Origin of the sequence: Microcoleus sp. Pol10D4 (assembly GCF_036701555.1) — a bacterium.
Classification (GTDB): Bacteria; Cyanobacteriota; Cyanobacteriia; order Cyanobacteriales; family Microcoleaceae; genus Microcoleus.
This window is the reverse complement of record NZ_JAUBRA010000019.1, coordinates 1-57,671: the sequence shown is the minus strand read 5'-3', so window position 1 is coordinate 57,671 and position 57,671 is coordinate 1. Positions and strand designations below refer to the sequence as shown.

Here is a 57,671-nt window from a genome sequence, read left to right as displayed (position 1 = left end):
AAATTCCAAAAACTGAGCAATCCGTCAAAAAATCGACTGAACCAGCCAAAAATTGAGCAAACAGGGGGTTCAAACCCTGATGGTGCCGTACTCTTTACAGAGGATAAAAAAGAACAGCAAAGCACTAAAAATGTTGCTGCTGTTTTTTTAAATTTTTTTCAAGAGGAAGAAAATTTAACATCACCAGATAAAAAACCACAGCTTGTAACTGGGATCAAATCTAAAAGCACTGAATTAAATAAAAATTTAGAACAAAAAGTAAAAACCCCTAGTGAAAATAAATGTTCCGCCCCAACCGCTGAATGTCTGAGAATTAATTCAGATAACAGTCAGGCAGTCGATGTGGCAATGCCTTGCACTTCAGAACAAAGAGGTTTGACCTCTAAACCCCCGCAAAAACTGCTGACAGAACTCAACAGCCTCGACAATCCAACAATCTCTGCCGCCAAATCACCAATACCTACCAATAAAGCTGTTCCGTTAAGTCCTGAAATATCTTCGCCCGTTACTCCCCAAGTTCCTGAAACTGTCCAACCAATTGCAATTGCCAACCCCGATGCGACTGAAACTGTCAAAGCCGTTCTAATTACTAATTCTGATGCGACTGAGATTATCGAAGCGGTTGCAATTGCCAACCCCGATGCAACTGAAACTGTCGAACCAATTGCAATTGCCAATTCCGATGTGACTGAGATTGTCAAAGCCGTTCCAATTACTAATCCTGATGCGACTGAAATTATCGAAGCGGTTGCAATTGCCAATCCGGATGCAACTGAAATTGTCGAAGCCGTTACGCGAGCCACAGGAGGCATGAATTCTGAATTAAAAATTTGTGTCCTCCAGCACAGCTTAAACGAAATCCAAGCCGCCATAAACCTGCTGCAAGTCCGAAGCCAAACAAAGCAAATATCCAACCCTTCAGGGTGGGTCGTTGATTGTTTGCGCGGTCGCTGGTGGGAGAAAACTAACGGTTTTCAAAACTCGAACCCAACAAATGTTGTTTCGTCTCCAGCTTCAACAGGCTCTTCTCCAACTCCAAAAAATTCTCCTTCTGCACAGACAACAAGAATAACTGAGGATTATGTTGACCCTCATTATATGCCATTAGAAACTCATCGAACGTTATGCGAACAGTTCCAGCAACTAGGTAAAGAAGCTTTTGCCGCGCTAGGTATTCAGCACCAAATTTACTTGCAGTGGATGCATCGATTTCCTCAGCAACTCAAACAAATTTTGAACAAATTGTCTACTACTTAGCTATGAGACCTAGCTGTGAAAACACTGATTATTCAATTCCTGTAGACAGTTTCCAATTCTGTAGGCAACTAACAACACAGTTCAAGTAACAACAATCTCAAAGGAGAGTACCAGATATGGGAGTCAGTTTTGTTGACAAAATTATGCCGACTAATATTGATGCAGAGGAAGCAATTTTAGGCGGAATTTTGATCGACCCAATCGCCATTAACCGAGTCGCAAATATTCTGCGTCCCGAAGCGTTAGCAATTACAGTCCACCAACACATTTATCGGGCCGCTTTAGCGCTGCACTCTAAAGAGCAGCCCACAGACTTGATGAACGTCACCACTTTCCTCGACGACCACAACCTGCTGGAAGTAGTAGGGGGTCAAACTAAACTGGTAATGCTGGTAGACCGAACTGTTTCAGCCGTCAACATCGACCAATATGCCTTGCTAGTCGTGGACAAGTTTGTCCGGCGCGAACTCATCAAAATTGGTAATGACCTGGTGCAGCTTGGCTACGAAACTTCCACCGAATTGGATGCCATACTAAATGAAGCCGAGCAAAAGATTTTTGTCCTCAATAAGTACAAAGAAGAGCGACAGAAAGCTATTCGGCCTCTTTCGGAATACTGCCACGAACTTTGGCGATATCTAGATGAAATTGAGGAACAGCGCTTGGAGACTGCTAACTACTGTCCTGGAATCAGCACGGGGTTTTACGACCTCGACGACCTATTGGGAGGGGGATTCTACCGAGGCGAATTGATTGTCATAGGAGGTCGCCCCGGCAGCGGCAAAACAGCTTTGGCTTGCGCGCTTGGGTACAACATTGCTTCCCTCCCCAGGAACGGTCGGGTTTTGATGTTTTCGATGGAAATGCCGGGTCGGGACTTGGCAGCGCGGCTAATGGCACTTGAGAGTGGGGTGTCGGTGAAAGATATCAGGCAAGTTAACCTAGCTGGTAAGTACGAAGTGCTAGCTTCGGCTTTGGGGAAAGTTAGCGATGCTGATTTTTGGATAGACGAAAGTTTGGAACCATCTCCCTTGGAGATTCGTTCGAGAGTTAGGGAGTTTGTTTGTGAGCGCGGCCCATTGGGTTTGGTAATTGTTGATTACTTGCAATTGATGGTGAATTCGGCGGATGAAAATGTTGTCAATAAAATTAGCGAAATTACGCGGCAGATGAAGATTTTGGCTCGCGAGGTTGACGCGCCGGTTGTGCTGCTTTCTCAGCTCAATCGGGGGGTAGAGACTCGCACGAACAAGCGTCCAAGTTTATCAGATTTGCGTGGCTCTGGTGGAATTGAACAGGATGCGGATGTTGTGCTTGGAGTTTACAGGGACGATTATTACAATCCTGATTCTCCTGATGGGGGAACGGCTGAAATTATTGGATTGAAAGGACGGAATAGCGGAACGGGAACGGTTAAGTTGCTGTTTGATGCTGAATGCTGTCGGTTTCGGAATATCTATAAACTCCGGTAATATTAAAGGACAGGAAAATATTGAGCTCTGTCGCCTTACTTCAGAATCCCGAGTGCCTTGACAAGCTGTTCCGGCTGTACCTCCAAATAGCGCTGGAGACTCGACAAATTTTTGTGTCCCGAAATCTCCATAATCACCCGCAGCGGCACCCCCGCATTGCTCAAATTAGTCAGCGCCGTCCGCCGCATCGAATGTGTTGAAGCCCCCTTAATTCTTACCCGCTTGCAAGCTTCTTTAAAAATCACATCCGATGCGGCGCGAGTCAAAGGCTTCGTATTGTCTCGCCCCGGAAACAAAAAACCTACATCTGGATTGTAAGCCTTTAAATACTTAGCCAGCATAGGATGGAGCGGCAGCGTTCGCGTTGCTGATTTCCCCTTTGTCGTCGCTTTCCGCAACGTGACTGACCCCCCAACAATGTCGTGAGTTGTTAAAGCTAACGCCTCTGAAATGCGGCAGGCGCAGTAAAAAGTTACAGCAAACAAAAGCCTGTCCCTTGCTGTCATAAAACCCCGGTCAAACAGTCGGTCAATTTCTGCAGGCGTCAAAATCTTAGCGCGCCCATTCCCTTGAACCTTCACGGCGCAGCCCTCTTAGCGTAAATTCCTTCATTATTGGACGAAAGGGGGTTTACGTCAAGTAGGCTAACTGGCTTCTATTCTTTGATGGCTAACCAAATCCGGCTCAATCGCTTTCTGGGCAATCGGAGGCGCTTATTGCAACTCACTTCCCGCTTATTGCTATTCAACTGACTCGAATTCTCGGAAAAGTTGATAATCGGTAAGGTGGCGATCGCGTCTATGAGGTCTCTGAAAGTAACAGGTTTTTGGGCGTTCATAACACCGCGCTACCAATAAAATTATTATTCACTAATCTAATTATACTATTGTTTGATTCTACCTGCAACCTTTTTTGCGGCCAGTTAGAGCCTGAAGAACAAGTCATCAATATTCTCCAATAATCCTTCTACTTCCCGATGTGGTTCGATTTGGAGACGTTTGTCCATCATCGCACCTCGCTGACGAAAGCAACTACACCTTTACTATACAAGTCGGCTGCAACGGGACTTGACATCAACGCGATTGGGCGGTATCTCAAAAAACTGATAGCCTAGCCAGAGTTGGGCTTTGAGAATAGTTCGTCAAATATAGATTCCAATTGATTGATTTAAGGAAATATCGCGCTGCAATTTCTTTATCAAGAAATTGGCCTAAAAACCTATCAAAACAAATCTGTTGCAGTCGATGCACAGTTAAGAACTCATGTCAATCTCAAAAGGAAAGCGAGATTTGATTTCGACCCTGCCACTAAAACAGTTGAAGGATATGCCGCCTGCAATTGAATTTCCTGTAAACTTTGCCAAAATTCATCTCCCGCGCTTTAAGTGCGGCGAGATGGTGCGCTGGACGGGTGTTAGCGAAGAAGCTGACAGAGGAATGGTTATCGGCCAATTTTACAATTACGAACAGTGTCAATGCTGTTGGATGTGGTGCTACATAATTTGCCTTACTCCTGATTCCAAAAGTGCAACGTGGTGTCAGTTTGATACTGCCTGGGAGGAAGATTTGGAGAAGTTTGAGGATGATAAAAAAGCAGCAGACTTTGACAGATAGAGAACGCAATTTGATTGCAGTTTACAGTGAATGCCAATTGCAAATGACACCGAGGCAGTTTTATGCAAAGTGGGGAGTGAGTTATGAGGAAATTGCTTTTATTTGTTCTCGTTCTGATTCTACAGTGCGGGGTTGGTTTAGAAAGGGGAAAAATCGCAGATTTCCTACTGCTGTCGATTTGCGTCATTTGGCTTTAATGGATTTTCTGCTGGAACACTTTGAGGAAATCCCAGAGGCATTGGTGGCTTTCCTGTGTCCGCATTGTGAAGATAATAGCCTGGATTAATAGTGGCGGGTATAACGGAAAGACTGTTCAGGGCAACGACTGTATACGTTGTCGCAATCATATACTGCTGACTTGTTCCAACAGTTTTGGTGGCTGCTATACATACACCAAGCTTTTTCAGCATCAAAAGATAATTTGAGCTTGTCTTAGCACAAACCTCGTCAAATATCAATGTCACCGTGACCTGTCTTTGACAAGATTATTCAATTACTGTCTTGGCAAGCAATGAAACAAGAGCACAATCTGTTACTTTTACTGCTGAGGTACTAAAATGACCTACTCTGAAAAATTGCACCCGTGGTGTATCATTAGCCTGCTTCCTAATTGTCAGCGTGTTATTGTGGCACGATTTCGTAAGAGAAACGATGCAGATGATCATCTACGGGTTTTGCAGCGATTAGTGAAAACGCGCACATTTGTGATTATTTTTGACATGCAACCAAAGCCTACTGTGCCTAAAGAATAACGGCGAATGCAGCGAAGGTTTGAAATCGAATTAATCGAGATACCTGCGTTAGTTGAATAAACCGACTTTCCAGCGATTTCTCCCAGCGACAGAACCTACTGATAGCTGGGAGAATTTTTTATATATTTTACTGATTCTCTACTAACTACAACTTTTTATCATAGTATTGATTGACGCAAAGGAGCGATCGCATTTGTACGGATAGTTACAATTGCATAAGTAAATATGCTCTGATTGATAGCTGTGCAATCGTAGATGTGGCTAATAGTAATATAGCTTGCGAGCGCAATAGATATTCCTTCTCTATCAATACTTCGGAATTTTGAAGAGTTTTTTTGAGAGATGGCTCTGGCGCAAGGTTCGTAGGTGGCTAATGTTGCGCTGAGTTTTTGGATTTCTTGCCATAGCTCTACTATCAAGGCTTCTTTTGCCTCGTTCAATAGTTGCTTTAAGCCGGGTAGTTTTTCCATTCCTTTATCTAATGTCTATCTCGTCTTCTTGTCAAGGGGGTTGAGCAATTACAATCAAAGAATCAATAGAGACAAGTGCGACCGCATCTTGTCGGACAGATAATTAATGGGAATTAATTAAGAAATTTCTTGGGAAACACGCTTACCGTTAAAACTTTACAAAAAATAGATCGTTAAAAGCAAGGCCGCGATCGCGGCAATTTTTGAGAATAAGCTGCACTTGCTTGTACTGCGAATCCAGCCATGACCCAAATAGAACCAAATTCCGAACCAACTGGAGAGGATATTACACTTTCAGCTACTCAAAAAGTGGGTGAAACCATCAACAAAACTGAGAACACTTCACAGAGTCCTGACTTACTTGATGAAGGAGAATCAGAACCTTATGAATTCAATTTTTGTACAATCAAAATCCACATTGTTATGCGACCAGACGATGGGCATCCAGAAGGGCGAATCGTAGAAATTACAGCAACGAGCCATGACGACTTACCACTATTAGTACAAGTTAGAGAAAACTCGATTGGAGCTTGGCCAAACCATTTACAAGAATTGCTCCAGCGGTTAGCCTCTAACCTACCTAACCGAAAAGTGAGCGCTCAAATTCGTTCTTCTGTTGCTCAACCCCGGAAAAAAGCCAAACCAAATCTTCAAAATCCTGCTAACCACCCCGTCAACAAAGGTGAAGCTGGAGTACAAATCCCCCTGTTTTAAAGAGGTAACAATGAGTCTAATAGAATATGAAGGCAGGCAAATCGAACTGCCCAACGAAATTACTGCAAATGATGAAAAATTGCTAGAAGTCCTACTTCCTTACTTCCCTGAATTAAGCGAAGCTACAATTGAACGAAAAACAGGTCAACCCATTAAAATCATCAAACAAGCCAAGACAAAGGGTGTAGAAGAAGATTGGAAAAAAGAACTATGCGTACTGCTCACTCCCCATTCCCCACTCTCCTCACTTATGGCAGCACCAGAAGAACCGAATCAAGCTGTCCAACTCACTTGGGCTCTCCAATGTGAATCTATCAACGGTTATGTTACTCCGCTAACCTTAGCAAGTCGCACTCAAGAAATCTCTCAAGCAATAGCGAGAGGTGAACAAGAACTACAGCGATTTAAAGCAACTCTCAAACAACTGCAACTTGCGCCAGCTATTGCACATCCCCAAATTCCCCTGAATTTTTAATGCCTGCAACCATTTTGTCTGTGTCGCAAGCCATCGCTGGTTTGCGACACTCCTACCCAGTAACCAAGCCAATTGAAGCGATTGAATTTCTCCAGCAAACGCTTAATAGTATTCAAATACTAAACCTTTACCAACACTTTTTTCCAACTGAATTTACCACCAGTACCAGTTCTATTTACTCTGATAGTCCTGACATTCATAGCCCCCGCGAATTAGAATTTTTCAGTCGGCTTGACGAAACAGAACTTATCCCTATCAGCCCCTGGCAATTAGAAATAGCCCAAGAAGAACGCCTCGACGAACTCCTGATAGAGCCTTGGGGGTTAGATTGGTTTAGCTATGAAGATTATGATATTGAGTCATTAGCCCCTGAGTGGCAAATCTTGCTGCCTCTAACTTCTAAAGGACTAGATTGGCTAACTGAAAATGACGCACAAGATTGGTATGAAGAGGAATTTAACGTTTTATTTTCTCACGTTTTACCACCCGATAGTATCAATTATCTGCAATTCCAAGAACTTTGCTCTCTGGCTGACTTTCCCATAAAATCAGTGCCAATTGTACTAAGTTTCCTCAATTATTCAACAGGTAATATTTGGCTAGACGGCTGCGCTCAAGACGAGTATCAATTTAGAGAATGGACAGTCGAAAACTTGATATCTTTATCAGCGCAATGGCAAAGTGCTAAAGAAGTAATAACCCAAGCTCAACAGGTTATCGACTGGCTTGCTACTGACCGCCCTCGACGTTTTCAGCAAATTCTTGAACTCTGGAACAAGAGCACTTTGTCAATTTGAATTACCTATGAATCCAAATAATTACGATTGAAACTCTCAAGTCTAAAAATGCTGAGATCCCCGCTTAAGCGTATTCATTGTGAAGCAGCAACCGCTAGTGCGGTTGTAGCTGTTGGAAATTGAGGTCTTAACCATGACTGAAACTCTAACAACAACCGAAAGAATTGCACGTCTCAATGACCAGTTGCGTCAAGGAAATACCAAAATTGGTGAAATTCGGATCACTCAAACTGTAAAAGCTCTTCCTCCTGAATACCAACAAAAATTACTGCAATTAGTAAGAGATTTTAACAGTTTTGAATCGGGCAACGACCCCTACGGAGAACGAGATTTTTTTGCCATTCAACTGGATAGCAAAAACTACTTTTTCAAAATTGATTATTTTGACAGAAAAGCTTGGCTGGACAACCAAGAAGTGAGTTCAGAATGCCCAGAAAACTCGGATAAAACTTGGAGAGTTGCTACCCTAATGAAATCGAATGAATACTAATTTTCAAGTAGGAGCTAACCTTACCTATCGGGTTAGCTCTATAACCTCTATCAATTTTAAGCTATTATGCAACATTTGTCAGGAGAAGCCTTCCGTGAAATTCTGCAAATAGCTCCCCGACAGCTAACAGAAATTGATGCTGAATTACTGTTCATTAAAGAACAATACCTGTTCCATTATCGAGAAGGGACAAAGGAACACTACAAACTACTCTCCTCTGTCAGTTTGAGAACTGCATTTTCTCACGAGCCAATTGATACAGGTTGGATGCCTCCAGGAGTCATCAGGTGGGGAACTAATTCTCAAGGAAATTGGGTAGTAAAATTCATACATCCTGCTCAATATAACCTCCACTTTGATGATATTGAACCGATTACTATTCCGCTAACCGCTTTGGTATTGGTAGGACAGAACACTCAATATTGGGTATGGGCAACTGATGTCGCCACCTTCAACCCAGAGGCGAAAGCTTACCATACTCCCTTACCAAATATCCACCCAAACGGTTTAATTTGCTGGGGACAAAATACTCCCCCGGTTGCTTCAACTCAAACCATTGATATTGCTTGGCAAACTTTCATCACTACTCCTTTCAATGCTGACTTATCCAGCCAAAAAAGCCGAAAATTTCCCCAAGATGTCAGAGAACATCTGAAAAGTTTAGCCTTGAAAAAAAGGCGTTCCTATCCTGTTAAAGATTTAGTTGAAAGCATGTGCAACCAGTCAATTAACTCTTTAATAGAACACCTTTTATTGATTGCTAACCCTATCTAGGGATTGCACTCAACATTTTTCTTTCAACCGCCAAGTTTAAGTTAATGCTAAAACTTTTTAACCACATTCATGCCTCTATTCCCTTGCCTCCCATTGCTACTGGAGTATTCTGCGAATACGTTACAGCTTCTAACGGCGTGTTTGTGCGTTCAGTTCGCCCCGGACTAGAGGCAATGATTCCTGTTGCAAATTCAGCGCCCAATACTATCAAAGGGTTGCCATCTATAGAACCGTACTTGCACCTTGACACTCGTTCAGTACCATTAGAATTAGTCCTTTCTATGTGTACAAAATCTGCATTTAGCAAAGATAATAGTGGGAATCTCACAGAGATTTTATTTCACCTATCCCTTGACAGCCGCAATCAATGGCAACTGACAATTCCACTCCAAACAACTACACGAACAAGCTGCCAACCTCTTGATAATTTATCCTGCTCAACTGCCTTAATTGAATGCCACTCTCACGGAGAAATGCCTGCTTTCTTTAGTAGCACAGATGATGCTGACGAGCGCGGGTTTAGACTCTATGCAGTCTTGGGTAAAGTTAATACTTTAAATCCTGAGATTTTAGTCAGAATCGGAATTTTCGGACACTATAGCTTAATTAAAGCTAGTTCTGTATTTGAAGAGCCATATTTTATCACCGATGCTTACCAAAACTCCCTTAAACCTCGACTTTGAGTACGCCAATTCTACCCCTCTCCTCCTCAAAGATTACTCTCACCTACACTTGTGGCTCGTTGGCTGTGGGGGCACTGGCTCTTATGTAGCTGAAAGTTTAGCACGATTAGCTTACGTTTTCAAACAACGTGGTAAAAATGTCAATGTTGCCTTTGTTGACCCTGACATTGTTGAAGAGAAAAACTTGGGAAGGCAGAGATTTTGTCAATCTGAACTCGGATTGAATAAAGCCGCTACTCTTGCTTTGCGTTACAATCTTACCTGGGGGCTAGAAATTAGTGCAATTCCTGACTATTTTGACCCCAAATTGGTAAAATCATACTGGAATGATTTGGTAATTATCACTGGCTGCGTTGACAATAGTGCGGCTCGTCGTTCCCTCGGCAAAACACTAGAAAGTAACCGCCACTCTGATATTCCAAGAATCTGGTATCTTGATGCTGGCAATAACTTTGATAGCGGTCAAATTCTACTAGGTAGTCATAATTGTGGTGAGGGGTTAATTACTCACCTAGATCAATTTGAGAAAACAGGCATTATGGGAGCGTTACCCTCTCCTATTTGGCAGTGCCCCAATTTGATAGAATTCCAGCCTGAAGAACTGGCAAATACCTATTTATCTTGTGCTGAGTTAGCCACTATTAACGCTCAGAGTCTCACAATTAATCAGGGGATGGCCTCCATTATTGCTGACTATTTATTCCGTCTCACTTTGACGAATGACTTGCGCAGGTTTGCCACTTTCCTTAACCTTAAATCGGGTTCTATGCGCTCGGAATTTATCAGTTTTTCATCTCTTAAAAGGTTTGCAAGAGGGGGAAGGGGAAGGGTGGAAAAAGGAAGGGAAGAGGAAGGGGAAGGGTAGAAAAAGCTGATTATTTGGAGAGGGGAAAGGAAGGCTTCGCCGTGAACTATGCGGCTCGACTGAGCGACATTCGGCTTGCGCTCAATCGAGCCACAATTCGGCTAAGCTCATGGTCGAAGCCTCACGCCGAAGTCCGACGGGAACCCCGCTTACCGAACGTCCGAATGGAAAGTTATAGGTTATTGTTAGCTTTTATTAAAGAGAAAAAGCTAAAATTTATCCTTCCTTCCCCTTCCCCCTCTTTTACTTTAACGAGATTTTTTCGGATTTAATACTGTGTGAATTGCCCGGTCTAAAAACTCGATAAACTCACTGGGATAAGTATAAAATTGACTCTTTCTGGCTCTTCTGGGTTTGAGGGGATTAATGTATAATGAGATACAATGAATACGTGGTGATAGGCATGGACTTGCATCTTGATAGGTTGCTAAATTTACCAAATACAACCATCGAAAGTTTTACGGAAGAAGAAAATAAAATTATTCTCAAGCTGAGATTCTTACATGATGAAGCTCCTTGCCCCCATTGTAATACGCAGAGTAGAAAATTAAAACAAAATCGACCGATACTGATTCGAGATTTATCAGTATTTGGCAAAGTAATTTATTTAAATACGCCACGCCGCCAATTTTATTGTCATCAGTGTCAAAAACATTTTACGGAAGAATTACCCTTTGTAGATTGGGAAAGACGATACACACAAAGATCTGAAGAGTATGTTTATCAACGAGTGCAAAGTGCGAGTGTAGAGCAGGTAAGTCGAGATGAATTTTTGAGTTGAGATCAAGTACAGGGAATATTTAACCACCAATTTTCTCTCAAAAAAAAGGAGAATTGGGAAGAAGTAAAACGGGTGAGTATTGATGAAGTGAGTAAACGCAAAGGACATCAAAATTTGGTCACGGTCGTATCAAATATTGACTTAGGAGAATTGCTAGAAGTGATTGATAGTCATAAACAAGATGACATCATTGAAATCCTTAAGCAGCAACCAATTGAGATCAGAGAGAAAGTTGAGGAAGTCAGCGTTGATATGTGGGGAGGATTTCCAAAAGTTGTAAAAGAGGTATTCCCAAATGCCAAAATTGTCATCGACAGATTTCATGTCATGCAGCCTAAGAATCAAGTTGAGCAAGTGCGAGAAAATTGGTAACACAGTAGCCGTTATCTAAATTGAATAAAAAATCAAATAAGGAGTATGAGAAAATTGGCAACACAGTAGCCGTTATACCAGCCTTGACAGTCGCGTAAATTGCTGTTGTCGGACTCGCGCTTTGCAATCGGCTAAACTGTTGTTGTCTGATAAAGCTTGACAGTCGGCTAAACATTTATTCCCTGACTTGGTTTACAGCAGTCGCTCGACTCCTAGCTATTAATGGCGGTTATAATTCTCCACCCTATTAGTCCAGGTAGTAATTTCTAAGTAGGTAGGCGGGATTAAACCGAATAATGTAACAGTATGTAAATAGGCTTAAGTCAGCCAGTAGAGAGCATTTGAACACTTTACATCGTTTGCCGGATATTTTCGGATAAAAACAGGTAGAGGCCAGTCCCTGCAAATGTCTGTATTCTCACTGATTTTGTACAGTACACACCTGATTTTGTACAGCAAATGACTGACTTTAGTGCTCCCCAAAAATTAACGGGACTTAAACAACTTTTAAGCCCAAACAAAACCCCAACTGGCTTTATATGCAGCTTGAGCGTCCATATTTTGTTGTAGCCAGCGCACAAATCTATAAGATATAGCTGTTCTCAAAGCTTCTAAGACTTCAGTAAAATGTTACTTTTATATCACAGATAGATGGCTAGTTTACCCAAGGTTTATTCCCGATAAAGACCAAATTATCTATAAAAGTTACATGACCAGACTAGAGGGCGAGAATACGCGACTACGACATTACGCACAATGTCATCACTTTGGTATAATTGTGAGAGTATGAGTGCGATATTTGGAGACATTACTACCGTGAGCGTGGCGTTTGGCAGAATTCTATTGAGCTTACACTTTCCAGCAGCGATCGTCCAACAATCTTAAAATCTGTGCAGCAACTCGAACTTTTTCCGCAACCCAAACCCAGCTCCGCTAAATCTCCTCAACTAACGATGAGTTCCGAGGCTTTGTATTCTTGGAAACAACGCATTTTTGAACACCAACAATCTGAAAGTGCGCCACAACCGCGACAGGGAAGTCTATTCGAGCTAGCAGTAAATCCTTGTGAACCCAACAACATAGACCCGTTTGCCCTGCAATTGCACAATCTCTCATTCTGTGAGAAACCGGATTGGGGCGATCGTACTTGCCTCTATTTTGTTATTGACAACGAGCTTCCATTGCTGCTGTATGTAGGAGAAACTGACCGCACTCCCAAGCAACGATGGATGAGCCACGATTGTCATAGCTATATTGCCAAGTACATCGAACTGCACCGCCGCTACTCCCTGGATGCGAGTGTAGCCATAGCATTTTGGTACGGAGCGCCGGCTAATCGAAAAAAGCGGCTGCAACTAGAATCAGAGCTTATCTACAAGTGGCGATCGCCTTTCAACAAAGAATGTTGGCAGTGGTGGGGACAACCCTTTGGCAAGTGATTCAGATGCCAGGAAAACTGCTGATGCACCCTAAGTCTTCCGGGAATCCCATCCGGCCAAGAGGTAATGTATGTCAAATATTCGGGAAATTGAAGAGAGTCCAGGCGACACTTGGGATGATTTGAGTTGGACAGATTTGAACGATGCCGAGCAAGCTTTATGGAAAACTTTAGGCTGGAATGAAGCAAGTTGGGAAGAAGAAACTGATGCTCCCGATTCTAATGATAAATATTGGCAGGACTTAACCCAAAATGAACGTACTGCCGCTGCACAACTCGGTTACGACCAAGCTTCTTGGGATGAGGATTGAATAGGTTCCCAATCGCCCGTTTAGGCAATAAAGCGTATCCCAGCCATTTTTCTGGGGACGAGCTACCAATTTGCCTGATGTTGCCAGGGAGGATCTTTTGGCATTCTGAGGAAAAGCATTGAGTAACTGCCATGACAACTCTATCAACTTTCTCGGATGAACTGGCGGATGCCATCGGACGCTCCACCGAGACGATCGTCGCTTTGCCATCAGGTCGCTTGACGCTCAGCGGGGTGTACTGGCGTCCGGGTATCGTTGTCACTACCATTGATGTAATGCGCTGCCGTGGAGAGATAACGCTGATGACCCCGGATGGGGAGGCAAAGCCGGTCAGCTTGGTAGGTGCAGATCCGGGAACGGATATTGCAGTGCTGCGCGTCGGTGCCACCGACAACCCAATGCCCGAGCTAGCAGATTTAGATGCACTGCGCCTGGGGCATTTGGTACTGGCTCTCGGACGCTCGAATGACGGCAACGTGCGAGCCAGCTCTGGCATTCTGGCATCGCTAGGCGGAGCGTGGCAAAGTTGGACTGGAGGGTATATCGATCGCCTAATTCGTCCAGATATCAAACCGTTTCCGGGATTTGCCGGGAGCCTATTGCTCGATACTCAAGGTCGGGCGCTGGGCATCAATACCACCCATTCGCGGGGTCGTTTTGCCGTTACCATTCCCGCGACGACGGTCGAGCGCGTAGTAGACCAAATGCTGCTCCGAGGACGAGTCACGCGAGGATACCTGGGTGTCGGATTGCAGCCGGTGGAATTGAACCCGCAGTTGAAACAGTCGCTCAACCTGGGCCAGGACATCGGCGTGCTAATTGTGAGCGTGGAAACGGACAGTCCAGCCGAACGGGGTGGGGTACTCATCGGTGATATTTTATTAACGCTGGAGGGTTCAGCAATTTCCAGCGTACAAGCCCTGCGAGCGCAGCTGAGCCCGGAGCGAGTGGGTCAACCCATTACGGCACGGACGATCCGGGGCGGACAGCTCATCGAACTGACCCTGACGGTCGGTGAACGCTAGTGTTTGGGAGGAAACTTCATTGATTCGCGTTCTCATCGCCGCTCGTTCGCCGATCGTGCAGGCAGGGTTGGAGGCAATGATAGCCCGCGAACCAACGCTCCAAGTAGTCGGACGGATTGCCGCTCTGGCAGCGCTGGAGTCATCGTTGTGCTCTGGACACCCCGACGCGATCGTACTGGAAGCGGCCCTGCTAACTGACACCAGTCTGGAAACGCTCGCGGTTCTTCAAGAGGAAGTGGCGATCGCCCTCTTGGTTGCGCCGACCGAATCTTATTCTGCGACAACGCTGCTGCCGTTGGGGGTTAAAGCCATTCTCCCCACCGACGTTACGGCCGAGGAACTGATTCTGACTGTGGAGGCGATCGCGGTAGGTTTGGTAGTTTTGCATCCCGATGTATCCGGTGCTCTGCTTCAGGAACTACCCTCATCAAGCGGGTCGGAGTTACCGGACGATCTTGTTGATACTCCCCTCACTCCCCGCGAACTAGAACTGCTGCAACTCTTAGCAACGGGGCTGGGGAACAAAGCGATCGCCCGACAGATGAACATCTCCGAGCACACCGTCAAGTTCCACATCAGCTCAATTTTTTGCAAGCTCAACGCTTCCAGCCGCACGGAAGCGGTCATCCTGGGAATGCGCCTGGGATTAATTTTTATTTGAGAGTGCTGGCAGCGGTGGGGACAGCCGTTCGGTTCGTGAAACTGCTGGAATTTGGTACTCTAAAAGTTAGAAAACGTATCGGAACAATCAGCCATCTCCGAATCAAACATGGATAGATTTGAATTTCAGCTAGCAATGCTGCAAAAAGGAGCAGAGGAACTAGAGAAAAAAATAGCTAACTTCACAACAATTCTGATGCAGTTAAAAACTGCGGCAATTACCATTTGGGTAGCGTTAATCGGTTGGGTATTTGCCAGCAAAGTAAATACCTTAGCTCCGCTGGGATACGTGATAATTTTGGGTTTTTGGTTTTTAGAAGCTACCTACTGGAGGGTGCAATTTTATTATATGCAAAGATCCAGTGCAGTTACCGAATTCTTGAATGATGAAAGGGCTTTAGATGAAAGTTTTAATACCCGTTCGATACCCGAAGGTCTAGTTCACCCGCTCGGTATGTTAAGAACACTTAAAATGCCTTCTTTAGGTCGAGCTATGGGCGCTCCATCAATCTATATTTTTTATACTTTTTTGTTGGCTGTTAATTCAATTGTTTGGTTGATAAGTCTTAAAACAGCCCTCTAACTGGGCAGAATCCGAACGTGCGATCGACCGAACAATATCTTTCATCCCAACTAACTAGAAGTAGACGCATCGCCACCACCTATGAAAAAGTATCTCAATCTCGCCACCGCCCTCATCGCCTCTCTCAAACCCAAATCTCAATCACCCGCGATCGACACCTACGGTCAATCCACACTCACCGACGAACAACAGCAAGCTCTGATGGAATGGTTGTTCGCTAGTTTGATGGGTGTTGGGTACTTCGGCAAAGCTCACCTGCTCTGGGATGATGGCAAAGACAGAGAACGGGAGATATTTACCGCGTTGATGAGAAACGAGCCGATATTCTTGTACCGCCAAGGTTCCCGACCCACTCCAACAGTTGAGGGATATTGCTGGAACTTGATTGGCGAACATCCCAGTTTGAGGGTGTATCAGTTGCAAGTGGAAGTTGAAGGAGATTGAAGGCGATCGATAGCGTATTTGTGATATCTCAACCATTACTTCAATTACTTTGATGGAAACCTCATCTTTTATTTTGGAGCGGTACGAAGTGGAATTGCTATTGCTGTTGATTGCTCAATGCCAACCGCTTCCCCAATAAATATTTTTTGTTGAGAGATTCCTGTATACTGCAAGTGGGTACTCGCTAAATCTATTTCTTTATGCAGGTAAAATGCTCGAACTCAGAATAAGTTTAACCGTGTTTTGTGTGTGGTTGTTTTTATTGACTAGCAATACTTATTCAATAGCTAAACAAAAATCTAAATGGCTCAGAGTAATCACCGATGAAAACCAAATAGCCAATTATTTAGACGTTGCTTCCCTTGACTCCAGTAAACCGCAAAAGTTTTATACTTCAGCGAGGATATTTCCCCGCGAAGCGGTCAATAATAGCGAAATGCCTCTACGTCGTCCTTATCACGGAGAAAGATGCCCTTGCCCTTACGATTTTGCTATAAATGAATCGCACTGCGGCGGTCGTGCCAGCGGTAAAACTACTTGTTTTGCACCTAAAGGGTCTTCTTCGTTATTAATTTTAAATTCTGTAAATTGTGAAACGAAAGTCCGCAGTATATTGAACATTGACATCTATGATAAAAACAACAAGCAAATTACAACCTATTCCGTAGACACTCTAACAGGTGGTGCATATCCCGTAGCTGTAAAAGTTAGCGACCGAGCAGAGCTGAGTGTTATTAAAGCGGTTTGTAAATAAGATGCGATCGCCCTCAAGAATTAAAAATCAAAAGGTCATTTTTAATTGGTCGGGTGCAAAAGTCCAATGCGTCGCGTTTTTGGTGTGGAGGCACCGTACCCTTTAACTGAATAGCTAACCGAACTCAAATAGGGGTATACCGATTTCGAGCTGACCGCAGGGAGAAATTATTAACTTGGGAGACGCGACTGTACGGGCGATCGGCGATTGGCTGACAGTGTGGCCGAAATGTGCGCTCGGTTCTGATGAAATATTTGTAATCCTTGACTTTGCGACTAGCGGGACCTGGATTACTGGGGACTCTACAAAAACTACTTAGAGATTATGACCGACTCCATCACCGCCCAACTCAACCAAGCTTCTGAGGGCTTGCTCTTCCTCAGCGAGTCTGACGCCCCCTTTGAAGTCATTAACTGGCCAGCACAGGGAGAACTCACCCAGGCGAAGTTACTGCAACTGACGAACCACCCGCCCGATGCTCCCGTTGAAATGCGGACGGTTGACGAGTTCTTTGCGATCGCCACCCAAGAAGAGGATTGGCACGATGAAGAAGAACGGGAAACGGCGAAGCGCTTTCAAAACTTGGTGAGCACACTAAAGCAGAACCTATCGCAGTTGCAGGTTTACCGAGTGGGCAGTATCGAGATCGATGTTTACATCGTCGGGGTGACTCAAAATGGCGAATGGGCAGGGCTTTCTACTCAGGTAGTGGAAACATAACAGTTTTTCAGCCTCAAGGTAGAGAAAAAAGCTCGGGCAAACAGTGAAACTTAAGCAGCTTTAATTAACCCAGAGGAATCTATGGCTCAATCTTACACAGTTAAAGAAGGCGATACGCTTTACGACATTGCCGCCCAATTCTACGGCGACGGCGACGAATGGGAAAAGATTTATCAAGCCAACCTAGAAGTTATTGGAGACAACCCCGATTTAATTGAACCGGGACAGCAATTAACTATTCCTGACAAATAGCTTTTACTGGCTGTCAACTTTCCCCTCAATCACTTGCTGAACCTGCGGGGGTACGTTTGATAAGAAATTCAGCCCGGTCTCCCGCTCCACCTGTTTCACCGAAACCCGAAAGCTTTTCCATCCCTTGCCCTTGACGCTGGCATCGTTGGGCATCTCAACAGCGATCGCCCTGGTGTTTGCCGTAACTCCTTGCAATCCGGCCCCTGGTCTGTCCAAAACTACAATCACTTTCCAAGTCTTTGCCGGCACCGCAATCTTTTCCTTTTTGCCAATACTTCCCTTACTCCCGACCGGCCCGGCAACGATGTAGAGCTCTTTGCCGCTCTGCACCAACTCCCGGCAGTAATCCTCTAAATCTCCCCACACGCCGCGATTGAGTTCTGGTGACTGCGGCACCATGTTGGTCATTAGGAAAGTGCTGCTGTTATCCGCTTCGTTGCGAGTGCGGTCGGCGCTGGGTGCGATGTGTCCCCGGTCGTAGCCGCTGCCCATGTAGTCACCGGGGCGGACTTTGTACCAAGCAGCAGGGAGCGCATCGTCAGGGCTGAAATCGTTTTTGCGATCGGCTGTTCCAATCCAAGATTTATTGAGCTGCCACGATACCCAGTTAGCGGTGTGCATTTTGTTGTTGTAGCTCATCACGTATTGGGGTTTCACCATCAGGTAGTTGTCAATGTTGGCAACACTGGGAGCTGCATTGCTGGGATTGCCCAGAAGCAAATTGCGATTATTGACGCTTGAGCTGATGGGTTCTCTGGTGCTTGGTTTGGGTTGCTGCAATCTCGGTTTCTCGCGATCGACTTGAGGAAGGCGAGAGGGCGGTGCAGTCAGGTTGCAGCCACTAATAATTCCCACCACCAACACCAGAGCGATCGCCCTTTGATAAACCTGCCTCATTGTCGCTACTCCCGCACTTGCTCGTCTCCCCTACCCTGCAAGCTTACAGCGTCATGCCGCAGGTGCTTCTCACTAATTACTTATTACCCATTACCCATTACCTATTACTCTTACCTTTGTATATGCAGTAATGCAGTAATGCAGTAATGCAGTAATGCAGTAAGGAGTTAAGGAGTTAAGGTATTGCTAGTAGGTTGGAGAACTGCGTCAAAAGTACGACAGCCCCAGAGAGTTGGCTTATTGATTCCTCCCAGCAACGCAATCCAGTTTTACCACCAGATGCCAAAACAAGTGCTATACTTGCTGCATTAAGTATTTCAGTAATGCAGTAAACAATGCAGTAAGTAATCATGGTAGCAATTGTAGCTTTCGTTAACCAAAAAGGTGGATGCGCCAAAAGCACTACAGCCGTACATTACGCCCATTGGCTCGTGCAGCAGGGCAAGAGCGTGTTAGTAGTGGATGCCGACGCTCAGCGCTCTAGTTCCCAGTGGTGCAGCAAGATGGAACCAGCGATCGCCACTCACGTACTCCAAAGTCCCGATGACCTCTTAGACCAGTTGACTGACTTAGCTGCTACCGTTGACTACCTGGTAGTGGATGGCCCTGCTGGTTTGAGTGAAGCAACCAGGGCAATCTTGATGAGAGCTGACTTAGCCGTGGTGCCGGTGCAGCCGAGCGGTATCGACGTACAATCGGCGGCAGATGCGGTGAGACTCATCAAACAAGCTCAATCGGTGAGACAAGGCCCGCCCAAAGCAGTGATGTTTCTCAGCCGTGCGGTGAAGGGGACAAAGCTAAAAACCGAGGCAATGGAGTTGTTAGGAAAACTTACACCCACCATCAAAGTGCTCAAATCGGTGATTCACCAAAAACAAGTCATCGCCGATTCTTCAGGTCAAGCAGCGACGGTGTGGGATTTGGGCGGTCAACCAGCTAAAGATTCTGGCAAAGAGTACAGCCGACTATTTAAGGAAATCATGGGAGTGTTGAAATGACTGCCAAGAAACGTAAACCGCTCGGCAGCGCGATGGAAGAGTTTGTTTTCGGTACCCAGGAAGCTGCATTACTACCACCAACACCCGAAGTTGTATCGCCAGCACCAACAGCATCGCAAACACCCGAAACAGTGGAAGCTGCATTGCCAGCACAAACAGCACCGGAGTTTGAAGCACCCGCAGCAGAACCCATCCCCGTTCAATCCAAGGAAAGTAGCTTGACTCACCGACTGCAAGCACCTGATAAAGAAGCGACGGTCAGGTTTACGGTGGATATGTCCGAATCCCTGCACCGTAAACTGTCGATGTTGGCAGCAAAGACAGGGCGCAAGAAAGTGGATATTGTGCGGATGTTACTGTGTGAGGGTTTGAAGGATATTGAGGACTAGAACTTCATTCAGTAATGCAGTAATTCATGCAGTGATGCAGTAATACTCAGACTTCGCTTAAGCGTGAAAATGAAAAAATACCTCAACCTAGCCTGAGCTTTGCTCAGTTCATTCAAACCCAAATCGCAGCTACGGGGGTAAATGAGCAGTCGTACAGAAAGTTACGTTAAGGCTGAAAGTTTTATATGCCTAAAAACAGCGAAGCACCATAAATAGCAGTTGCAAACGGACACAAACAATATGAAAAGTGAACTTAAACTACACAGCCCAAAATCGCATAAAGCTATAGCTCCCAGATTAAAAGAACTTATCAAAAATGCAGAGTGTTTAAAAATGGCTGTTGCTTTTTGGACGATAGATCAACATTATTTCCCATCTAATTCTTTAATACAGCTATTAAAGAAAGAAGGCTCATTTGCGTGTATCGATATAGCACTTCCAACTGATGTTACTAAAGTGTGTGATTTTGCACGACACAATGCAGGTATGTACTTTTATTTACAGAGTGTAGACGAGGGCAAAAAAAAGCCTGCATATATGCAAGATCATCTATTACACTCTAAAATTCTCATATTTGATCTTCCTGAAGAGAAAGCCAGCATTTTTATAGGTAGTCATAATTGGACTAATAGAGCATTATCTGGGATTAATATAGAAACATCAATAGAAATTGAGCTTGACAGAAAAAACGGGGTATATTGTCAGGTAAATTCTTTACTCGAAACAATAAAAGATGAATGCCATAAAGTTAATCCAGATTTAGAAAAGATATATAAAAATATCCAAAGAAAAGAAAATACTTGTCTATATCTTCATTCTAGTTTAAATAATGATATCCAAAATAATAAAGATATCTATTTTCATATTCTGCATTTTGATTTAACGCGAAAAAACGATTTCCCAATCGACAGGCAAATAATTTTATTTTTACCTAAAAAACTTGAAGAAAAAGAGGGATACTTATTGGAAGGTAAGGTTATCAAAGCAGGATTACTTCCTAAACTATCGTCAGGGTCAAACTGGCCAAACCTTGAAGAAGGATATTGGTGTTTAGAAGACTACCCAAATTCTAGCTATACCGAATTCAAGCATATTTCAAGTTTGCAAGCTCAGGATAAAAATGACGCTGGTTTTTACGCAACAATCTTTATTGAGCAAAGAAATATCAAAAAAATAAAAGACATTGATAGTGAAATTTCTAAACATTATAAGTACGCAATAATTATCCCTGAAAAATCATTAAAATTCAACGCAGATATTGATTTTAAAGAAGATCCTTGGTTTTCAAACAAATTCGGGTATGATACAAAAAGTATTACAATTAAGTCCCCACAAATTGACAGTGAGAAAGTTGATGATTATATAAGCAAAACCCAACCAGGGAAAATCTCAAAGGTTGTAAAAAAGAAGAAAGGATAAGGCATTGGGCTACAGCCGAGATACGTGCAAAATAGGACATGAGGTAAAGTTTTGTAAATATAAGACAAAATGACTTGAAGTAGCAAAGCCTGACAGGTATCTCGGCTGTACCCCGATCGCTCAAACCAGCTCATCTAACAAAATCGAGTGTTTATGTTGCACGGTTTAAAATTTTGCATAAAATTTATCCATCTTTGAACCCTAGAACCGGTGATGTCTAAGATCGGAATAGAATAGACATCTGATTCAGGACGGCCTCCCTCGGTATCTCTGGCAATGCTCGTGCGCTCTGGCTTACCTAAGCCGTAGGTTGAAGCTGTTTCACTAGCTAAACTACAGGAAATTCTAAAGTTTCCCATGCGAATACTTCCATTACCTGCTGAATAAACCCATTCATAACCGGAAACGCCTCTAGATTGCTGGCACAAAAAATGGGAAGTTTCAAACATTTTGGCAAGATGAACATCGTAGAGACGAAGCTTGCCACCGTAAGCCGGTTGAGTTGTATCTCGATTGGGTGCAGTAAGTTGCATGAGGACAAAGCCTCCCCTAGCTTCTGTTCCACCATACCGAATGCTCAGCGGTAACTGGGTGCTCTCTTGAGCCAGAATGATGTTAACCTTTTGAGTAAATTTGCCACTGTCAGCCTCAGCACTAGGTTTGCTACCCAAGTAAGTAGGAGCAGAAACAGCGATGTTTGCAGGCAGTAAGATAGCTACACAGGTCATGAGTTTTGCCAAATTGTGACGCCCTGCTTTTTTGGCGATCGCGGATGTTTTACGGAAGACGGTGCGTTCGGAGGAAATTGGTGTGCGATCCAGTTGGGGTTGCGAGAGTGGCGGTTTATACATAGGTGTTATGAGTAAGGAAAGGTATGCTATGAACTATTTGATATTCGGATTAATCACAGTCTCTCTTTTTACCAGTTCGGCGATCGCGCAACCTGTCAAATATCCCACAGCTAGAGTGCCGGCCGATTCGGTGGAGGTTGCAGCTAACCGAGCCCCTGAAAAAGAGATCGATGGCTTGACGGACTTTATTTTCTACCAACTGCACCCAGGACTGAACCGTCGCAAAATCCGCTCTGACGAAACACAGTACATAAATGAATGGGCTGCTATCAAAAAAGTGGTGAGCAACGATAACTTAGTTTACGGGGATGTCTGCGATCTAAACTCAAGGAATTATGAGTGGCTGCTTTCCAAGTATGACGGTGAGGGCGGGGGAAGACAGGGAGTAACTAGCCTTTTAACCAGTCCTGTGCTGGACAAAGTAGCAGATGCCGTATTCTACACCCGTCATCCAGAATTGAACTACCGTAAAGTACAACCCGGAGAAACGAGGCTAGTGTCGGAGTGGTCTAAAATCCGGCAGGGGGTCAGTTTGTTACACCCTTGTTACTGACGCTGACGCGATCGCCCATCAAAACATGGAGTCCAACATTTCGGTAACATCTTGTTGGTCGCGTCCCCGGTTATCGTCATATATCATGAGCGTGTTTAAATTCCTGTGCCTGCTTAACTTCTGCACCTTTCGCACATCCCCATCTGTTGCGTCCAGTGCCGCCGTGATAGCTGAGTGTCGGATGACATCTGTTTTTTGATACCAGCCTTTTCGCTGTGACGGACAATCATCTTGCAGATACCGTCGCCACTAAGTCTGTGTCCGCTGTGGGCGGAGTCAAGTGCTATAAAAAGCGGACTATCGTGCGAGCAACTTCCCCTTTCCTCCAACCAATCGGCGATCGCCTGCACTGTCGCAGAACCCAAGTCCACTACTTCCGACGCTCGTGCCGCGTCCTTTACTCCATATCCGCAAAGTCTTACTCACCAGGTCAAAGTCAGGGGCACTCAACTGACTGATTTCGTTAACACCCTAAAAGTCTGGGATGAGAGAAAGTGGGGAGGCGATCGCTAATTTCATCGGAGATGGTGCCTTATTTTGCTGTATCGTTGCGTCCGATGGAGTAGCAATTGTAGCAGGTGATGAATCCGGTCGCGTATATTTCCTACGGCTAGAAGGGATAGAGCCACTAACATAAATTTCTTACGTGGTTGTCAGCAAGGTGAAATTTGCCCAGTAACAGCCGCTAAAAGTTGATGGGCGATCGCATAAAAAGACATAATTAGACATCCGAAGCTTATGAAAATTCATGAGAACTCATGAAAATTTATGAAAACTCATAGCAGCTCGCCCTGATTAATCCCCGGTAGTCGGTAGGGAATCGCGCTTATTTTGACTTATTTTTACTTTTAAGGTAACTGCCTAGCTAGTAGTATTTGACGGAAAGAAAACAGAGACATTACCAAGTAACGCATCAGTAACAACTTCCAGAAGATTAAGACCACGCTTAGATGCAGTCGAAAGAAAAGAACGAATATTGGCGAAGGAAACCGCAAAATCTTGCCTAGCGGAAGCCACCAGAAATTTTCTGCTTACACTTCATCATCCGTAAGTCACGTTCCGCTTGATTATTGGTAAACGGAACATCCGGTTCCGTCAGAAACCGTAAAACATCACCTCGGAAATTTTGAAGCCGCAACAACAAGTTATGACCAACTCGTCGTTTTACTCTACAGAAATGACCTTTGCGGTTTAAAGGTGGTTGAGAAGAGTGAAAATCAAGCCCTCGGTTGAGAATTTGCTCATATAGTTGATTGATGCGAGCAATAATATTTTCAGGAATACCTTGAGGATAGCGATGTTTATAATTGCAGGCTAGGAGTAAAACCTTTTTCATGGACTTAGCCCAAGATTCTTGGTCAATTTCTTCCAAAGCTTTGAGTTCTCGCTCAGGATGAGCGTTGCACAAGGCATGATTCACCTGAACGAGTTGATAATAAGGTTTCCAGTGGTCGTGGACTACTACACCTTTAATCTCAGCTAATACTTCAATGTCTTTGCGTTTAGCAGCAACTCGATACCAGGTTTCTGTTTGAGTTGAAACCACGTGCAACCAATTGGTTTTACCACCAATCCTCAATCCCGTCTCGTCTAGATGTTTAACTGGTGCTGCTTTGACTTCAGACGCAATCTCAATTACTACTGGTTCTATGATTTGAGCCAGTGTTTTGCTTGTATTTGCGATTGTTCCTGGTGTCATTCGACAACCAAATAAATCTAACAGCACTTCACTCAATCTGTCTTCGGGAATAAAGTGTTGATGATTTAGATAAGCCGCAACTGCTTTAATTCTTGCTCCATACTGTACTGGTGCTTTCACCCATTCTGGAAAACTCCCTTGTATCTGAGCTTTACATCCAGGGCATTCTTTGACCCCAACTTGGTGTTCTGTGATGATTATTCTTGGCGTTGGTATATCAAATACTTGTCGCTTAATGATTTTTTTTGCTTCTATTTGAGATATGTCACACCCGCATGATAGACACGAGCATGGTGCGGGATGTTTTATTATATTATCTGGTTCTAAAACTTGTTCTAATGTCTGCCCTACATGACCAAACTGTCCCCCGGACGGGCGCTTTCCTTTTTCTCTTAAACTTTTTGTCCGATTTTTATCCAACTTTTTGAGTCCATCGCTTGACGGTGGTTTTGAACTCGTTTGGCTATCTAACCCCAAACGCCTCTCTAGTTCTGCTATTTTTTGCCGCAGGACTTGAATTTCTTGCTCTAAACTCTCAATTTTTTGATCTTTTTCTTCTGGACTCATGGATGAATACTACCATAATTCTTCCTTGATTGGAATCATCCTGACCATCCTACCTAGGGAGTTACCTTTTAAGTCAGATTGGCCACAACTCCCCAGCAAATCTAGGACTGGGTTCGATCGAGATTATTCCCAATCTAAAATCCAAAATCTAAAATCTAAAATCCGTGACGCGGGTCTGTAAAACGGGCGATTGGCTTGATGCGGTAGCTCGATCACCCATCGTTTATTCTTGGTTTGCCAGTAGATAAACCGTATTTTAGGTTGACTTTCCTTGACTTATTGTGATTTTCTTGGTTTAGGTTGACTTTTCTTGACTTATTGTGATTTTCTTGATTTACGTTGATTTTTCTTGACTGATAGACCCATCGGCCGCAACTATCGCGCACAGATTTTGAGCAGTTCGATGAAGTTGTAAAAGTTATATTTTGTTGTGTTTGGTTATAGTTTAAGCAAATATTCAGACTTTTGAGTCGGCTTAAGCCGTGGTAAATGCGAGGTGTTGGGCAGTAAAAAACGGGAGAACTCGATCGTCCGAAGCCCCAAGCACCGCAGCAAATACAGCAATTAAGCACCTAGTAAACACTAAACGGAGTCTAGTAATTGATGTTCATTGCACCGCTCGTGGTAACAATTGCTACTGAGATTTCTCAATCGCCAAACAATCAAGTGATTAATGCCCAAGTGCTTAGCATCGGAGACGGCGACACACTCACGATCCGCAACACCAACGGGCAAAACATAACCGTCAGGTTGGCTTGCATTGACACGCCTGAAAGAAATCAACCGGGAGGAAAAGAGGCAGCCGATCGCCTTAGTGCGCTTCTTCCAAGAGGTACATCAGTTAAAGTTCTACCAGTGGACAAAGACCAATACGGGCGCACGGTTGGAGTCGTGTTCAGTGACAGAAATATTAATCTGCAATTGCTGAAAGAAGGGCAAGCGTGGGTCTATGAGCAGTACATCGGTAACTGTCGCACCAGCGCTCAACAATTGCGCCAAGCTCAGAGTTCGGCTCAGCAGCAACGGCTTGGACTATGGAGTCAAACTAATCCTTGCCCCCCTTGGGATTATAGAAAAAATCAGTGTGTAGTAAAGCCCGCTGCTGCCCCACAAAAACCTGCACCAACTCCACAAAGACCTGTACCAGCTCAACAAAGTAATTGCGACCCGAGTTATCCTGGCGTGTGCATCCCGCCAGCGCCACCTGATTTAAATTGTGGCGACATTCCTCATCGTCGCTTCCGCGTATTACCGCCAGACCCTCACAAATTCGATCGCGACAAAGATGGTATAGGTTGCGAAAGGTAAAGGAAACCTGCCATTTTGAGCACAGTGAGGATAGGCGGAAAACTGTTAGATATTGATGAAGCTGTAGCAGTTTTAAGCCCTGGCTCAGGATATACCGATATCCTAACGTAGCGGAAAGGGTTACAAGCTTTAGGCGGGGAAGTATGGCTATGTTGCCTAAGCTCAATCGCTTATAATATTAAAACTTAGAGTGTAGAGCAGTAGGAGGCACAAATTGATGATAGATAGCTCCTTTATATGGTTTGACTGCTGAAAAATGGAGATTATTAGAGGAAATTAAAGATGGAAACTGAACTTTCTCATATTAAGTTAGACAATGGGCAAATGCTTCGCGTTGTAGAAGAAGCGCGTGAAGGCTCAATTATATTTGTACGTCCTTTAGGTGAAAAAGAAGTAGACACAGGTAAAACAGTTAAATTTAACTCTGAGCTAGAAAAATTAGTCCTAACAGAACCAGTTTATTGTGCTATTTTGGATATCAATGATGAGGTAGGAGGCAAAGAGAACATTTTAACATGGGTTAGGGTTGTTCCTGATGGTCGTAATGGCTCTACAGTTTATGGTCGAACGCTTCATCCTGACGAGCCAGATACAGGTTTAGCACCACAACGTAGACCTGGAGATACATTTGGATTCCGACCAGGTAGTCTTATTTTTTCTATAGATAGTGTTGATGTAAGTGTTGTTACTAAGTTTGAAGATGGGTATGCTTTTATTGCAAATACAGTCTATACATGGATGTCAGTCCGTTCAACTCTAAATGGCAAAGTTTTACCCGATGATATACAGCGACTTTTGCTATCAGCAGCACGAAGATTAGATGCCAGCTATGAAGCTTTTTCCTTGCTACATAGTAAACTTAAAGAACTAGAGAAAATTGAATACAGTATTCACCAAAGGAATCTAATTTTTGAAACTATGGGTTTAGTTGAAATGGCGATTATAGCCATGAATCGGGCTTTACAAATGGCTTGGCAAATCCATAAACATTATCATCTTACGACTGATTTTCCCAATTCAGTTAAAAATAAGCTTTCTACGCTGAAAAAGATAAGAGATGCTTATGAACATATTGAAGAGAGAGCATTAGGTTTAGTTCATGGTCAACCACGTATCGAGGCTGTGTCAATTTTTAACTATGAACGTTTGTTTAAAGAAGGTATTGCAACTTACAGCAACTACGAACTAGACATTTACAAAGAAGCCATTGACTTGCTTATTGACACCAGACAATATCTGAGAGAGGCCACGTCAGAACTGGTTTCTAATTAATGTAAATTTATAAATTTATTCTAATGAAGTACCAGAAAAGCAACGCATTAAACCAACAAAACTACCTATGACACTTGGCAAGCTTGAACTCATCATCAAAATTAACGAACTCCCGAATAACGTAGAGACTAACAAAGACAACTGGAAAACCTTTCAGCTTGACTGTGACGATCGGGTAGTGTCCGTTACTGTTAAGCCAAAAATATGGAAGAAGCTTGAGGATGCTGCTGCCAACTATCCCATGTGGGTGGCTGCTATCGGTGGCAAGATGGGTGAATCAACCTCTAACGGTTTTGTGCTATCAGACCCAAGTATCCAAGTCTTTGAGAAAAAACCGAAGGAACCTAAACCTGAAACAGAGCAGTGAGAGAGGTTTGAGTAGCAATTGTGCAGAAACTTGCGAACAGGGCTGCTCACCCTGCAACCCACCTTTTGACGGGCTGGTCACGCCGTCATGTAAAATACACTTTGGACTATTGAAGACTTCTATGCCCAAAGACAAGACAACCAGCGCCCAAAATAAGGAAAGCCTAGAGCAGAAGCTATGGAAGGCGGCGGACAAGCTACGAAAGAACATTGACGCGGCAGAGTATAAGCACATCGTCTTGGGATTAGTCTTTCTCAAGTACATCTCCGATTCTTTTGAGCAGTTGCATGAGAAGTTGATGGCTGGAGAGGGAGAATATGCGGGGGCTGACCCGGAAGACTCGGACGAATACAAAGCGGAGAATGTGTTTTTCGTACCTGCTGAGGCGCGGTGGTCGGCGTTGCAAGCACAGGCGAAGCAACCGACGATTGGGCAGATTGTGGATGAGGCGATGGAGGCGATCGAGCGGGAAAACCCCAAACTCCTCAAGGGGATTTTGCCAAAGGTTTACGGTCAACAGAAGCTTGACCCGATCGCTTTGGGGGGGCTGATCGACAATATCGGCAGCGTCAACTTGGCCAAGGTAAAGGCGGAATCTGACGGGCAGTTAATTTTGGAGCTGGAGCCAAGGGTAGCCCCTTCTCGACAGGCGGATTTACTAGGGCAGGTGTATGAGTATTTCTTGGGGGAGTTTGCCCTGGCAGAAGGCAAGAAAGGGGGACAATTCTACACGCCAGAAAGTGTGGTGCGGGTGTTGGTAGAAATGCTGGAACCTTACAAGGGACGAGTGTTTGACCCTTGCTGCGGGTCGGGGGGGATGTTTGTCCAGAGTGAGAAATTTGTGAAGGCGCACCAGGGGCGGCTGGATGATATTTCAATCTATGGGCAGGAGAGCAATGAGACGACTTATAAGCTGTGTCGGATGAACCTGGCGATTCGGGGGATTGATGGCTCGAATATTCACTGGAATACAGAGGGTTCGTTTCTTAAAGATGCTCACCCAGATTTGAAGGCAGATTTTGTGATCGCCAACCCACCGTTTAACGATAGCGATTGGGTTGGTCGGATAGACGAGAAAAATGACGGGGGGCATCCTCTTCGTAATGATGGGCGCTGGCAGTATGGAACGCCACCCGTGGGCAGTGCCAACTTTGCTTGGGTACAGCATTTCCTTTATCACCTGGCACCGACCGGCGCAGCGGGGTTTGTGTTGTCAAATGGTTCGCTGTCATCAAATACGAGCGGGGAGGGAGAGATTCGTCAGCAGTTGGTGCGATCTGATTTAGTGGACTGCATTGTGATGATGCCAACGCAGTTGTTTTACAACACAGGAATTCCCGCTTGTCTGTGGTTTTTGAGTCGATATAAGAACGGCAACAAAAACCGGAACCGCAAAGGGGAGGTATTGTTTATTGATGCGTCCGAGTTAGGCTATATGGTTAACCGTCGCAATCGCGCATTTGATGATGGCGACATCCAGAAGATTGCAGGTACATACCACGAATGGAAGCGGAACGGTGGCAACTATCAGGACATAAAGGGCTTCTGTAAGTCGGCAACGTTGGCAGAGATCGAGAAGCACAATTTTGTCTTAACACCAGGGCGATATGTGGGAATTCGCGATGAAGTTGAATCGGAGATTTCCTTTGAGGAAACGATAGCAGTGTTGACGGTAGAGTTGGCAGCACAGATGAAAGAAGCGGCGGACTTGGATGCGGAGATTAAGAAGCAGTTAGCAAAGGTAGGATTTGAGTTATGAGGGATTGGGAAGAAACAACTCTGGGAGAACTAATTGACATCAAACATGGATACGCCTTTAAGGGTGAGTTTTTCACCGAGGTTCCGAATGGGAATGCCTTATTAACGCCGGGGAATTTTCATATAGGAGGGGGATTTAAGGCTGATAAATTTAAATACTACATCGGAGACATACCTGAAGACTATGTACTAAGTCCTGGCGATGTCATTGTTACCATGACGGACTTAAGTAAAGATGGTGACACACTAGGCTATTCAGCAAGGGTTCCAGAAAGCACAAATCGTTTTTTACATAATCAGCGATTAGGGCTTGTTAGCACAATCTCAAAGAAAGCCGACGTAAACTTCATATATTGGCTATTGAGAACTAGCCCTTATCAAAAAACAATTGTCAATTCTTGCTCTGGTTCTACGGTCAAGCATACATCTCCAAGCAAGATAAAAGACTATAAATTTCTACTCCCACCAATTACAGAACAAGTAGCGATTGATGAAGTTTTATCCTCATTTGAACGCAAGATTAAAAACCTTAGAGGGCAGAACGAGACGCTAGAGGCGATCGCTCAAACCCTATTCAAACATTGGTTCGTCGATTTCGAGTTTCCTAATGAAGATGGGAAACCCTATAAGTCATCCGGCGGTGCGATGGTGCGATCGGAGTTAGGTGAAATCCCTGCAGGTTGGCGAGTTGGGAATATGAAAGAGTGTTTAGAGCATTTAATTGATAATCGAGGCAAAACACCTGAATTTTTCGATCACGGAGTTCCCGCCTTGAGCGCCAAGTTTGTGAAGAGAGGTGATATAGTTAATCGATATAGCTTTAATTACGTCTCTCAGGAGTTATTTGAACAATCGGAGAAACTAGAGATGGGTGATGTCATCCTGACCTCAGAAGCGCCTCTCGGAGAGATTTATTTTATCGCTAAAGAAACTTGTTATTATCCAGCACAACGGGTATTTGCCTTGAGAGCAAATAAAGAAGTTATTCCTTGCTCATATCTGAACTATTGGCTCAGTAGCCAAATGGGACAGTTTCAACTGAGACGAAGAGCTTCTGGCTCAACAGTTCAAGGAATTAAGCAGTCGGAGCTATATCAATGTGAAGTGATTATTCCTGACAAAGAAATTCAAGGCTTAGTCTCTGACGTTTTCATGAAAACTTTAGTCAAACGAGAGACGAACTCACAACAAATTCAGACTCTTAGCCAGACTCGCGACCTGCTTTTGCCCAGGCTAATGAGCGGTAAAATCCGCGTTGAAAGTAAAGTGAAGGATAGATAAATAAGTAATGGAAAATCTAAATGAACTTATAGAAAAGCATGGAAGATGGTCAAACTTAAAACTTCAAATAACCTCAATTAGTTATGAAATAGACGCGGGGATGCTAGAAAAAGCAATTGGTGCTAGCAAATCACTCCTAGAAACTATTTGCAAAACTATACTTGATAATGAACAAGAACCTTATGGAACAGGCGATAATGTCAATAAATTAGCAAAGAAAACAATGAAAAAGCTTGACCTTGAACAAGCTGATGGCATGATTAAGTTCAGCAACTCATTGGTTTCCTCGATGCAGTTTTTGGGAGAGTTGAGAAATTGTTTAGACAGTCAATCTCACGGTCGTAGCTTGAGTGGTGAACTCCCAAAAATTGATCCCATAAGTGCTCATTTTCTTGTGCAGTCAACTGAGTTGATCGCGTGTCTTTTGATAAATTTATACGAACAAAAAAAATCTCTAACTATATCTTCAGGAAATGAAAATCTAGACAATTTGCAAGAATTAGACGGTTTGCAAGAATTTGAGAGATTACAAGAATTTAATACCTATCTAGATAGTAACTTTGGAGATATTCAAGTTCTTGATATTACTTATCTGATAAGTAAGGTTTTGTTCTTGGTTGATCGTGAAGCATACAATAATGCTTACAGTGATTATTTACAGCTAATAAATGAAGAAACTAACTGAAGCCAGAATCGAAAAATATTTTCTATCTCTACTGAAAATTTTTGGGTACGAGTCTTGTTATGGCCCAGAGCTAGATGTTGAACGTCAAGATTATGGTGGCATCATTCTCAAAAATAGATTGGAATATGCTATTCGGAATCTAAACCCACGTCTTCCTTCTGAAACTCACATTACTGCTCAGCGGGAGTTGCAAAACATCGCCAACCCCGATCTGATCAACAACAACGAAATATTCCACCGCTACCTCACCGAAGGTATCACCGTTGAATATCAGCGCGACGGCGAAACCAAAGGTGAAAAGCTCTGGCTGATTGATTGGGACAACCCCGAAAACAACGAATTCCTCGCCGTCAATCAGTTCACCATTATCGAAGACAACCACAACCGCCGTCCCGACATCATTCTCTTCATCAACGGGCTGCCCCTGGTGGTGATTGAACTCAAAAACGCCGCTGATGCCAAAGCCGACCTGCAAGCCGCCTTTAACCAGTTACAGACTTACAAGCGCGAAATTCCCAGCCTCTTTATTTATAACGCTCTGCTGGTAATCTCCGATGGTATCTCCGCCCGTGCAGGTTCCTTCTCTGCCTCCTATAGCCGCTTCAGCCAATGGAAACGCAAACTCCCCAACGGCCACATTGACAACAACCCCAACACCAACGAACTGGAAATTCTGACTCAGGGGATGCTTAACAAAGACACTCTGCTCGACCTGATCCGGCACTTCACCGTCTTTGAAAAAATTAAGACAGTAGACCCCAAGACCGAAGTCGTTACCCTGCAAACTATCAAAAAGCTGGCTGCCTACCACCAGTATTACGCTGTCAACAAAGCCGTCGAGAGTGTCATTGCCGCTACTAAAACCAACCATCGCGGAGGTGTCCTGTGGCATACCCAAGGCAGCGGTAAATCCCTCTCAATGGTCTTCCTCAGCGGCAAACTCGTCTTGAGTCTGAATAACCCCACCCTCGTTATCCTGACAGATCGCAACGACCTCGATGACCAACTCTTCGATACGTTTGCCGGATGCCGACAACTGCTGCGCCAATCTCCCCAACAAGCCAGCGATCGCGATGCCGTGCAAGAACTGCTCAACGTCAATTCTGGCGGCATTATCTTTACCACCGTGCAGAAATTCTCTCCCCAAGACAACGAGACGATTTATCCCAAGATTAGCGATCGCACCAACATTGTTGTTCTAGCCGATGAAGCTCATCGCAGCCAATACGGGTTTAAAGCCAAACAGGTCAACCTCAAAGACGAAGCAGGCAACATCGTCGGCAAACAGACCCGCTACGGCTTCGCCAAATACATCCGCGATGCCCTGCCCAACGCGACCTTCGTCGGCTTCACGGGCACTCCCGTTGAACAGACCGACAAAAACACCCCCGAAATTTTCGGTGACTACATCGACATCTACGACATCGCCCAAGCCGTCAAAGATAATGCCACCGTCCCCATTTACTACGAAAGCCGCTTAGTCAAAGTAGACCTCGACGATAAAGGGCGGGAACTGCTCAACGAACTCGACGAAGACCTCAGTTTTGAAGACCTCAGCGCTACCCAGCAAGCCAAAGCCAAGCAGACCAGAATCGAGGCGATCGTCGGTTCCACCCAACGCCTGGAAACCATCGCCAACGACATCATCACCCACTTTGAAATCCGCCAAACTGCCAATCGTGGCAAAGGCATGATCGTTACCCTCAGCCGGAAGGTAGCTGCTAACCTCTACGACACCATCATCAAACTCCGCCCCAACTGGCACAGTGACGACCTCAACAGCGGCAAAATCAAAGTTGTCATGACCGCCAGTGCTTCCGATGAAGGCAACCTCGTCAAACACCACACCAACAAGAAAAAACGCCAAGTCTTAGCGCAACGCCTCAAAGACCCCACCAATGACCTCGAACTCGTCATTGTCTGCGATATGTGGCTGACCGGGTTTGATGCCCCTTGTCTCCATACTATGTATATTGACAAGCCGATGAAGGGGCACAACCTGATGCAGGCGATCGCTCGTATCAACCGTGTTTACTTTGAGAAGCAAGGCGGCTTGATTGTCGATTATTTGGGTGTGGCCAATGAACTCAGAGAAGCCCTGAAAGTTTACTCCCAAAGCGGCGGCAAAGGCGACCTCACCCTCGATCAACAGGTGGCGATCGGACTGCTGTTCGCCAAGCTCGAAGTCGTTGAAGACATTATGGCAGGGTTCGACTATCAGCCTTACTCCAACGCCAGCACAAGGGACAAACTCAACATTCTCAAATCTGCGGCGAACTATGTCGCAGACCCGCAAATTAAAGACCGTTTCCTCGATGCGGTGACCGCACTCTCCAAAATCTATGCTCTCACCGCTCACCATCCAGAGGCGATCGACCAATCCGAAAAAATCTCCTTCTTTCAAGCCATCCAAGCCAGTCTCCGCAAACTAGAACCAACCGACGGTAGCCTCAGCAATGCTGAAATCGAAACCGCTATCCGGCAAGTAGTAGATCAAGCCCTTGTCTCCGATACCGTTATCAACATCTTTGATGAAGCAGGTATTAAAAGCCCCGACCTTTCCATCATTTCCGATGAATTCCTCGCCGAAGTCGAAGGCATGGAGCATCAAAACCTGGCGGTGGAATTGCTCAAAAAACTGTTGCGCGATGAAATTAAAGCTCAACGCCGTACCAACATTGTCCAAAGCCGCCAGCTTACCGAAATGCTTGAAGATGCCTTGCGGCGCTACCAAAACCAAGTAATTAGCGTCACGGATGTGATCCAAGAACTGATCAACATCTCCAGGGAGGTTCAAGCTGCAAAACAACGGGGTGAAGAGTTGGGGCTAGAACCCTATGAACTCGCCTTTTATGATGCCCTGGCTCAAAACCTGAGTGCGCGGGACGTGATGGGACAAAACCAATTGCGAGAATTGGCGATCGTCCTGGTAGAACGGGTACGCAAAAACGCTTCCATCGACTGGAATCTCAAAGAAAGCGTCCGAGCCAGAATGAAGGTGATGGTTAAACGCTTATTGCGGCAATATGGCTATCCACCCGATATGCAAGCTCTTGCGATCGAGTTGGTGTTAGAGCAGGCAAAGGTTTTCACCGAGTTTGAAATAGAGACAAATCGTTCCTAATATTACACAGGAAAACCGAAGTAGCGAAGCTGTAACATAGAGATAAGGATGGTATAAGTTGCGAAAGGTAAAGGAAACCCGCCATTTTGAGTACAGTGAGGATAGACGGGGAAGCTGTTATATTCTGATGAAGCTGTAGTAGTTTTAACCCCTGGGTCAAGATATGTTTCTTACCTGGGGGAGCTATAGCAATTCTCAGTCTTGAATGGAAAAATTTAACAAATCAGATATATGAGCTGCCTCCATTCAAGTAGTGCGACAGCCGAGTCAGGGTGAAATGGTTTATAAATTACGCTTTCCGTTGCTAATTAACTTTCATTGGTAGATGTGCTAGTATCGCCTTCTCTGCTTTCTGAAGTTTCATTAGCTTCTTGCTGTCTTATTTGCATTTGTGAAAGAATTGGTAAAAAACAGAGACGTAATGTAAGCCACCATAGATAACATGAATGTGACGAAAAAAAGCCATTATAGTCAATTAATCCATGAGCCATTCGATTTCTTAAATTAGTACCAAAGCGATTTACTAGCAATCCTTGTAAATCAAAACATAGATCTTTACCTATAATATTTTCTAGTTCAATTAGGTATAGTGTGGTATTTAAATCGTATTCATCTTGTATTCCTTGGCTTGTGTTTTTAGATGTTATGACACCGCATTGATGAAGCAAGTAACGGATTGAATTTTCTATTTGAGGTATGAGAAAATGAGCAGCTACCAGAAAATTTCCTCTTAATCCTGCCTGAAGCCCTTCAGCATAAATATACTCTCTATTTGTGGGTACAAAAGGACTGTTAACTAAAATTAGGAACCAATCACTAAGGTGGACGTTATGTTCTAACAAAATTTGCTCTCTTGCAGGTTCTATGATAGCTTGAGCAATAGCAGGCTGATGTTGGAGGGCAGCAGATCTATACATTTCAGCTTTTATTGCTTCTTCCACTTCGTCTTCGTTACTAGATAGCATTGAAGGTTGTTTAGCTGTTACTTTTCCCAGGTCGTTTATTATAGTCATAGGAAAGACAAATTGGAGAGGATTATTTTCAGTAATGTTTTCAACTTGACTACGCAGCCCATCAATTTTAGGTGACGCAGATAGTAATGCTAAACAAAATATAGCGTCTTGAAAAGATTTATCTTTGACTTTATTCTTAGCTAAATTTACCATTCTACTAATGTCACCTTCCTGGTGCAAATGAATCATCTCATTTTTAGTTAGCTCTTGGTATTCAAGAAGTTTTCTATGAGTTTCTTCCACCCGTTCCTGTGTTCCTGATGTTTTTCTAAATGCTTCAATTGCCTGCTGTAAATATATAGAAGCTGCTAAATAGCTATGAGGATTTCTTTTGGTAGCATCTTCTGCTTCTTTTACATATGTTTCGCATATATTTAGCTCTGTTTCCCGCACTTTCTGTGTATCTTTTGCTATAAGATGCCACTTTCTTTTTATCTCCCAATATTCTCTAGCCTTATACCAATCGCTTGCTACTTCTGCACAAGTAGCAGCTTTTTCTGCCAAAACGGCATATTTCAATGGATCGCCCTGTTTTTTATTATCCTGCAAAAGCAGCATCAGTTTGGCCCACAGTAATGAGGGGTCTTCATCTTGATATTTAGCTAAAATTAATTCAATACAGGTAACAACATTATCAAAATGATAATTGAGCTGCCGTGCTAACCGCATCGCTCGTTCAATTCTGTTAATACACGCTCTCCAATGAGTGGGTTCTCCTAAGTTTTGAGCCGATTCTAAGTATGAATCTACAGCAAGTTGAGCCATACGAAAGTCACGTTTTTTAAGCCAAATAAGATCCGCGATTCTAGCACGCAGCTCAGCATCAGTTATTTCTGAAGCCCAATCTTTTAAAGCATTTAGGTATCCATCGTTGATGCTGTTGATAAAGTCTGTTTGAGCGAAGGGTTCATTACTTGGATCAGGGTTTAGTTGTGGGAATGTAATTCCAGCAAGCAAAGTAAAAATAGCTTGGGTTTTAAGTTCACTTGGTAACTTTGCTTCGTCTGCTTTTGCCAAGAATAGCATTGCATAATGTTCATTGTTTTTTTTGTCGCATCCATTCACTATATTTTCCCAATTAGATGTTGCGAAGTCTTCTTTTGATAAAGAAATATTTGGTAATAACATCGATCCATTTCTTCTCGTAAAAATTATGTATTTAATCTTACAACACGCCACTGCCATTTTTCCCGCCCCGTAAAAGCTACAGATTGGATGGAAGCGGACAATGCTATTTTAACCCTCATTTTCTACCAAACTCACGGCTGACACCGTTTATGGAAATGGATAGTTTCCCCGTCTAAACCTCTAGCGGGATTTTTTCGACGGTCTGTTAAGTCTTTGCCGAAGTGAACAAGATTTAGAAGACCGTCGGAAAAATCCCCGCCACCCTCCTAACTCTTGGTAGCAACAAAAAGCCGTGTGTCACGCGCTTGACACTACTTAGAATTCCTGCTTTAGTAAGCGAAACGCATGACACACGGGATTCAAATATTATGCCAAACCCTAAAGGATACCAAGATTCAATTAAAAATTCTCAATTCAAAGCGGCTTGGCAAAGTGGCCCAACTCGCACCATTCGAGTTCCGATCGCCCTGGCTAACGCTACTCTGGAATATGCCCACCAACTCGACCAAGTAATTGAACCGGGTGACACAGTAAATAACCCACTTGGCATGGCAAGTATTGAACCGCGTGACACAACAGATAGGGCTACAGCCGAGATACGCGCAAAATAGGACATGACGTAAAGTTTTGTAACAATGCCCGCTTTTCAATGTCTCTTCCACCTACAGAAGCTGCCAACACTCAGTCAGCGAAGGCAGAGTAGTATTACTACTCTACTTACCAACGTAAAAGTTAAACTAAAAGTATGTTTTATATAGTGTTATTACCACAACTTATCTAGAACTTGGTTCTGAATCAGTCAAAATATTTAAAGCCAGGTTTGGGGATTATCTGATTGATTTGAATGCTGTGCCGCAGGCGTTGGACGAGGAGATGGTGCTGACGTTTTGATCCAATAACTCAGCCTCAGTTCGGGGTTTTGTAAAAAGCTATCGCCGATGGGTTTCCGTTTTTTCGTGGATCGATTCAACGAGTTTTCTCTGTTTGAGCCGTTTTAAATAAAAAGGAGATAAACGCTCAAATCATTATCTAGCAAGGGTTTAAACTGTTACTTTGCGACTGATGTCACCTTCGCTATTTCTGGGCCTAATTAACAATTAGGTATCTATTTTCAGTTCGGTTAAGCCAAGCTCTTACCGACACAACCATAACCCCAACTTCATCAACAGCACGTCTTAGCGTTGCTTCATTTATACTCAATTCTTTAGTCCAATAACGAACCTCATACGGTTCGTTGAGATTAATTCTATTTGGGTCTTCAGGGCCTTTACGGTTCCTATCGTCTGACATTTTTTGGTCTTGATAAATTTATATTTCTATTCTAACACAGTTTTTTCAACCTTCCAAGCTGACTGACCCCAAATTTTACCGGCGCGGGTAAACCGGAAGTTCCCGCGTTTAAACTGTTCTCCCTTGGGCTTAATTCCTACCAGTTCTGCAACTTTAGAACTGGGGAGAATCGCCGATGCCGTGCGACTCATCAAACAAGCTCAATCGGTGAGACAAGGCCCGCCCCAAGCGGTGATGTTTCTCAGCCGTGCTGTGAAAGGAACGAAGCTCAAAACCGAAGCAATGGAGCTGTTGGGGAAACTTGCCCCCACCGTCAAAGTGCTCAAATCGGTGATACACCAGAAGCAAGTGATTGCTGATTCTTCAGGTCAAGCAGCTACTGTATGGGATTTGGGCGGTCAGCCTGCAAAAGATTCGGGGAAAGAGTACAGCCGATTATTCAAGGAAATCATTTGGGCGATCGGCAGTCTAAAATGCTCAAATGCCTAAAAATGGTTTTTCTGACACGGCTTGTACATTCGCCCTAATTAACTGGACTTATTAGAACCATCAATCCGATAGTTTTCCTGTAGCAAGCGTTTTGTTGCTTCTACTTCTGAAAGCTGCTCAACAAAATACTCATAAACGATATCACTGAACAACTCACGAACAACGCTCTTAGCGTTCTTCAAGCGAGGTGCATAATCTTTATCAACAGAATCTCTCCGTAAGTTCCGACGGTTGTTCACATCACCATAGCGTTTCCGCTGGTTCTCGCTGCGAACTTCCTTCATCCAGGCTGTATGGAGTGTTAGCGCCAAGTTGAGCGACTTGTGGGCAGCCGGATTACTTAAACGATAGATGGGTTTGTGAAAATCGTCGGCATGAAACACCCAAAATTCGTCGCAAGACTCTTTCTCGTTGTTCAAATTGTCAGATAAGACAGTACAGACGATAAAACCATGTGTAGACAGATCATTTCCCTCTAGTGGTTCAGAGCTAGGAATGAATTGCGGTGAAGAGGCAAAATATCCTGATGGAAATTGAAAGGAATCTGCAATCTCCATTGTTTCAGTGTCGAGTCGCAATAAGGTTAAAGGTTTGTCCCCATCAGGAAGATTCTCAATCGGAATCGCTCTGTATCCTCTTGATTTATAGACTTCATAAAGCTGTTGCGGAACTAGCTCCCAGGTAAATCCCCAGGTAATCCAATAAATATTTTTAACCTGAGTTTCCTGATTATTGCTGTCGTCACGACAGAGTTCGCTGTGGGTATAGATTGAAGGGGACCAGGTGGACTCCGCATCCCGAATGACATTCACGGTCTCGATTTCACCGCTGTCACCATCAATCACGTACTTTGCCAAAGCACCGAGATCCGTCGTTCCGACCTGCATTCCTTCTAAATCGCTGCGAAGACCCGATCTTCCCGGTACAGAACTATCATATCTGGTAATCCACTGGGTCACATCCCATCCATTTGGATGTCCAACATGAAGCGTAATTTTTTCGTTTGCGTTACTATAATCAGCCGCAAAATGCGAAATTTCATAGGGCAGAATTATCTGTTTTGCAGGTATAGGAAGTGGTGGTTTCTCCTCTTGCTTATCGGTACAAACAAAACTAGGGTACTTTTCTAAATCTTCCCGTTTAACAACGTACAAAATTCCTTTCGGTAAAGGCAGGATATTCCGTAAAACTTTTGCACGAACCCATCCGCTTAGCGACCAGTGTTTCTGAAAGAAGTTTAGTTTGAGAAACCCGATGAAGAAGGGTGAAAAAATCTGTGAGAATTCCATCTTGAAGGCGATATCCGCAAGGACAATAAAGCGTTCTGTAATAGCGACCTGATGAAGAGACTGTTCAACGACAACAGGTTGACCCTTTTGCGATCCATCTGCAAGAACTAATCGCCAGTGCTTGAGGATAGGCTCCTTAAATCTGCCACGCTCGCTATGTTTATCGACTTTGTTGTCTAATTCTGCCTCCACTGTAGGGAATCGGTAGTAAATTAAGTCAGTAAAGCGTCCGAACTGTTCTTTGGCATTTGCTCCGCTTTTGAGAAAGCGATTGAGTCGATCAAATACCCAACTAACGGGTCTTCGATATCGTCCGTTATATCCTGTTGAGTAATTCGTCGTGAAGAAGCCCGGTTCTGTATCGGCAGTATTCTCAGGTTTTATGAGATCGGCGACAGGATGAGCAGAGTTGATGTAAACGTCAAACGGGTAACTTCCAGTAAACTGAGAAATAAGGCGAGACACAATCGGTAAGATGCCCAGCCACTGAGCGGTTGTTCCGATTGGTGCAATCAGCTCCAGTGAATCGGGGTCAACTTCATAAGGACGACCTGCATCAATGGTGACAATTAACCGATCACCTACTCGAAGAAATGCAGTATTGAGTTGATTTCTGCCTCCTAGAAGGAGACTCATACGACTGGGACCTCCATTCCGAAAAGCGGCCAAGTACGACCATAGCCAATGCTGTTTAGAAAACGTGGTTTCAGGCTTCCATACCGCGTTATCGCTCGCTCCAGTCATCGCAATATCAGCGTAATAGCAGGGCGTTTTTGTAATTCGGGTTTTGAGAATCGCTTTACTATGCTCAAATCCCAAGCGGTAGATCATGCCATCGCCCGTGTATAACGGAGTGCTGTCTTCTTGAGGGCGATCGTCAGCTTGAAATAAAGCGCCTACAACGAAAAAATAGCCTTGCAATCCTTCAGGCAGTTCAACAGCGTCTCTTTCAGTAGCAAGTTCCCAAGCTTCTCCGCCTTTGTGAATGTATCGACGAACCTGCAATTGCAAGTCTGTAATTTCTTCTCGGCTTGTCTTGATGACAGACCTTGGCACAAAGTTTTTTCTACAAGGCTCACCAACAAATTGCGTCTGTCGTCGCTTCATATTGCTCCAAGTTCTCTCAATGTTGCTTCTTGCGCCAAAGTCAAGCCCCTGACTCCTGTGATTTGCATCCCCTCGTAGAGGCGTTTAGGTTTCAACGTTGCTAAACAGATCCCGGTTTGTACGTCCCAGATCCGGATAGATTCATCTTCGCTACTACTAATTAATTTCCGACCGTCAGGACTAACTGTTACAGTCCAAACCCAATTGGTGTGCCCCTTCAAGGTATTTAAGCATTGCCCCGTCTGACTATTCCAAACCTTAATAGTTCTATCGGAACTACTGCTAGCAACGGTTTGATTATCTGAGAAAAACGCGGCTCCCATAACCCAGCCTTGGTGACCTTGCAGCGTTTGTAGGCAGTCTCCAGTCTCGACATTCCAAACTTTCAGCGCTTGATCTAGGCTCGCGCTTACGAGTCTATCTCCTTTTGAATTGAAGGATACCGCTCCCACTCGCGCATTGTGTCCAGTTAGGGTAGCGTAGCACTCTCTTGTGGAAATATTCCAAAGCTTGATCGTACAATCGTCGCTGCCGGTAGCGAGGATTGTGCCATTGGGATGAAAGGCAAGTGCAGAAACGCGATCGCGATGTCCGATTAAAGTCGCAAAGCAGGTTCTACTCTGCAAGCGCCAGAGTTTGATTGTTTGATCGAAGCTGCTACTCGCGAGAAATTCCCCGTTCGGGCTAAACGCAAGACCCCATACTTCATTACCATGTCCTTCAAAGATTGCTACACACTTCTTCTGCTGCCAGTTCCAAACTTTGATCGTGGCATCCATTCCCCCACTAGCTAGTAGTTCGTTACCAGCATGAAAAGCCAACGACGAAATGCCGGTTTCATGGGCTTTTATCTCCTGTAAACACTGATTGTCAGCGCTATTCCAAATCCGTAAAGTTCTGTCTTTGTGTCCAGTTGCAAAAAACTGACCGTCTAAACTCAACACTAAAGGGCGTACCCAATTTGAATGTCCAACTATTGTTGTTAAACAACGACCTGACTCGACCTCCCATAACGAAATCGTCTGGTCTTCGCTGCCTGTGGCAATAGTTTGTCCATCTGGACTAAATACTGCTCTCCAAATTTGGGTTGTATGTCCTCCTAATGAGCGTAAGCAATCACCTGTTGTACCGTCCCAAATTTTTGCGGTACAGTCGGCACTACAGCTTAAGAGTAACTGACCATCTGGACTCCAAACGGCTCCCCAAACCCATCCAGTATGACCCTCCAAAGTCCTTACGCATTGCCAGTCAGCCACTCGCCAAATACGGATAGTGCGATCGCAGCTTGGACTTGCCAACCATTGCCCATCTGGGCTGAAGTTGAGTCCTGTTACCCAATTGGTATGCTCAGTCAGTATCTGAAGGCAAACTCCCGTTTGAGCATCCCAGATTCGGATCGTGTTGTCAAAACTACCGCTTGCTAAAAGATTGCCGCAGGGACTGAAACTGGCAGCCAGAATTCCAGCAGAATGACCTTCGAGCAGAGCTAAACAAGTTCCGTCACTAGCATTCCATAAGCGGATAGCACGATCATAGCTAGCACTAACAATGACTTGACCGTCAGGACTAAACGTAACGCTGTATACACTATCGCCATGCCCGCTTAGAACATTTTTGCAAGTTCCTTCCACTAAGTCCCATACTCTTAAAGTTCCATCATCGCTTGCGCTAGCAAGTAGTCCACCCGTTGGATCAAACGAAATTCTTCGTACCCAGTTTGTATGTCCTTGAAGGGTTAGGAGGCGTTGTCTATCGGTTACGCTCCACACTTGAATTTCGCAATTTGTGCTGCTTGTGGCTAGCGTCTGCCCATCTGGGCTGAACTGGATGGAGAGAATACCACCAAAAATTTGAGTGAATGACGAATCAATGAACTCGGAGTGCGAAAAATTCACATCGTGCAACTCGATGTCCTGTAGAAAGGCTTGACGAACTACTAACTCGGAAAAGTCATATCCTGAAAAGTTCAAATTTAGAGAACGGTACAGATTGAGAAAGTTACCCGTTGCATAGCCTAGTTTCAGTTCATCCTCATGCCGCACTGCCTCTAACGAGGTATCTAATCGCTGACGAAGGGCTGTTTCTGTTCTGAAATACTTTTGTAATTCCTTGAGCAGGGGTACTATAATCAATCGAACTTGCGATTCTCTTACAAAATCCCTCGTCTGAGCTTTGATTAAGGCGACAGTATTGAGTAGCGAGATTTGACCCGTTTTAATTTCCTGAAAAATTTGCTCAAGTAGATGATTTGTGATGTATTCCATCACTACGGGTTGCTGTGTAAAATAGTTTAAACGTTTTTCAATCAGAGAACGACGTTGTAGTGAATTGAGGGCTTCCAATAGCTCTCTTGCTTTCACTGTTGGAAAAAGGTTCTCGCGCAGATCATTCAGCGATGTCCAATCTCGCTCAATTGCTAGCCAATACATGATCTGTTTTTCTACAGCAGTCAGTCGATTGAACTGCTCACTCAATAGCTGCCAGATATCTCCAAAGAAAAGGATCTCTTGTCTTAGTAGTTCAGCAACATTGCCGTCGAAAAATTCTTGAAGAGTCGTGGCAATAACTTTTAGGGCCAATGGATTACCACCATACCGTCCAATCAGAGGTTCTAATTCAGCTTCTGAGCCAGAATATCCTTGAACCTCAAAAACTTTGTATCCTTCTACTTCACTCAAACCATTAAGCCGCAAAGATCGCACAGGAACGTTAGAGCCTTCTAGCTTAACTAATTCAGCAGGCTTTTCTCGGCTAGTCAGAACGACGCAACTCTGATGATGTGTTTCGCCAATGCACTTTAGTAGTGAGCCATAGTTTTCATACCCAACTTTATATGCTCCTGCCTGAATTCCTTCTTGAAGGATTGTCTCGCAGTTGTCTAAAACCAATAAGCATCGCTGCTGAAGACATTCTAAAAGATTTGCAATCTGCCCATCTAGTGTTTCGGGTAATTTAGCAACTGGCGTGGGAGTCAGAAACTGAATCAAATCTACCAAAAGAGCGTCTAACGGGGGAGCGTTTCGGAGCGATCGCCAGATCACGTAATCAAAGCTCTCTTCGACTTGATGCGCTAGCTTAACAGACAACGTTGTTTTACCAATTCCTCCAACCCCAAATACCGTAATTAGCTTGCACTGTTCCTGAAGCACCCACTGCTCCAACGTCGTTAGCTCCGGTTCTCTACCGAAAAAAAAGGAAACGTCTGGAGCACCTCTTAGGTCTCTAGATATTCTTACAGCGTTAATGCTTAAATTCTGGCTGCCAGTTGCTGAAAGATCGAAATCCATTTCAGCAATCTCTTGACTGTCCACAGACAGCCTGAGACATATTTCTTCAAAAACTGCCCGGTCAACAGGTTTACCCGTCAGGAAATTGACGACTGTAGAGCGAGCTAAGCCCAGCTCCTCGGCTAGCGCTTGCTGGCTTGGAAAGCCGTTTCGTCTCACCGATAGTTTGACTCTTCCTATACAGTCTTGGCGAACCCTGAGCGATCGTGGCATATTCTTGTTTTTGATGCGATCGAATTTTAGATGATAATCGCCCAAAAGTCAGCCTAACTCAGTCATTCTCAGGCGTCAACTCAGACAACAGTCCTGTTCTATGAGATTATCGCCGCTGATACCAATCAATCAGGCGAGCTGCAGAGAGTTAGAAGAGAACTTTTAGCTCTGTGTAAAAACCAAAAAACTTCTACCTCGGAGAACAAGTTGTATGAAACGGTTTTATATTACTCCAATTAGTTCACTTCTCAAAATTCACCCTCTCTTGGTTGCCGTTACCCTTCTTTCCGCTGCCATTCCTGCCTTTGCTGTTAAGCTGTTGTGCATTTAAAACGCATAGTGGTATAATATAACATAATGATATTCAGACAAAGTGAATGCCTGCTAAAAATTTTCTAAGTTCCGAAACAAAGGAAACTCTTCAACAAGTATTAAAAGAGCATGATCATCCAGACATTCGGCAAAGAGCCTTAATTTTTTTGTTACTAAATAACGGAAATACACAAGCTCAAACTGCTGAACTAATTGGATGTTCTCTCAGAAAAGTAGCTTATTGGAGTATTCATGGTGATCCGGAGCGATTAGATAGTTTTAAAGATGATAGGATGAAGGGTAACTACCGAAAAGCTACAGAAGAATACATTGATTGACTTCTAGAGACCATTGAAGTAGAACCTGAGAAATATGGCTATGAATTCGGGAGATGGACAACAGCTAGACTTGCCATATATTTAAAAGAGAAGACAGGAATTGAGCTGAGTAGTACCCAAGTAAGGAGAATCTTAAAATCAAAAAAGTATGTTTACCTTTGGGCTAAATACAGCTTAAAAGATAAGCAAGATGCCGTAGAAAGGGGTTTATTTAAAGATAAATTAGATGAGTATTTGAAAATAGAAAAAGAATCTCCAAACCTATTGCAGGTATGGTTTGGGGACGAAAGTGGATTTAGTTTAAGAGTAATCATAAGGAAAAACTGGTGTAAAAAGGGGACTCGAAGTAATAAAAGAGGAGACCGACGAAAAGGTCGTATTAATGTTATGGGTGGAGTGAGATACTCAGACAAAAAAAGATGGGTAGATTTTATTCCATCTGGTAATTCTGCTAATTTTTATGCTGTGCTGAAAACTTTTTATGAAGATTTAAAAGCCGAGTGGATATTGCAAGGAAATTTAGCAGAAGACTTTAAAGATAAGGGCTGTAAGTTTGTGATAATTTTGGACAACGCTAGTTTTCATAAAAAAGCAGAGACTTTGCAGAAAATAGCGTCAGAGATGCCGAATCTAATCATAGAGTTTTTGCCCAAGTATAGCCCTGACTATAACCTCGTTGAATTAGTATGGCATTCCGCAAAGGAATATGTTGCTAATAGATTATTTGAATCCATTGAAAAACTAGAATCACTGTTACATAAACTTTTAAATGAAGGAGAATTAATTATGAAATGGAACCGAAAGATCAAAAACAAAGGTAACTTAGTTAATGCAGTTTAGATGTCGAACAGCTTACCCGTATCGATAGCTCTGTGACGCCTCAAGTGGGAGGCGCATCATGTTGTACTTGCAACAGCCCAGGTGGGCAAATTCCAACCGAAGAGACGGCTTTCTCAAAAACAGTTGCAACGCGGGGGTGTGGAGGGGTGTGAACCTGTCTCAGGCAGTCTTTGTCTCCAGCAGATTATTCAGTTCTCGTTGCTCTTGAGCAGTTTGCCAGGGAGATATCTTAAGCCTGAACAAACTTTTGCTTAATTTACGTTTCTAGTGAGGAGTAGACAATAACATCTGCTCCTCATTCAACAAGTCATACAACCCAGAGAATTTTGTTATGTCGTAGATTGATGCCTCTATTACTCTGAATCATCAGAGTAATCAAAAAAGAGATTACTGGCAGACTAACAAGCTGCTAAATGGATGGAGAGGATAAGCTATTCTACACCTTTAGCACAGGTTGCTGAACATTTTATCTATTACCATTATCCTCTTACCCAAGCAATCATGGGTACAACAGTTAAACACTTAGAGTAGATTGACAAATTGTTTTTTGGAGAGATTGTTCAGAAATTGTCAACTCTTTACTCAATGGCTTTCAACCAACTGAGAATACATTTTCCTGTAGGCTCTGCTCCCAGCTTGACTGTGAATGGCAAGAATTGGTCAGAAACTCTTCAAATTAACAGTGTGGGGCTAGTGCTATTAGCAAATGAATCAAGATATGCAGAGTATTGGGCTGAAAAGTCATTATCTAATTCTTCTGTATATGATTCTTATGCCGATCGTCTTGAGTTTTTGACAACGGAACTACATTGGCAACTTAGCTATTTTAAACTTACTGGCTCACTAACAATTTACGATACTGCAAACCTTGGCATTACAACCTATGACATTGCCAGGATAGTGTATGAGTCTCCAGATCTTAACTTGGTCAAGCAATTTCAATCATTGGATGGCAAGTCACTAACTTTGATGAAGAAGCAAATCAGTTTTGCCTACTGCTGTACGAATTTTTGCGGTAATTCAAAAATAGCAGAGCAACTCAGTCATTCTCAGTCTTGAAGTCAGTCATGCTTCAAGTTTGATAAGAACATACAGAATTTTCAGACAGGAGAAGAATCATGGTACAAGCTTTTGACAAGATCAGTCTGCTTTTACGTTTAGCTATTGGTGTGATTGATAATCCTAGACTGGAAATGACGGAAACTTGCCAAAGCAGCAAAGACTCAAATTACAGCACAGAAATTCTCGCCCATCGTCAAACAGTTGAACGCATCCGCAAAGTTCAGGCAGAGTACCAGATTCGAGGCTGGATACGTTAAGACCCACATTCCGCACCCCCAAGGGGCAGCGTAGGCGGATTGAAGGGATAAAAGTGAATCATCCGAGATCAATAGTCGGGACATTTTTTCTATGGCCCAATGGCTTATTCCCTAGGACTTTGAGGCGAGCGTGGATAATTAAATCAATGTCATCTCCACCCCTGACGCGGCATTTAATTCGACTTTTTTATGATGCTTGCCCTGTAAAGCTTGTAGTATCGTTCCAAAAACTGTCCGGAGTATTGCTCTGAAAACGGTATTAGAAACTGATGCAACAAATAGTTGCTTCTATGCAGAGTCAATGGCAACAGCTCTGGCAGCACCTTTTTTGAGAAATTACTCAACCCGCAAGCACATTCTACCAAAGTATGAAGATGGCTTACCTAAATACAAACTGAAGCAAGCTCTTGAGTACATGAATGTTCATCTAAGTGAGAATCTATCATTAGCCACCCTTGCAGATGAATTGCAGATTAGCCAGTACCATTTCTGTCGATTATTTAAGCAATCAACTGGAACGACTCCTCATGCGTACTTAATTCAGCAGCGAGTAGAGAAATCGAAGCAATTACTGAAGCAGGGAGAAGGCACGATGAATGACATTGCGATCGCGTGTGGTTTTGCCAATCCCAGCCATTTTGCTAAGCATTTTCGCAGATACACAGGCATTTCACCAAAGCAGTTTCGCATGATGTAGCAAGAATATGTTCAATTCGCAAGGAAGTGTTCGACTTGAATCTGTAGAACTTATTAAAGTTAGTTACATAGAAATTAAGATAGTTTAAGAAAACACAACCAATTCTTCTCACAGTAATTGAACTGAGGAAAAACTTGTAATCCTCACACTTGTGTCTCTTCTACGTCTTACTCTGATTTTTACAATACTATTCTCACCTGTGGAAGTGTAAATCATGAAACTTTTTCGGAGCCTCAATCTTTCTCTCGCGATCTCAACCTGTGTTTCCATTACTGTCCAACTGTCGATGCAAAGCCTTCCTGCTCAAGCAGGCTCAAATGGTTGCGGTAGCGGTATAACGGGCAGCATTACCCCAAACGCGCCAGCAGGAACTAGCTTTAAATCTGCGTGCGAGCGACACGATAATTGTTATGACACGCTCGGTGCAAATAAAGGAACCTGTGATGACCAGTTCCACAATGATATGCTAACAGCTTGTCGAGAAGCTTTCCCAGATGGTTCATTTCTCGGAAAGACGATTCGGAAGCCTCAACGCATTGCTTGTAATGGAGCCGCTGATACCTTTTATCAAGCTGTTCGTAGCGAAGGCGGCAAAGCCTATCAAGATGCTCAGAGAGAAGCTTCTAAGAAAGCCAATCAGCCCGCCTGCTACAATGTGGATTCAAGACAGGGATGGCAGTATGTCAATCTTCCACGCTCATACAATCGTGTAGCCAGTGTTAGTGGTTCTTGGTCAGTCGATGCAAGAAGTTACTCCGGTGTGGGACCAAGTGGGCATTCAGGCGAGGCGGCAAGCAAACTTGAGCCGTACAAGCAGTACAAATATGACAAAAACATTCCGTTTGGAGGATTGTTAGTAGATATTCTAACGGCTGGGTATGGGTACGTCTGGGTTCGCAGTAGTTCGCAATCTTTACCTAAACCAATTTCACGGATAGCCATGAGAATTAATGATGCAGACAATGCCCTCGGAGACAATGCTGGTACACTCCAAGTCTGTTTCGGTAACTAGAATACTATGCCAAACGCCATTCTAATCAGAATTTAAGACGTAACCATGTTAGGTGATTTTTGTCACATAAAAGTATCCTAATATTTCTTTACTCGCTTTGAAAATTCCTTGAAGACTCTAATTAAAGTTCACCTGCTGAGAGAAACTGCATAATGAATCCCCTGAGAATTGTATTTAGGAAATTACTGAGTGTTGTTTTAGTTTTGGTAGTAACTCTTTTCTCGTTTCTAAGTTTTCCTCAAGTGGCTCTCAGCCAGAATCACCTTTCAACTGTACAGATCGCTTTATTACCTCAGAATGAGGGGGCGAGCTTTCCAGACATTCAAGGACACTGGGCACAGCATTATATAGAGCCTCTGGCAAGTTTAGGGATTGTTGTAGGTTATCCAGAAAACGGTCAATTCAAGCCAGATAATCCAGTAACGCGCACAGAATTTGCAGCAATTATTAATAAAGCATTTAATCCTTTAGCAGAAAGACCTACTAACGAGTTTTTGGATGTTCCAACAAACTTCTGGGGCTATTCTGCAATTCAGGCTGCTTATCAAGGCGGATTTCTAGAGGGCTATCCAGACCGTAAGTTCCAGCCAGGACAAAATATTCCTAGAGTAGAAGTATTAGTGTCTTTAGCAAACGGCTTAAAGATACAGCCTGAAGATATAGGTGTACTATCCTTATATGCTGATGCATCTCAAATCCCTGACTATGCTATTCCTGCAATCGCTGGTGCAACAGAGCGGCAAATGGTTGTTAATTATCCTGATCTAAATCGACTCAATCCCAATAGAACAGCCACTCGTGCTGAAGTTGCGGCTTTTATTTACCAAGGACTGGTTTATTCAGGCAAGCCTCCAGGTGGGGGAGCAAGTTCTCCTCCTGGTAAAGGATCAAATGCAACAAGCCAAGGTCAACCAGGTCCGGGGGTAGTGGTTGTGCCTCCAACAGTCGTGGTTGCAAGCCATAATGGGGAGCCAAATGGTGTATTTGTTAGTATTATCGATTTTCCTAGTATTGATGGACAGTCATTAAGTTCTGGGCAGTCAATTGATATTAAAGCTGAAGCCCGAGATCGACAAGGGAGCGATCTTTCCTCAACAATTGTCTGGACTAACTCAACAGGGCAGATTGTTAGTCGAGGATCTACCCTCACTTTTAGTTCTACTGATACAAAGATTGAAACACTAACAGCTACTGCCAGGGCAAAAAGTGGTCAAACGAATAATGCAAGAATATCCTTTGCGATAAGTCCTAGTGACATAATCACTCCACCACACGTCAAGCCGCTTCCTGATGAAGCTATTGTAGAGGAGTCTGAAGGTCAACAAAGCTTAATTACAGACGTAACAGGTATTCCTGGAAGGGTTTGCTTTACGAATGATCGTGGTGCTTGGAGACGAGTAGGGACAATGCCCACACTTAGGGTCGGCGATGTCATGCTTGGAGCATCAGCAACGATTCCTCCAGTGAAAATTTTGAAAGTTCTACCATCTGAGAATAATCAATCCTGCGTAGAAGTTGGTTTTGCGACAGTTGAGGAATTCTTCCCAAAGCGTAAAGATGGAGAGCCATTTGACATTCCGTCGTTGCTTAAGGACTCAGATCGCATTATTAGCTTCAACCCTGAAGGAAGTGGTTCAGCTCCGATTGATTTTTCTAAGCCCCCTGCTCTTGAAGATGGCGATTGGCTTTCAATTGATCCATCTCTACCTTCTAATATTGGCAGACCTTACCCTGGAATTGCGCTTCCCTACCCAAAAGGAACCAACCCGCGAGCTAGTGTACCAGTTGCAAGTGGGGTCAACTATCCGTCCTCAGAGACTGGAAAGTTGCCTAATGTAAAGCTCGGCACTGGATCAGACTTAGGATCTAGTAAATGGCCCTCATACATAGGCGCATGTATCAGAGAGGAATATACCCGACGATATCGACTTGCTCAACAGAAAGCAGTTGATAAAACCTTTGCTCAAAGTAAGAGCAGTCAAACAAAAACTCAAGACTACCCGTTTGAACGACTGCCGTCCCCCGATAAGATTGTTCCACCTAGCAAATATCAGTTTGCTTTTGATCTGAAATCATTACTAGAGGAGAACGCCAACCGTCAATCACCAGAGCCAATTCGTACTGAACCAACTCAAATGAATGCTGCGGCAGGTCGAAAAACATCAAGTCGCTTCAAATCTACAGCACAAGTTGAACACAAACAAGAGCTAGAATTTCTCGCCTACTTAGGATTCAACACCAAGATGGAAATTCCTAAAAACGGTAGTCAGTTCAACGGAGTTGACTTCAAAGACTACAAAAGCGTGATTGGATTTATTGGTGGTAACTTCTTCACATTCTCAATGGATGTTAAGATCGATGAGACTCTGATGGGTGGAATTGCAATGGATGGGCTGTACGACTTGAGGGCAACAAAAGTCATCCCTATTCCTACAGGTTTTGAAGGACCCGGCGCGTATAGAATACCTTTCTTTATAGGTCCTATTCCAGTGTGGATTGATTTCCCCTTTGCAATGGACTTGAGACTGACCGCAGGTTTGCAAGCCGGATATAGAGAGGGGGTGATTGGATTTTTACAAAATGGTTATGGCGACTTTACATTTAATGGCAGTTCCAATGGACTTACGTGGATCACGGATATTGATAATAAATCAATTGTAGGGTCTAACTTTTGCGGCAGATCTGACCTCCGTGGCGACGCTGAAGTTAGACTCCAACCTCATATTCAAGTTTTGCTCTACAGTCTTATGGGACCGGAGGTAGCTCTTGAGCCATACGCTCGCTTAGATGCCCGCCATCCACAAACAGAGTTAAGTATTGTGGAACCTCAAAAGCCAGCAGATTCATCTCCTGTAGCAGTCAAGCAAGATGAAGAAATTCGTTTGCACGCAATTGCAGGAAATACAATATCTATTCCAATTACTGCAAGTACAGGTGTAGATTTTGCAATGACGCCTGTTGTTATCAATGATTTCATTGCTCGAAAAATACCAAGTAGGAAAGTAAACTTTGGAAAACTTTGCCTACCTTTGCCTAAGCCACCTGAAGATACGACTAGCAGAGTGGTATGGGGAGTTTTAAGTGGAGGAGTTAGCGAAGTGGCTAGACAAGTTCCTGAGTGTACTGAACCAATAAAGATAAACTTTAACCCTAATGACTTCTTCAGAAGAACCTTCACCTTCAGAACTAACTTGGTAAATAAACAGAAGGATGTTTCTGTTGATATACCCGTAGTTGAACCCTTTAATCGTATTCTTCAAGGACTTTTTGATCAAGCTACTCTCATTTGGACTTCAGAAAAAACAGGAGAATCGATTGCAGCTTCTAACCCTGGCTCAACTTCTTTTGCAAACTTAGTCTCTCCTGCTAAATCTAACCCCGGCTCACCTGTAACATTAGGCAAATGTTCTTTGACAGCCGGATTACAGAATTTGAGAGTTGAAGCATTCAGCCCATTTGATGGACGACTTCAACAGCCATTAGGCAAGGCATACGTCCCTATAGAAGTTCAGGTAAGGGAAGAGTGCAACTCTTCTTCTCCATAATGGCTAAGCTCACATTAATGGATGGCAGTGTAATTTAAGTATCTAAGGAGAATCTGATGAAACTTCCGAGAAAGCTGTTGAAGAGAATTACTTTCCTCTGTTTCGCTCTAACCACAGTCTTTCTACTGCTGGTGGCACAGTCCGTCTCTAAGGCTCAAACAAGAGTTCCTGGTCCTGAGCCTTTTCCTACTATTACCCCATCACCTTCTCCGAATGGAGTTACCACGGGGACTTTTCCTGTTAATTTAGGAGGAACATGGTTACTACCTGTGCCAACAACAGATATGGGGTCAGCTAGACCGATAGTGGCCAATCCTGACGTAGCTACTGTTCCTTACAGAGAATCTCGCTCAATTCCTGTACTAGCAAACGATAGTGGTGAAAGTTTGACTGTCATTGACGCGACGAAAGGCATTGACGGTGCAATTACTAGAGCCAATTCTGATGGCACAGTTAGTTATACTTTTAGAGGTAATAGAAATACTGATAGGTTCAGTTATACGATTAGAGATCGCTATGGAAGAACTGCAACAGGAATAGTTTTTATAGAGCTTTCTCAAGCTTAGACTTGGCGATCGCAGCATAACAAATCCTTGCAGCGGCGAAAGGAAAATGATTGGTTGGAAAGCAAAGGTTACTTGTCGCCGCTGAACTCGACCGTTATCCTTATCCTGGGAACTTCTCTCAGGATAAGAACGTTATAACAGGTTCGTATCCTGAGAGATTACCCGATCTGGTGCCAGAATACCTCTAACGGTGATCGCTTCCAGTTTTCCAGTTTCCGGGGGATGCTGTATCTTGACTTTGGCGATAGCTGCTCAAAGCTCCTCAAATATGCCTTCAAGAAAATCTCTGGCGAGTTTACCCAGAACCCTGACTGCTTCAGAATTTTAAGCTGGACAAATGCTCAGTGGATTATTACAACCAGCAGATTCGCAACCATCTGTACGGTAAGACTACACTGCAAAGCAAAAAAAGCAGACTGAGCAATCGGCTTTTGAAGCTGTGATCGCTTCTCTAGAGCAACCTACCGACACATCAGAGGCGAGTGAAGCGGAAGCAACAGTCGATGAGCCTGACATTGTATCAGAGAAATGACGGGACGGCGGGAATGCGATCATAACCCAAATAAAGATGCGATAGATCGCCGTCCCTACAAGAAGCAAGAAGTTCTCTTTTCAATTTAAACGAGTAGAGACATTCTGGTGGAACTTTGCTTCCCAACTGTTACCTTCAAGCAGATTATCGTATGCTCAACCGACCAATTCTCCATCGCAGAAACAAGAACTATCCGCACAACGATAGCAATAGACGCGATCGCATTCGACACACATTGATAAGTTTTCTAGTTTGTAAGTTTCAACGCAACCAGTGCAGCATTCTCGCTTTCTAAGCATATTATTGTAGTTATCACTGCCAAGTGCTCTGTAATTTGCACCTCCAAACAGTGTGATATTAGAACTAGCTTCTTCGGTTTTTCTAGCTTCGACACTAGACCATAAATAAGCCCTCACACGGTCATAGTCCAGCGGAAACACTTCTGTATCGCTTTTTTCGTTATTTAACCATTGAGTCATTCTAGTTTCAAAGCGTTCTCTAAATGTTGCCATTGCAATTACCTCATAAGTAAATAAGACCGGATTAATGCTGATTTCAGTCAATCATTAGGTTCAATATTAACAAGAGATTCATGCCGATTCAATCTGAAAGTCTTTCTCGGTCTTGGTTAGAAGCTATTTTAGTCGCGGTTTTTGTTGAAGTCCCGTTAAGAAATACCCCCGACAGATGCAGTAATGCAGTAAGTATGCAAGACTTTGGAGCGTCGAGTCGAGTATACACCAAGCATGAAAATAGAGGGACACGGGCAGGCCAAGATATTCACGCAAGAGGAAATCGAACTCTTGTTCAACGAAGGTTTGCAGAGCGACCGAGATCGCGCCCTCTTTGGAGTTTGTCTCTACACCGCCTGCCGCATTGCCGAAGCGTGCAGCTTGAAAGTCATCGATGTTTTCACCCCGGCGGGTGTCATCCGCTCCGAAATGATTATCCGCAAGGGCAACACTAAAGGCAAGCTCGGCACCCGCACTATCCCGATCATTCAAGAGTTGAGGCTGCTGTTAGAAACCTACAAACATCCCGAACACCCCTACCTATTCCCCAGCCGCCACCTCAATCACCGCTGGAAGCACGCAAACCCGGAAGCCGCCTCTCATCTATTCCAAGAAGCCTGCGAACGAGTCGGCATCATCGGCGCTTCCACCCACAGCCTCAGAAGGTCAGCACTCACTCAAATGAGCAACGCCGGGATTCCGCTGCGGATTATTCAAGAAATCAGCGGCCACCGCAACTTAGAACAGTTGCAGAAATACTTAGAAGTGCGGCCCGACCAAGTAAGGGGAGCCGTCTCTGCACTCTCTACCCTTTCCTACGTCAGGAAAACTATATATCCTGATTTAGCACCCCCAACGCCAGAAAATCCGTTGCCCCCTCACCAACACCCGCAAGCCCAAGCAGACTCTGAGCCTGAAGAAATTCCCGATTGGTGACGAGCAATTTTAGATTTTAGATTTTAGATTTTAGATTTGGGATGCAAGGATTAAAGTCACGCATCAAGAGCATCGAATGCCGATCGCTTTCTTTCCCAAGGCAGAAGCCCTAACCCCTGGATTTGTTGCAATTGTTCGTCATTCGGGCGATCTCGCGTAAAATAAGAGCTTGTACGAGGCGGTGCTGTTTGTTGTTGCCGAAGATGAGGGAATCAATCAAGGACGTGGGAAGATAACACGAACGATGCCAGCCAACTACAAGGATAAATACAGCTAATAAAAAGATGTATATAGCACAATTAAACCTATCTATCAGTGATATTACTGGCATTGTTCAGACTATTGCAGTAGTTGTATCACTGATTTATTTGGCAATTCAAGTTAAAGAAAGTACAAAAGCAACCAAGGGTGCAACCTATCAATCAATTATTAGCGCTTGTGCAGAGCTTGAGTCACGTATAAGCCAGGATGATGAAGTGGCGCGGATATACAAGTTAGGCACAACAAATCTGGAAAAATTAAATGAGAATGAATTCACCCGGTTTAACGAGCTTATTTGTAGTTTTTTTAATCTGTATGAAAATTTGTATTATCAATATAAAAATAAGTTGTTAGAAGAAGAATTATGGGCTGGTTGGTGCCTCAATATGCGGAATGACTTACAACAAAAAGGGGCAGCAGCTTGGTGGAACTCAAAAAGTCATCTTTACAGTAAGAGCTTCCGTGAATATGTTAATTCAGGAAAATGTCCAAGAAATTAATTTTGCTTGTATAGCATAGCCTATCAACTGATATCAATATAATAATGTTGCTGGAAGGGGGAAAGGAATGAGTGAAACTAAACAATTACAAATCGCAATTCCCAAGGGAGAAATCGCCCGATTTTGCCAGCGTCACCATATCCGCAAACTGTCTTTATATCGAATGCCGCCCTAGTCGATGAATTGAGAAGTGCGGCAGTTAAAGTGGCGATCGAGGAAGCTTTAGACCAATTGCCCGAAAGCTACTCAACCGAAACGTATCAGCGCAAATGTCAAGAGGTTTACCAGCACGTCTACGAATGTTATTCTGAGGCTGGGCGCAGTATTTACACCGCCGCAGCTTGTTAAAATCCTCAATCATGTGGAGCGGGTGCATCTCCAAAACCGGCTCAAAGGAGAATTGTTGACAATGTGGCTAAAATTTGGTGTTGCTCTCAGTGGCGAACTGACGAGCATTGATGAGGTTGTGCGCGGAAAAACGAATCTCGCTTGCCTCTACTGCGGTGGCGGATTAACAGCAAAAAAGGGGAAAGTGAAAGAACATCACTTCGCGCACACCGGGGAGACTTGCAAGCCCGTGTCACAGCGGATTAAAACCAAAGCTTTCCCATCGCTGCCCTTGTACGATAATTTCACCATCCAGCTTAAGGGTGAGGAATTGGAACAGTTGAAAGTGCTGTGGAAGTGCGATTCGTTGATTAGTGAATCTCGGTAATCAATCCGTAAATAACTAATCCAGTGAAACTTGACCCCTAGGTTGAGCACTGAACTCTCAGATTGATGAAGGTGCAAGTCCTTCCCGCAAGATTCATGCGTGACTCCTTATCTGCTCACACCGACCAAGCTCAATTCTTGGAGAGTGAAGCTGGGAACAGGGCACAATCAGACGGCTGTTATGGACTGACACTGGTGCTAACAGGGAGTTCCTACGGTGAAACCGAGCCTAAAAAAGTAACTTACACTTAGGCAGGGCATAACTTAAAAAACCCTGACCTCATCAGAGCTAAAGCCCGACGCATCATTTCCACAATAGCGTCCAGAATCTTGGGTTTCTGATAGTTAAATTGGCTACACCTAACGGAACAATCAATCATCTGAGGGAACGAATAAAAACGACTTGAGAGTCATGGATACGTCGATTTCCATGTAGGTAAGATGAGATACGGAACTCTCTCAAGACGGGTAGGATGCGAAGTAATTTTCGCAAGGTATTCAGAAAACACTCAACAGAGTAGAGCATGATTAGACACAGTAGTAATACCAGTGAATCTTGGAAGAATCTACCGTGGAAGAAGTTCCGCAAAGATTTATTTCGCCTACAAAAGAGAGTGTTCAAAGCGGTTCAAGCAGGAAACAAGCGGAAAGCGCAGTCTCTGCAAAGACTTATTCTGAAATCCAAAGCTGCTAGATTCCTAGCAATTCGACAAGTAACACAGCTAAACGCTGGCAAGAAAACAGCAGGTGTTGACGGTGTAAAATCTCTCGGCTTTACAGGACGTTTCTACCTAGAAACAATACTTAAAGAGTCGGCAGGTAATTGGCATCATCAAGGACTACGGGAAATCCCAATCCCAAAAAAGGACGGGACAACCAGAATGCTAAAAATCCCAACTAT

General features: G+C 43.9%; 60 protein-coding genes and 2 pseudogenes (1 of these 62 running past the window's edge). 50 read left to right on the top strand and 12 right to left on the bottom strand.

Annotated features, from left to right (window positions below):
• Both QUA36_RS12455 and dnaB read left to right on the top strand, forming a co-directional pair.
• Positions 1-1,257, top strand: the 3' portion of a protein-coding gene (locus QUA36_RS12455) for a hypothetical protein (RefSeq protein ID WP_333457727.1). 363 nt of this gene lie to the left of the window's left edge; only the last 1,257 of its 1,620 coding nucleotides appear in the window; the start codon falls outside the window, past its left edge; the stop codon is at positions 1,255-1,257.
• Positions 1,258-1,373: 116 nt separating this feature from the next.
• A complete protein-coding gene (gene dnaB / locus QUA36_RS12450) occupies positions 1,374-2,729 on the top strand; it encodes a replicative DNA helicase (RefSeq protein ID WP_333457725.1) in 1,356 nt (451 codons plus the stop codon).
• 35 nt (positions 2,730-2,764) lie between these two features.
• On the opposite strand, the gene QUA36_RS12445 is transcribed toward dnaB, so the two are convergent.
• Positions 2,765-3,310 (bottom strand): site-specific integrase, encoded by a 546-nt coding sequence (locus tag QUA36_RS12445; RefSeq protein ID WP_333457724.1) that lies wholly within the window; start codon positions 3,308-3,310, stop codon positions 2,765-2,767.
• 74 nt (positions 3,311-3,384) lie between these two features.
• Complete coding sequence (locus QUA36_RS12440; RefSeq protein WP_333151806.1) at positions 3,385-3,567, bottom strand: hypothetical protein; 183 nt, start codon at positions 3,565-3,567, stop codon at positions 3,385-3,387.
• A 424-nt stretch (positions 3,568-3,991) separates the two neighbouring features.
• On the opposite strand from QUA36_RS12440, the gene QUA36_RS12435 reads away from it, so the two are divergent.
• Both QUA36_RS12435 and QUA36_RS12430 read left to right on the top strand, forming a co-directional pair.
• Positions 3,992-4,342 carry a hypothetical protein gene (locus QUA36_RS12435; RefSeq protein WP_333457722.1) on the top strand — a complete coding sequence of 117 codons (351 nt, stop codon included), beginning with the start codon at positions 3,992-3,994 and terminating at the stop codon, positions 4,340-4,342.
• Complete coding sequence (locus QUA36_RS12430; RefSeq protein ID WP_333457720.1) at positions 4,332-4,628, top strand: helix-turn-helix domain-containing protein; 297 nt, start codon at positions 4,332-4,334, stop codon at positions 4,626-4,628. Before QUA36_RS12435 ends, QUA36_RS12430 begins: the two co-directional genes overlap by 11 nt.
• 624 nt (positions 4,629-5,252) lie before the next feature.
• Here QUA36_RS12430 and QUA36_RS12425 read toward each other — a convergent pair.
• Positions 5,253-5,564, bottom strand: coding sequence for a hypothetical protein (locus QUA36_RS12425; RefSeq protein WP_333457718.1), 312 nt, complete (start codon positions 5,562-5,564; stop codon positions 5,253-5,255).
• Positions 5,565-5,807: 243 nt separating this feature from the next.
• Between QUA36_RS12425 and QUA36_RS12420 the strand changes: the two genes are divergently transcribed.
• From QUA36_RS12420 to QUA36_RS12330, 19 genes and pseudogenes are all read left to right on the top strand, one after another.
• Positions 5,808-6,278 carry a hypothetical protein gene (locus QUA36_RS12420; RefSeq protein WP_333457717.1) on the top strand — a complete coding sequence of 157 codons (471 nt, stop codon included), beginning with the start codon at positions 5,808-5,810 and terminating at the stop codon, positions 6,276-6,278.
• 10 nt (positions 6,279-6,288) lie between these two features.
• Positions 6,289-6,753 carry a hypothetical protein gene (locus tag QUA36_RS12415; protein ID WP_333408970.1) on the top strand — a complete coding sequence of 155 codons (465 nt, stop codon included), beginning with the start codon at positions 6,289-6,291 and terminating at the stop codon, positions 6,751-6,753.
• Positions 6,753-7,550: a hypothetical protein gene (locus tag QUA36_RS12410; RefSeq protein WP_333457715.1), complete on the top strand. Its 798-nt coding sequence runs from the start codon at positions 6,753-6,755 to the stop codon at positions 7,548-7,550. Before QUA36_RS12415 ends, QUA36_RS12410 begins: the two co-directional genes overlap by 1 nt.
• Before the next feature lie 133 nt (positions 7,551-7,683).
• On the top strand, positions 7,684-8,040 hold the full coding sequence (locus QUA36_RS12405) for a DUF3768 domain-containing protein (protein WP_194060237.1): 357 nt from the start codon (positions 7,684-7,686) through the stop codon (positions 8,038-8,040).
• 66 nt (positions 8,041-8,106) lie between these two features.
• On the top strand, positions 8,107-8,814 hold the full coding sequence (locus tag QUA36_RS12400; RefSeq protein ID WP_333457713.1) for a hypothetical protein: 708 nt from the start codon (positions 8,107-8,109) through the stop codon (positions 8,812-8,814).
• 44 nt (positions 8,815-8,858) lie between these two features.
• A complete protein-coding gene (locus QUA36_RS12395) occupies positions 8,859-9,497 on the top strand; it encodes a Mov34/MPN/PAD-1 family protein (RefSeq protein WP_333420218.1) in 639 nt (212 codons plus the stop codon).
• A complete protein-coding gene (locus QUA36_RS12390; RefSeq protein ID WP_333457711.1) occupies positions 9,463-10,362 on the top strand; it encodes a ThiF family adenylyltransferase in 900 nt (299 codons plus the stop codon). The genes QUA36_RS12395 and QUA36_RS12390 overlap by 35 nt, the downstream gene beginning before the upstream one ends.
• 373 nt (positions 10,363-10,735) lie before the next feature.
• Positions 10,736-11,143 (top strand): transposase family protein, encoded by a 408-nt coding sequence (locus tag QUA36_RS12385; RefSeq protein WP_333457709.1) that lies wholly within the window; start codon positions 10,736-10,738, stop codon positions 11,141-11,143.
• 72 nt (positions 11,144-11,215) lie between these two features.
• Positions 11,216-11,515, top strand: coding sequence for a transposase (locus QUA36_RS12380; protein WP_333457707.1), 300 nt, complete (start codon positions 11,216-11,218; stop codon positions 11,513-11,515).
• Positions 11,516-12,140: 625 nt separating this feature from the next.
• Positions 12,141-12,266, top strand: a pseudogene (locus tag QUA36_RS12375) (IS1 family transposase); the annotation flags it as partial.
• Positions 12,267-12,405: 139 nt separating this feature from the next.
• On the top strand, positions 12,406-12,954 hold the full coding sequence (locus QUA36_RS12370) for a hypothetical protein (RefSeq protein WP_333304804.1): 549 nt from the start codon (positions 12,406-12,408) through the stop codon (positions 12,952-12,954).
• A 70-nt stretch (positions 12,955-13,024) separates the two neighbouring features.
• Positions 13,025-13,264, top strand: coding sequence for a hypothetical protein (locus QUA36_RS12365; RefSeq protein WP_333304802.1), 240 nt, complete (start codon positions 13,025-13,027; stop codon positions 13,262-13,264).
• Between the two features lie 131 nt (positions 13,265-13,395).
• The gene (locus QUA36_RS12360) at positions 13,396-14,289 is read left to right on the top strand and encodes a trypsin-like peptidase domain-containing protein (RefSeq protein WP_333054891.1); all 894 of its coding nucleotides are present in this window, start codon (positions 13,396-13,398) and stop codon (positions 14,287-14,289) included.
• 19 nt (positions 14,290-14,308) lie between these two features.
• The gene (locus QUA36_RS12355) at positions 14,309-14,950 is read left to right on the top strand and encodes a response regulator transcription factor (RefSeq protein ID WP_333257688.1); all 642 of its coding nucleotides are present in this window, start codon (positions 14,309-14,311) and stop codon (positions 14,948-14,950) included.
• A 108-nt stretch (positions 14,951-15,058) separates the two neighbouring features.
• Positions 15,059-15,532, top strand: coding sequence for a hypothetical protein (locus QUA36_RS12350; protein ID WP_333457704.1), 474 nt, complete (start codon positions 15,059-15,061; stop codon positions 15,530-15,532).
• 81 nt (positions 15,533-15,613) lie between these two features.
• Complete coding sequence (locus QUA36_RS12345; RefSeq protein WP_333457702.1) at positions 15,614-15,976, top strand: hypothetical protein; 363 nt, start codon at positions 15,614-15,616, stop codon at positions 15,974-15,976.
• 211 nt (positions 15,977-16,187) lie between these two features.
• On the top strand, positions 16,188-16,730 hold the full coding sequence (locus QUA36_RS12340) for a hypothetical protein (protein WP_333457700.1): 543 nt from the start codon (positions 16,188-16,190) through the stop codon (positions 16,728-16,730).
• A 324-nt stretch (positions 16,731-17,054) separates the two neighbouring features.
• Positions 17,055-17,450, top strand: a complete 396-nt coding sequence (locus QUA36_RS12335) for a nuclease A inhibitor family protein (RefSeq protein WP_333457698.1) — start codon at positions 17,055-17,057, stop codon at positions 17,448-17,450.
• An 81-nt stretch (positions 17,451-17,531) separates the two neighbouring features.
• Positions 17,532-17,702: a LysM peptidoglycan-binding domain-containing protein gene (locus QUA36_RS12330; protein WP_333457697.1), complete on the top strand. Its 171-nt coding sequence runs from the start codon at positions 17,532-17,534 to the stop codon at positions 17,700-17,702.
• 3 nt (positions 17,703-17,705) lie between these two features.
• Here the strand turns inward: QUA36_RS12330 and QUA36_RS12325 are convergent, their stop codons facing one another.
• Complete coding sequence (locus QUA36_RS12325; RefSeq protein WP_333457695.1) at positions 17,706-18,599, bottom strand: DNA/RNA non-specific endonuclease; 894 nt, start codon at positions 18,597-18,599, stop codon at positions 17,706-17,708.
• 350 nt (positions 18,600-18,949) lie between these two features.
• Between QUA36_RS12325 and QUA36_RS12320 the strand changes: the two genes are divergently transcribed.
• The 3 genes from QUA36_RS12320 (at position 18,950) to QUA36_RS12310 (ending at position 21,405) form a co-directional block, all read left to right on the top strand.
• A complete protein-coding gene (locus tag QUA36_RS12320) occupies positions 18,950-19,597 on the top strand; it encodes an AAA family ATPase (protein WP_333457693.1) in 648 nt (215 codons plus the stop codon).
• Positions 19,594-19,986 (top strand): hypothetical protein, encoded by a 393-nt coding sequence (locus QUA36_RS12315; RefSeq protein WP_333257725.1) that lies wholly within the window; start codon positions 19,594-19,596, stop codon positions 19,984-19,986. The genes QUA36_RS12320 and QUA36_RS12315 overlap by 4 nt, the downstream gene beginning before the upstream one ends.
• A 240-nt stretch (positions 19,987-20,226) precedes the next feature.
• Positions 20,227-21,405, top strand: a complete 1,179-nt coding sequence (locus tag QUA36_RS12310; RefSeq protein ID WP_333457691.1) for a phospholipase D-like domain-containing protein — start codon at positions 20,227-20,229, stop codon at positions 21,403-21,405.
• 134 nt (positions 21,406-21,539) lie between these two features.
• Here QUA36_RS12310 and QUA36_RS12305 read toward each other — a convergent pair whose 3' ends face one another.
• Complete coding sequence (locus QUA36_RS12305; RefSeq protein ID WP_333457689.1) at positions 21,540-22,256, bottom strand: hypothetical protein; 717 nt, start codon at positions 22,254-22,256, stop codon at positions 21,540-21,542.
• Between the two features lie 28 nt (positions 22,257-22,284).
• Between QUA36_RS12305 and QUA36_RS12300 the strand changes: the two genes are divergently transcribed.
• Positions 22,285-22,809: a hypothetical protein gene (locus QUA36_RS12300; protein WP_194061355.1), complete on the top strand. Its 525-nt coding sequence runs from the start codon at positions 22,285-22,287 to the stop codon at positions 22,807-22,809.
• A gap of 113 nt (positions 22,810-22,922) precedes the next feature.
• On the opposite strand, the gene QUA36_RS12295 is transcribed toward QUA36_RS12300, so the two are convergent.
• Positions 22,923-23,180, bottom strand: a complete 258-nt coding sequence (locus tag QUA36_RS12295; RefSeq protein WP_333457688.1) for a hypothetical protein — start codon at positions 23,178-23,180, stop codon at positions 22,923-22,925.
• Between the two features lie 113 nt (positions 23,181-23,293).
• Between QUA36_RS12295 and QUA36_RS12290 the strand changes: the two genes are divergently transcribed.
• Positions 23,294-23,446 carry a hypothetical protein gene (locus QUA36_RS12290; protein ID WP_333457686.1) on the top strand — a complete coding sequence of 51 codons (153 nt, stop codon included), beginning with the start codon at positions 23,294-23,296 and terminating at the stop codon, positions 23,444-23,446.
• 366 nt (positions 23,447-23,812) lie between these two features.
• On the opposite strand, the gene tnpC is transcribed toward QUA36_RS12290, so the two are convergent.
• Positions 23,813-25,075, bottom strand: a complete 1,263-nt coding sequence (gene tnpC, locus QUA36_RS12285; protein ID WP_333457684.1) for an IS66 family transposase — start codon at positions 25,073-25,075, stop codon at positions 23,813-23,815.
• Positions 25,076-25,678: 603 nt separating this feature from the next.
• Here tnpC and QUA36_RS12280 point away from each other — a divergent pair.
• The 7 genes from QUA36_RS12280 to QUA36_RS12250 all read left to right on the top strand — a co-directional run bounded on the left by QUA36_RS12280 (position 25,679) and on the right by QUA36_RS12250 (position 34,870).
• Positions 25,679-26,383: a thermonuclease family protein gene (locus QUA36_RS12280; RefSeq protein ID WP_333457682.1), complete on the top strand. Its 705-nt coding sequence runs from the start codon at positions 25,679-25,681 to the stop codon at positions 26,381-26,383.
• 282 nt (positions 26,384-26,665) lie between these two features.
• Entirely contained in the window at positions 26,666-27,655 is a 990-nt protein-coding gene (locus QUA36_RS12275) for a hypothetical protein (RefSeq protein ID WP_333457681.1), read from the top strand.
• Positions 27,656-27,722: 67 nt separating this feature from the next.
• Positions 27,723-28,022, top strand: a complete 300-nt coding sequence (locus QUA36_RS12270; RefSeq protein ID WP_333457678.1) for a hypothetical protein — start codon at positions 27,723-27,725, stop codon at positions 28,020-28,022.
• A 121-nt stretch (positions 28,023-28,143) separates the two neighbouring features.
• Positions 28,144-29,781 carry a class I SAM-dependent DNA methyltransferase gene (locus tag QUA36_RS12265; protein ID WP_333457676.1) on the top strand — a complete coding sequence of 546 codons (1,638 nt, stop codon included), beginning with the start codon at positions 28,144-28,146 and terminating at the stop codon, positions 29,779-29,781.
• On the top strand, positions 29,778-31,061 hold the full coding sequence (locus QUA36_RS12260) for a restriction endonuclease subunit S (RefSeq protein ID WP_333457674.1): 1,284 nt from the start codon (positions 29,778-29,780) through the stop codon (positions 31,059-31,061). The genes QUA36_RS12265 and QUA36_RS12260 overlap by 4 nt, the downstream gene beginning before the upstream one ends.
• 7 nt (positions 31,062-31,068) lie before the next feature.
• A complete protein-coding gene (locus QUA36_RS12255; RefSeq protein ID WP_333457672.1) occupies positions 31,069-31,746 on the top strand; it encodes an abortive infection family protein in 678 nt (225 codons plus the stop codon).
• Positions 31,730-34,870 carry a type I restriction endonuclease subunit R gene (locus QUA36_RS12250; RefSeq protein ID WP_333457670.1) on the top strand — a complete coding sequence of 1,047 codons (3,141 nt, stop codon included), beginning with the start codon at positions 31,730-31,732 and terminating at the stop codon, positions 34,868-34,870. The genes QUA36_RS12255 and QUA36_RS12250 overlap by 17 nt, the downstream gene beginning before the upstream one ends.
• A gap of 308 nt (positions 34,871-35,178) precedes the next feature.
• Here the strand turns inward: QUA36_RS12250 and QUA36_RS12245 are convergent, their stop codons facing one another.
• Positions 35,179-37,011: a DUF4209 domain-containing protein gene (locus QUA36_RS12245; protein WP_333457668.1), complete on the bottom strand. Its 1,833-nt coding sequence runs from the start codon at positions 37,009-37,011 to the stop codon at positions 35,179-35,181.
• Positions 37,012-37,379: 368 nt separating this feature from the next.
• Here QUA36_RS12245 and QUA36_RS12240 point away from each other — a divergent pair, with 368 nt between their 5' ends.
• A complete protein-coding gene (locus QUA36_RS12240) occupies positions 37,380-37,622 on the top strand; it encodes a hypothetical protein (RefSeq protein ID WP_333457666.1) in 243 nt (80 codons plus the stop codon).
• A gap of 475 nt (positions 37,623-38,097) precedes the next feature.
• Here the strand turns inward: QUA36_RS12240 and QUA36_RS31340 are convergent, their stop codons facing one another.
• Positions 38,098-38,301, bottom strand: coding sequence for a DUF3606 domain-containing protein (locus QUA36_RS31340; RefSeq protein ID WP_442921584.1), 204 nt, complete (start codon positions 38,299-38,301; stop codon positions 38,098-38,100).
• Between the two features lie 123 nt (positions 38,302-38,424).
• On the opposite strand from QUA36_RS31340, the gene QUA36_RS12235 reads away from it, so the two are divergent.
• Complete coding sequence (locus QUA36_RS12235) at positions 38,425-38,790, top strand: hypothetical protein (protein ID WP_333457664.1); 366 nt, start codon at positions 38,425-38,427, stop codon at positions 38,788-38,790.
• A gap of 38 nt (positions 38,791-38,828) precedes the next feature.
• Here the strand turns inward: QUA36_RS12235 and QUA36_RS12230 are convergent, their stop codons facing one another.
• Both QUA36_RS12230 and QUA36_RS12225 read right to left on the bottom strand, forming a co-directional pair.
• Complete coding sequence (locus QUA36_RS12230; protein ID WP_333457662.1) at positions 38,829-41,186, bottom strand: carotenoid oxygenase family protein; 2,358 nt, start codon at positions 41,184-41,186, stop codon at positions 38,829-38,831.
• Positions 41,183-44,686: a WD40 domain-containing protein gene (locus QUA36_RS12225; RefSeq protein WP_333457660.1), complete on the bottom strand. Its 3,504-nt coding sequence runs from the start codon at positions 44,684-44,686 to the stop codon at positions 41,183-41,185. The genes QUA36_RS12230 and QUA36_RS12225 overlap by 4 nt, the downstream gene beginning before the upstream one ends.
• A 377-nt stretch (positions 44,687-45,063) precedes the next feature.
• Between QUA36_RS12225 and QUA36_RS12220 the strand changes: the two are divergent.
• From QUA36_RS12220 to QUA36_RS12190, 7 genes and pseudogenes are all read left to right on the top strand, one after another.
• Positions 45,064-46,176 (top strand): annotated as a pseudogene (locus QUA36_RS12220) (IS630 family transposase).
• Positions 46,177-46,761: 585 nt separating this feature from the next.
• On the top strand, positions 46,762-47,235 hold the full coding sequence (locus QUA36_RS12215) for a hypothetical protein (protein WP_333457659.1): 474 nt from the start codon (positions 46,762-46,764) through the stop codon (positions 47,233-47,235).
• Between the two features lie 59 nt (positions 47,236-47,294).
• Positions 47,295-47,495, top strand: a complete 201-nt coding sequence (locus QUA36_RS12210) for a hypothetical protein (protein WP_333457657.1) — start codon at positions 47,295-47,297, stop codon at positions 47,493-47,495.
• Positions 47,496-47,796: 301 nt separating this feature from the next.
• Complete coding sequence (locus tag QUA36_RS12205) at positions 47,797-48,192, top strand: AraC family transcriptional regulator (protein WP_333457655.1); 396 nt, start codon at positions 47,797-47,799, stop codon at positions 48,190-48,192.
• A 214-nt stretch (positions 48,193-48,406) separates the two neighbouring features.
• The gene (locus QUA36_RS12200) at positions 48,407-49,204 is read left to right on the top strand and encodes a phospholipase A2 (protein ID WP_333457653.1); all 798 of its coding nucleotides are present in this window, start codon (positions 48,407-48,409) and stop codon (positions 49,202-49,204) included.
• Between the two features lie 152 nt (positions 49,205-49,356).
• The gene (locus tag QUA36_RS12195; RefSeq protein WP_333457651.1) at positions 49,357-52,749 is read left to right on the top strand and encodes an S-layer homology domain-containing protein; all 3,393 of its coding nucleotides are present in this window, start codon (positions 49,357-49,359) and stop codon (positions 52,747-52,749) included.
• A gap of 269 nt (positions 52,750-53,018) precedes the next feature.
• Positions 53,019-53,315: an Ig-like domain-containing protein gene (locus QUA36_RS12190; protein ID WP_333457650.1), complete on the top strand. Its 297-nt coding sequence runs from the start codon at positions 53,019-53,021 to the stop codon at positions 53,313-53,315.
• A gap of 687 nt (positions 53,316-54,002) precedes the next feature.
• Here the strand turns inward: QUA36_RS12190 and QUA36_RS12185 are convergent.
• The gene (locus QUA36_RS12185) at positions 54,003-54,359 is read right to left on the bottom strand and encodes a hypothetical protein (RefSeq protein ID WP_333457648.1); all 357 of its coding nucleotides are present in this window, start codon (positions 54,357-54,359) and stop codon (positions 54,003-54,005) included.
• 234 nt (positions 54,360-54,593) lie between these two features.
• Between QUA36_RS12185 and QUA36_RS12180 the strand changes: the two genes are divergently transcribed.
• The 6 genes from QUA36_RS12180 to QUA36_RS12155 form a co-directional block, all read left to right on the top strand.
• The gene (locus tag QUA36_RS12180) at positions 54,594-55,295 is read left to right on the top strand and encodes a tyrosine-type recombinase/integrase (protein ID WP_333457646.1); all 702 of its coding nucleotides are present in this window, start codon (positions 54,594-54,596) and stop codon (positions 55,293-55,295) included.
• Positions 55,296-55,579: 284 nt separating this feature from the next.
• Positions 55,580-56,056, top strand: coding sequence for a hypothetical protein (locus QUA36_RS12175; RefSeq protein ID WP_333457644.1), 477 nt, complete (start codon positions 55,580-55,582; stop codon positions 56,054-56,056).
• A gap of 123 nt (positions 56,057-56,179) precedes the next feature.
• Entirely contained in the window at positions 56,180-56,404 is a 225-nt protein-coding gene (locus QUA36_RS12170; protein ID WP_333457642.1) for a hypothetical protein, read from the top strand.
• Between the two features lie 61 nt (positions 56,405-56,465).
• Positions 56,466-56,771, top strand: a complete 306-nt coding sequence (locus QUA36_RS12165; RefSeq protein WP_333457640.1) for a competence protein CoiA family protein — start codon at positions 56,466-56,468, stop codon at positions 56,769-56,771.
• Between the two features lie 95 nt (positions 56,772-56,866).
• Complete coding sequence (locus QUA36_RS12160; RefSeq protein ID WP_333050788.1) at positions 56,867-57,022, top strand: hypothetical protein; 156 nt, start codon at positions 56,867-56,869, stop codon at positions 57,020-57,022.
• A 272-nt stretch (positions 57,023-57,294) separates the two neighbouring features.
• Positions 57,295-57,671: reverse transcriptase N-terminal domain-containing protein (locus tag QUA36_RS12155; protein WP_333457638.1), on the top strand; the 377-nt coding region annotated here is incomplete at its 3' end.

Coding starts and splice junctions, on each gene's coding strand:
- QUA36_RS12165 (WP_333457640.1), top strand. CDS start 56,466: ATGTGGCTAAAATTTGGTGTTGCTCTCAGTGGCGAACTGACGAGCATT.
- QUA36_RS12215 (WP_333457659.1), top strand. CDS start 46,762: ATGGCTTTCAACCAACTGAGAATACATTTTCCTGTAGGCTCTGCTCCC.
- QUA36_RS12325 (WP_333457695.1), bottom strand. CDS start 18,599: ATGAGGCAGGTTTATCAAAGGGCGATCGCTCTGGTGTTGGTGGTGGGA.
- QUA36_RS31340 (WP_442921584.1), bottom strand. CDS start 38,301: ATGTCAGACGATAGGAACCGTAAAGGCCCTGAAGACCCAAATAGAATT.
- QUA36_RS12280 (WP_333457682.1), top strand. CDS start 25,679: ATGTTCATTGCACCGCTCGTGGTAACAATTGCTACTGAGATTTCTCAA.
- QUA36_RS12260 (WP_333457674.1), top strand. CDS start 29,778: ATGAGGGATTGGGAAGAAACAACTCTGGGAGAACTAATTGACATCAAA.
- QUA36_RS12420 (WP_333457717.1), top strand. CDS start 5,808: ATGACCCAAATAGAACCAAATTCCGAACCAACTGGAGAGGATATTACA.
- QUA36_RS12315 (WP_333257725.1), top strand. CDS start 19,594: ATGACTGCCAAGAAACGTAAACCGCTCGGCAGCGCGATGGAAGAGTTT.
- QUA36_RS12210 (WP_333457657.1), top strand. CDS start 47,295: ATGGTACAAGCTTTTGACAAGATCAGTCTGCTTTTACGTTTAGCTATT.
- QUA36_RS12300 (WP_194061355.1), top strand. CDS start 22,285: ATGAACTATTTGATATTCGGATTAATCACAGTCTCTCTTTTTACCAGT.
- tnpC (WP_333457684.1), bottom strand. CDS start 25,075: ATGAGTCCAGAAGAAAAAGATCAAAAAATTGAGAGTTTAGAGCAAGAA.
- QUA36_RS12185 (WP_333457648.1), bottom strand. CDS start 54,359: ATGGCAACATTTAGAGAACGCTTTGAAACTAGAATGACTCAATGGTTA.
- QUA36_RS12345 (WP_333457702.1), top strand. CDS start 15,614: ATGAAAAAGTATCTCAATCTCGCCACCGCCCTCATCGCCTCTCTCAAA.
- QUA36_RS12310 (WP_333457691.1), top strand. CDS start 20,227: ATGAAAAGTGAACTTAAACTACACAGCCCAAAATCGCATAAAGCTATA.
- QUA36_RS12160 (WP_333050788.1), top strand. CDS start 56,867: ATGCGTGACTCCTTATCTGCTCACACCGACCAAGCTCAATTCTTGGAG.
- QUA36_RS12415 (WP_333408970.1), top strand. CDS start 6,289: ATGAGTCTAATAGAATATGAAGGCAGGCAAATCGAACTGCCCAACGAA.
- QUA36_RS12270 (WP_333457678.1), top strand. CDS start 27,723: ATGACACTTGGCAAGCTTGAACTCATCATCAAAATTAACGAACTCCCG.
- QUA36_RS12250 (WP_333457670.1), top strand. CDS start 31,730: ATGAAGAAACTAACTGAAGCCAGAATCGAAAAATATTTTCTATCTCTA.
- QUA36_RS12410 (WP_333457715.1), top strand. CDS start 6,753: ATGCCTGCAACCATTTTGTCTGTGTCGCAAGCCATCGCTGGTTTGCGA.
- QUA36_RS12200 (WP_333457653.1), top strand. CDS start 48,407: ATGAAACTTTTTCGGAGCCTCAATCTTTCTCTCGCGATCTCAACCTGT.
- dnaB (WP_333457725.1), top strand. CDS start 1,374: ATGGGAGTCAGTTTTGTTGACAAAATTATGCCGACTAATATTGATGCA.
- QUA36_RS12225 (WP_333457660.1), bottom strand. CDS start 44,686: ATGCCACGATCGCTCAGGGTTCGCCAAGACTGTATAGGAAGAGTCAAA.
- QUA36_RS12265 (WP_333457676.1), top strand. CDS start 28,144: ATGCCCAAAGACAAGACAACCAGCGCCCAAAATAAGGAAAGCCTAGAG.
- QUA36_RS12195 (WP_333457651.1), top strand. CDS start 49,357: ATGAATCCCCTGAGAATTGTATTTAGGAAATTACTGAGTGTTGTTTTA.
- QUA36_RS12405 (WP_194060237.1), top strand. CDS start 7,684: ATGACTGAAACTCTAACAACAACCGAAAGAATTGCACGTCTCAATGAC.
- QUA36_RS12335 (WP_333457698.1), top strand. CDS start 17,055: ATGACCGACTCCATCACCGCCCAACTCAACCAAGCTTCTGAGGGCTTG.
- QUA36_RS12240 (WP_333457666.1), top strand. CDS start 37,380: ATGCCAAACCCTAAAGGATACCAAGATTCAATTAAAAATTCTCAATTC.
- QUA36_RS12340 (WP_333457700.1), top strand. CDS start 16,188: ATGCTCGAACTCAGAATAAGTTTAACCGTGTTTTGTGTGTGGTTGTTT.
- QUA36_RS12290 (WP_333457686.1), top strand. CDS start 23,294: ATGAGAGAAAGTGGGGAGGCGATCGCTAATTTCATCGGAGATGGTGCC.
- QUA36_RS12330 (WP_333457697.1), top strand. CDS start 17,532: ATGGCTCAATCTTACACAGTTAAAGAAGGCGATACGCTTTACGACATT.
- QUA36_RS12390 (WP_333457711.1), top strand. CDS start 9,463: ATGCTTACCAAAACTCCCTTAAACCTCGACTTTGAGTACGCCAATTCT.
- QUA36_RS12175 (WP_333457644.1), top strand. CDS start 55,580: ATGTATATAGCACAATTAAACCTATCTATCAGTGATATTACTGGCATT.
- QUA36_RS12360 (WP_333054891.1), top strand. CDS start 13,396: ATGACAACTCTATCAACTTTCTCGGATGAACTGGCGGATGCCATCGGA.
- QUA36_RS12230 (WP_333457662.1), bottom strand. CDS start 41,186: ATGAAGCGACGACAGACGCAATTTGTTGGTGAGCCTTGTAGAAAAAAC.
- QUA36_RS12395 (WP_333420218.1), top strand. CDS start 8,859: ATGCTAAAACTTTTTAACCACATTCATGCCTCTATTCCCTTGCCTCCC.
- QUA36_RS12320 (WP_333457693.1), top strand. CDS start 18,950: ATGGTAGCAATTGTAGCTTTCGTTAACCAAAAAGGTGGATGCGCCAAA.
- QUA36_RS12365 (WP_333304802.1), top strand. CDS start 13,025: ATGTCAAATATTCGGGAAATTGAAGAGAGTCCAGGCGACACTTGGGAT.
- QUA36_RS12255 (WP_333457672.1), top strand. CDS start 31,069: ATGGAAAATCTAAATGAACTTATAGAAAAGCATGGAAGATGGTCAAAC.
- QUA36_RS12385 (WP_333457709.1), top strand. CDS start 10,736: ATGAGATACAATGAATACGTGGTGATAGGCATGGACTTGCATCTTGAT.
- QUA36_RS12245 (WP_333457668.1), bottom strand. CDS start 37,011: ATGTTATTACCAAATATTTCTTTATCAAAAGAAGACTTCGCAACATCT.
- QUA36_RS12180 (WP_333457646.1), top strand. CDS start 54,594: ATGAAAATAGAGGGACACGGGCAGGCCAAGATATTCACGCAAGAGGAA.
- QUA36_RS12400 (WP_333457713.1), top strand. CDS start 8,107: ATGCAACATTTGTCAGGAGAAGCCTTCCGTGAAATTCTGCAAATAGCT.
- QUA36_RS12305 (WP_333457689.1), bottom strand. CDS start 22,256: ATGTATAAACCGCCACTCTCGCAACCCCAACTGGATCGCACACCAATT.
- QUA36_RS12350 (WP_333457704.1), top strand. CDS start 15,059: ATGGATAGATTTGAATTTCAGCTAGCAATGCTGCAAAAAGGAGCAGAG.
- QUA36_RS12205 (WP_333457655.1), top strand. CDS start 47,797: ATGGCAACAGCTCTGGCAGCACCTTTTTTGAGAAATTACTCAACCCGC.
- QUA36_RS12435 (WP_333457722.1), top strand. CDS start 3,992: ATGTCAATCTCAAAAGGAAAGCGAGATTTGATTTCGACCCTGCCACTA.
- QUA36_RS12275 (WP_333457681.1), top strand. CDS start 26,666: ATGGAAACTGAACTTTCTCATATTAAGTTAGACAATGGGCAAATGCTT.
- QUA36_RS12440 (WP_333151806.1), bottom strand. CDS start 3,567: ATGAACGCCCAAAAACCTGTTACTTTCAGAGACCTCATAGACGCGATC.
- QUA36_RS12425 (WP_333457718.1), bottom strand. CDS start 5,564: ATGGAAAAACTACCCGGCTTAAAGCAACTATTGAACGAGGCAAAAGAA.